Annotated in this window: 56 protein-coding genes (2 of these 56 cut by a window edge); 33 read left to right on the plus strand and 23 right to left on the minus strand. The window is 59.8% G+C overall.

Annotated features, from left to right (window positions below; translation table 11 throughout):
- On the plus strand, nucleotides 1–480 hold the 3' portion of the coding sequence (locus AC1L6K_RS10545) for an NADPH-dependent FMN reductase (protein WP_480952633.1). It extends 123 nt beyond the left edge of the window; the window shows 480 of its 603 coding nt (coding positions 124–603); its start codon lies off the left edge, out of view; the stop codon is at nucleotides 478–480.
- A 642-nt stretch (nucleotides 481–1,122) separates the two neighbouring features.
- Nucleotides 1,123–2,235 carry an LLM class flavin-dependent oxidoreductase gene (locus tag AC1L6K_RS10550; RefSeq protein WP_480952634.1) on the plus strand — a complete coding sequence of 371 codons (1,113 nt, stop codon included), beginning with the start codon at nucleotides 1,123–1,125 and terminating at the stop codon, nucleotides 2,233–2,235.
- Here the strand turns inward: AC1L6K_RS10550 and AC1L6K_RS10555 are convergent.
- From AC1L6K_RS10555 to AC1L6K_RS10625, 15 genes are all read right to left on the minus strand, one after another.
- A complete protein-coding gene (locus AC1L6K_RS10555) occupies nucleotides 2,232–2,591 on the minus strand; it encodes a GNAT family N-acetyltransferase (RefSeq protein ID WP_480952635.1) in 360 nt (119 codons plus the stop codon). The genes AC1L6K_RS10550 and AC1L6K_RS10555 overlap by 4 nt on opposite strands.
- A gap of 22 nt (nucleotides 2,592–2,613) precedes the next feature.
- Nucleotides 2,614–3,627, minus strand: a complete 1,014-nt coding sequence (locus AC1L6K_RS10560) for a pirin family protein (RefSeq protein WP_480952636.1) — start codon at nucleotides 3,625–3,627, stop codon at nucleotides 2,614–2,616.
- Between the two features lie 60 nt (nucleotides 3,628–3,687).
- Nucleotides 3,688–4,152, minus strand: a complete 465-nt coding sequence (locus AC1L6K_RS10565) for a carboxymuconolactone decarboxylase family protein (RefSeq protein WP_480952637.1) — start codon at nucleotides 4,150–4,152, stop codon at nucleotides 3,688–3,690.
- Between the two features lie 396 nt (nucleotides 4,153–4,548).
- Entirely contained in the window at nucleotides 4,549–4,794 is a 246-nt protein-coding gene (locus AC1L6K_RS10570) for a hypothetical protein (RefSeq protein ID WP_480952638.1), read from the minus strand.
- A gap of 15 nt (nucleotides 4,795–4,809) precedes the next feature.
- On the minus strand, nucleotides 4,810–4,959 hold the full coding sequence (locus AC1L6K_RS10575) for a hypothetical protein (RefSeq protein ID WP_480952639.1): 150 nt from the start codon (nucleotides 4,957–4,959) through the stop codon (nucleotides 4,810–4,812).
- A 27-nt stretch (nucleotides 4,960–4,986) separates the two neighbouring features.
- Entirely contained in the window at nucleotides 4,987–6,048 is a 1,062-nt protein-coding gene (locus AC1L6K_RS10580; RefSeq protein WP_480952640.1) for a hypothetical protein, read from the minus strand.
- Between the two features lie 863 nt (nucleotides 6,049–6,911).
- Nucleotides 6,912–7,952, minus strand: coding sequence for a hypothetical protein (locus tag AC1L6K_RS10585; protein WP_480952641.1), 1,041 nt, complete (start codon nucleotides 7,950–7,952; stop codon nucleotides 6,912–6,914).
- A gap of 27 nt (nucleotides 7,953–7,979) precedes the next feature.
- The gene (locus AC1L6K_RS10590) at nucleotides 7,980–8,840 is read right to left on the minus strand and encodes a phosphatidylinositol-specific phospholipase C/glycerophosphodiester phosphodiesterase family protein (RefSeq protein ID WP_480952642.1); all 861 of its coding nucleotides are present in this window, start codon (nucleotides 8,838–8,840) and stop codon (nucleotides 7,980–7,982) included.
- 1,584 nt (nucleotides 8,841–10,424) lie between these two features.
- Nucleotides 10,425–10,658 (minus strand): hypothetical protein, encoded by a 234-nt coding sequence (locus AC1L6K_RS10595; RefSeq protein WP_480952643.1) that lies wholly within the window; start codon nucleotides 10,656–10,658, stop codon nucleotides 10,425–10,427.
- Between the two features lie 344 nt (nucleotides 10,659–11,002).
- The gene (locus AC1L6K_RS10600; RefSeq protein ID WP_480952644.1) at nucleotides 11,003–11,614 is read right to left on the minus strand and encodes a hypothetical protein; all 612 of its coding nucleotides are present in this window, start codon (nucleotides 11,612–11,614) and stop codon (nucleotides 11,003–11,005) included.
- A gap of 294 nt (nucleotides 11,615–11,908) precedes the next feature.
- Entirely contained in the window at nucleotides 11,909–12,196 is a 288-nt protein-coding gene (locus AC1L6K_RS10605; protein ID WP_480952645.1) for a transcriptional regulator, read from the minus strand.
- Complete coding sequence (locus tag AC1L6K_RS10610; RefSeq protein ID WP_480952646.1) at nucleotides 12,196–12,636, minus strand: hypothetical protein; 441 nt, start codon at nucleotides 12,634–12,636, stop codon at nucleotides 12,196–12,198. The genes AC1L6K_RS10605 and AC1L6K_RS10610 overlap by 1 nt, the downstream gene beginning before the upstream one ends.
- Before the next feature lie 376 nt (nucleotides 12,637–13,012).
- Nucleotides 13,013–13,498: a hypothetical protein gene (locus AC1L6K_RS10615; RefSeq protein WP_480952647.1), complete on the minus strand. Its 486-nt coding sequence runs from the start codon at nucleotides 13,496–13,498 to the stop codon at nucleotides 13,013–13,015.
- A gap of 112 nt (nucleotides 13,499–13,610) precedes the next feature.
- Nucleotides 13,611–13,859: a putative antibiotic biosynthesis monooxygenase gene (locus AC1L6K_RS10620; RefSeq protein WP_480952648.1), complete on the minus strand. Its 249-nt coding sequence runs from the start codon at nucleotides 13,857–13,859 to the stop codon at nucleotides 13,611–13,613.
- 65 nt (nucleotides 13,860–13,924) lie between these two features.
- A complete protein-coding gene (locus AC1L6K_RS10625) occupies nucleotides 13,925–14,854 on the minus strand; it encodes an NAD(P)/FAD-dependent oxidoreductase (protein WP_480952649.1) in 930 nt (309 codons plus the stop codon).
- Nucleotides 14,855–14,931: 77 nt separating this feature from the next.
- Between AC1L6K_RS10625 and AC1L6K_RS10630 the strand changes: the two genes are divergently transcribed.
- Nucleotides 14,932–15,528, plus strand: a complete 597-nt coding sequence (locus tag AC1L6K_RS10630) for a helix-turn-helix domain-containing protein (RefSeq protein ID WP_480952650.1) — start codon at nucleotides 14,932–14,934, stop codon at nucleotides 15,526–15,528.
- A 483-nt stretch (nucleotides 15,529–16,011) separates the two neighbouring features.
- Here AC1L6K_RS10630 and AC1L6K_RS10635 read toward each other — a convergent pair whose 3' ends face one another.
- A complete protein-coding gene (locus AC1L6K_RS10635; protein ID WP_480952651.1) occupies nucleotides 16,012–16,356 on the minus strand; it encodes a helix-turn-helix transcriptional regulator in 345 nt (114 codons plus the stop codon).
- A 194-nt stretch (nucleotides 16,357–16,550) separates the two neighbouring features.
- On the opposite strand from AC1L6K_RS10635, the gene AC1L6K_RS10640 reads away from it, so the two are divergent.
- The 6 genes from AC1L6K_RS10640 (at nucleotide 16,551) to AC1L6K_RS10665 (ending at nucleotide 22,196) form a co-directional block, all read left to right on the plus strand.
- On the plus strand, nucleotides 16,551–17,276 hold the full coding sequence (locus tag AC1L6K_RS10640; protein WP_480952652.1) for a DUF4389 domain-containing protein: 726 nt from the start codon (nucleotides 16,551–16,553) through the stop codon (nucleotides 17,274–17,276).
- Nucleotides 17,277–17,357: 81 nt separating this feature from the next.
- Nucleotides 17,358–18,119, plus strand: a complete 762-nt coding sequence (locus AC1L6K_RS10645) for a DUF4386 domain-containing protein (protein ID WP_480952653.1) — start codon at nucleotides 17,358–17,360, stop codon at nucleotides 18,117–18,119.
- Nucleotides 18,120–18,143: 24 nt separating this feature from the next.
- Nucleotides 18,144–18,731, plus strand: a complete 588-nt coding sequence (locus AC1L6K_RS10650) for an SRPBCC family protein (RefSeq protein ID WP_480952654.1) — start codon at nucleotides 18,144–18,146, stop codon at nucleotides 18,729–18,731.
- A 183-nt stretch (nucleotides 18,732–18,914) separates the two neighbouring features.
- The gene (locus AC1L6K_RS10655; protein ID WP_480952655.1) at nucleotides 18,915–19,529 is read left to right on the plus strand and encodes a DUF4386 domain-containing protein; all 615 of its coding nucleotides are present in this window, start codon (nucleotides 18,915–18,917) and stop codon (nucleotides 19,527–19,529) included.
- A 243-nt stretch (nucleotides 19,530–19,772) separates the two neighbouring features.
- Nucleotides 19,773–20,555, plus strand: a complete 783-nt coding sequence (locus AC1L6K_RS10660) for a DUF4386 domain-containing protein (RefSeq protein WP_480952656.1) — start codon at nucleotides 19,773–19,775, stop codon at nucleotides 20,553–20,555.
- Between the two features lie 258 nt (nucleotides 20,556–20,813).
- Entirely contained in the window at nucleotides 20,814–22,196 is a 1,383-nt protein-coding gene (locus tag AC1L6K_RS10665; RefSeq protein ID WP_480952657.1) for an alpha/beta fold hydrolase, read from the plus strand.
- A 1,275-nt stretch (nucleotides 22,197–23,471) separates the two neighbouring features.
- Here AC1L6K_RS10665 and AC1L6K_RS10670 read toward each other — a convergent pair.
- Nucleotides 23,472–24,260: an SDR family oxidoreductase gene (locus AC1L6K_RS10670; protein ID WP_480948866.1), complete on the minus strand. Its 789-nt coding sequence runs from the start codon at nucleotides 24,258–24,260 to the stop codon at nucleotides 23,472–23,474.
- Nucleotides 24,257–25,138, minus strand: a complete 882-nt coding sequence (locus AC1L6K_RS10675; protein ID WP_480948867.1) for a helix-turn-helix transcriptional regulator — start codon at nucleotides 25,136–25,138, stop codon at nucleotides 24,257–24,259. The genes AC1L6K_RS10670 and AC1L6K_RS10675 overlap by 4 nt, the downstream gene beginning before the upstream one ends.
- A 102-nt stretch (nucleotides 25,139–25,240) precedes the next feature.
- On the opposite strand from AC1L6K_RS10675, the gene AC1L6K_RS10680 reads away from it, so the two are divergent.
- The 10 genes from AC1L6K_RS10680 (at nucleotide 25,241) to AC1L6K_RS10725 (ending at nucleotide 36,114) form a co-directional block, all read left to right on the plus strand.
- Nucleotides 25,241–26,689: an MFS transporter gene (locus tag AC1L6K_RS10680; RefSeq protein ID WP_480948868.1), complete on the plus strand. Its 1,449-nt coding sequence runs from the start codon at nucleotides 25,241–25,243 to the stop codon at nucleotides 26,687–26,689.
- 109 nt (nucleotides 26,690–26,798) lie between these two features.
- Nucleotides 26,799–27,830 carry a zinc-dependent alcohol dehydrogenase family protein gene (locus AC1L6K_RS10685; RefSeq protein ID WP_480948869.1) on the plus strand — a complete coding sequence of 344 codons (1,032 nt, stop codon included), beginning with the start codon at nucleotides 26,799–26,801 and terminating at the stop codon, nucleotides 27,828–27,830.
- A gap of 19 nt (nucleotides 27,831–27,849) precedes the next feature.
- On the plus strand, nucleotides 27,850–28,725 hold the full coding sequence (locus tag AC1L6K_RS10690) for an aldo/keto reductase (RefSeq protein WP_480948870.1): 876 nt from the start codon (nucleotides 27,850–27,852) through the stop codon (nucleotides 28,723–28,725).
- A gap of 46 nt (nucleotides 28,726–28,771) precedes the next feature.
- Nucleotides 28,772–29,797 carry an aldo/keto reductase gene (locus AC1L6K_RS10695; RefSeq protein WP_480948871.1) on the plus strand — a complete coding sequence of 342 codons (1,026 nt, stop codon included), beginning with the start codon at nucleotides 28,772–28,774 and terminating at the stop codon, nucleotides 29,795–29,797.
- Complete coding sequence (locus AC1L6K_RS10700; protein WP_480948872.1) at nucleotides 29,794–30,156, plus strand: nuclear transport factor 2 family protein; 363 nt, start codon at nucleotides 29,794–29,796, stop codon at nucleotides 30,154–30,156. The genes AC1L6K_RS10695 and AC1L6K_RS10700 overlap by 4 nt, the downstream gene beginning before the upstream one ends.
- 65 nt (nucleotides 30,157–30,221) lie before the next feature.
- Entirely contained in the window at nucleotides 30,222–31,802 is a 1,581-nt protein-coding gene (locus AC1L6K_RS10705) for a Na+/H+ antiporter (RefSeq protein ID WP_480948873.1), read from the plus strand.
- 53 nt (nucleotides 31,803–31,855) lie between these two features.
- Entirely contained in the window at nucleotides 31,856–32,188 is a 333-nt protein-coding gene (locus AC1L6K_RS10710; RefSeq protein ID WP_480948874.1) for a carboxymuconolactone decarboxylase family protein, read from the plus strand.
- A gap of 8 nt (nucleotides 32,189–32,196) precedes the next feature.
- The gene (locus tag AC1L6K_RS10715) at nucleotides 32,197–32,598 is read left to right on the plus strand and encodes a (R)-mandelonitrile lyase (RefSeq protein ID WP_480948875.1); all 402 of its coding nucleotides are present in this window, start codon (nucleotides 32,197–32,199) and stop codon (nucleotides 32,596–32,598) included.
- A gap of 1,213 nt (nucleotides 32,599–33,811) precedes the next feature.
- Nucleotides 33,812–35,368 (plus strand): IS21 family transposase, encoded by a 1,557-nt coding sequence (gene istA, locus AC1L6K_RS10720; protein ID WP_480948876.1) that lies wholly within the window; start codon nucleotides 33,812–33,814, stop codon nucleotides 35,366–35,368.
- On the plus strand, nucleotides 35,365–36,114 hold the full coding sequence (locus tag AC1L6K_RS10725) for an ATP-binding protein (protein WP_480948877.1): 750 nt from the start codon (nucleotides 35,365–35,367) through the stop codon (nucleotides 36,112–36,114). Before istA ends, AC1L6K_RS10725 begins: the two co-directional genes overlap by 4 nt.
- Before the next feature lie 288 nt (nucleotides 36,115–36,402).
- Here the strand turns inward: AC1L6K_RS10725 and AC1L6K_RS10730 are convergent, their stop codons facing one another.
- The gene (locus AC1L6K_RS10730; protein WP_480948878.1) at nucleotides 36,403–37,302 is read right to left on the minus strand and encodes an Abi family protein; all 900 of its coding nucleotides are present in this window, start codon (nucleotides 37,300–37,302) and stop codon (nucleotides 36,403–36,405) included.
- Between the two features lie 374 nt (nucleotides 37,303–37,676).
- On the opposite strand from AC1L6K_RS10730, the gene AC1L6K_RS10735 reads away from it, so the two are divergent.
- The 4 genes from AC1L6K_RS10735 (at nucleotide 37,677) to AC1L6K_RS10750 (ending at nucleotide 41,310) form a co-directional block, all read left to right on the plus strand.
- Nucleotides 37,677–38,612, plus strand: a complete 936-nt coding sequence (locus tag AC1L6K_RS10735) for an NAD(P)-dependent oxidoreductase (RefSeq protein ID WP_480948879.1) — start codon at nucleotides 37,677–37,679, stop codon at nucleotides 38,610–38,612.
- Nucleotides 38,609–39,982: an MFS transporter gene (locus AC1L6K_RS10740; protein WP_480948880.1), complete on the plus strand. Its 1,374-nt coding sequence runs from the start codon at nucleotides 38,609–38,611 to the stop codon at nucleotides 39,980–39,982. Before AC1L6K_RS10735 ends, AC1L6K_RS10740 begins: the two co-directional genes overlap by 4 nt.
- On the plus strand, nucleotides 39,979–40,608 hold the full coding sequence (locus AC1L6K_RS10745) for a 4-carboxy-4-hydroxy-2-oxoadipate aldolase/oxaloacetate decarboxylase (protein WP_480948881.1): 630 nt from the start codon (nucleotides 39,979–39,981) through the stop codon (nucleotides 40,606–40,608). The genes AC1L6K_RS10740 and AC1L6K_RS10745 overlap by 4 nt, the downstream gene beginning before the upstream one ends.
- Before the next feature lie 63 nt (nucleotides 40,609–40,671).
- The gene (locus AC1L6K_RS10750) at nucleotides 40,672–41,310 is read left to right on the plus strand and encodes a GntR family transcriptional regulator (RefSeq protein WP_480948882.1); all 639 of its coding nucleotides are present in this window, start codon (nucleotides 40,672–40,674) and stop codon (nucleotides 41,308–41,310) included.
- A 1,147-nt stretch (nucleotides 41,311–42,457) separates the two neighbouring features.
- Here the strand turns inward: AC1L6K_RS10750 and AC1L6K_RS10755 are convergent.
- Entirely contained in the window at nucleotides 42,458–43,096 is a 639-nt protein-coding gene (locus AC1L6K_RS10755) for a LysE family translocator (RefSeq protein WP_480948883.1), read from the minus strand.
- Nucleotides 43,097–43,226: 130 nt separating this feature from the next.
- A complete protein-coding gene (locus AC1L6K_RS10760) occupies nucleotides 43,227–43,778 on the minus strand; it encodes a helix-turn-helix domain-containing protein (RefSeq protein WP_480948884.1) in 552 nt (183 codons plus the stop codon).
- Nucleotides 43,779–44,126: 348 nt separating this feature from the next.
- Between AC1L6K_RS10760 and AC1L6K_RS10765 the strand changes: the two genes are divergently transcribed.
- From AC1L6K_RS10765 to AC1L6K_RS10775, 3 genes are all read left to right on the plus strand, one after another.
- The gene (locus AC1L6K_RS10765) at nucleotides 44,127–44,519 is read left to right on the plus strand and encodes a RidA family protein (RefSeq protein ID WP_480948885.1); all 393 of its coding nucleotides are present in this window, start codon (nucleotides 44,127–44,129) and stop codon (nucleotides 44,517–44,519) included.
- A 259-nt stretch (nucleotides 44,520–44,778) separates the two neighbouring features.
- A complete protein-coding gene (locus tag AC1L6K_RS10770) occupies nucleotides 44,779–45,963 on the plus strand; it encodes an FAD-binding domain (protein ID WP_480948886.1) in 1,185 nt (394 codons plus the stop codon).
- 28 nt (nucleotides 45,964–45,991) lie between these two features.
- On the plus strand, nucleotides 45,992–46,603 hold the full coding sequence (locus tag AC1L6K_RS10775; RefSeq protein WP_480948887.1) for a TetR/AcrR family transcriptional regulator: 612 nt from the start codon (nucleotides 45,992–45,994) through the stop codon (nucleotides 46,601–46,603).
- 1,034 nt (nucleotides 46,604–47,637) lie between these two features.
- On the opposite strand, the gene AC1L6K_RS10780 is transcribed toward AC1L6K_RS10775, so the two are convergent.
- On the minus strand, nucleotides 47,638–48,228 hold the full coding sequence (locus tag AC1L6K_RS10780; protein ID WP_480948888.1) for a DNA translocase FtsK: 591 nt from the start codon (nucleotides 48,226–48,228) through the stop codon (nucleotides 47,638–47,640).
- A 67-nt stretch (nucleotides 48,229–48,295) separates the two neighbouring features.
- On the opposite strand from AC1L6K_RS10780, the gene AC1L6K_RS10785 reads away from it, so the two are divergent.
- Nucleotides 48,296–48,538: a TIR domain-containing protein gene (locus tag AC1L6K_RS10785; protein WP_480948889.1), complete on the plus strand. Its 243-nt coding sequence runs from the start codon at nucleotides 48,296–48,298 to the stop codon at nucleotides 48,536–48,538.
- A 630-nt stretch (nucleotides 48,539–49,168) separates the two neighbouring features.
- On the opposite strand, the gene AC1L6K_RS10790 is transcribed toward AC1L6K_RS10785, so the two are convergent.
- Nucleotides 49,169–49,846 carry a GntR family transcriptional regulator gene (locus AC1L6K_RS10790; RefSeq protein ID WP_480948890.1) on the minus strand — a complete coding sequence of 226 codons (678 nt, stop codon included), beginning with the start codon at nucleotides 49,844–49,846 and terminating at the stop codon, nucleotides 49,169–49,171.
- Between the two features lie 237 nt (nucleotides 49,847–50,083).
- Between AC1L6K_RS10790 and AC1L6K_RS10795 the strand changes: the two genes are divergently transcribed.
- From AC1L6K_RS10795 to AC1L6K_RS10820, 6 genes are all read left to right on the plus strand, one after another.
- On the plus strand, nucleotides 50,084–50,854 hold the full coding sequence (locus AC1L6K_RS10795) for an HpcH/HpaI aldolase family protein (RefSeq protein WP_480948891.1): 771 nt from the start codon (nucleotides 50,084–50,086) through the stop codon (nucleotides 50,852–50,854).
- A 60-nt stretch (nucleotides 50,855–50,914) separates the two neighbouring features.
- Complete coding sequence (locus tag AC1L6K_RS10800; protein ID WP_480948892.1) at nucleotides 50,915–51,715, plus strand: carbon-nitrogen hydrolase family protein; 801 nt, start codon at nucleotides 50,915–50,917, stop codon at nucleotides 51,713–51,715.
- Nucleotides 51,716–51,814: 99 nt separating this feature from the next.
- Entirely contained in the window at nucleotides 51,815–53,413 is a 1,599-nt protein-coding gene (locus AC1L6K_RS10805) for an ABC transporter substrate-binding protein (protein WP_480948893.1), read from the plus strand.
- A gap of 8 nt (nucleotides 53,414–53,421) precedes the next feature.
- Nucleotides 53,422–54,369 (plus strand): ABC transporter permease, encoded by a 948-nt coding sequence (locus tag AC1L6K_RS10810; RefSeq protein WP_480948894.1) that lies wholly within the window; start codon nucleotides 53,422–53,424, stop codon nucleotides 54,367–54,369.
- On the plus strand, nucleotides 54,369–55,235 hold the full coding sequence (locus AC1L6K_RS10815; RefSeq protein WP_480948895.1) for an ABC transporter permease: 867 nt from the start codon (nucleotides 54,369–54,371) through the stop codon (nucleotides 55,233–55,235). Before AC1L6K_RS10810 ends, AC1L6K_RS10815 begins: the two co-directional genes overlap by 1 nt.
- Before the next feature lies 1 nt (nucleotide 55,236).
- Nucleotides 55,237–55,740: the beginning of an ABC transporter ATP-binding protein gene (locus AC1L6K_RS10820; protein WP_480948896.1), read on the plus strand. Its footprint extends 1,176 nt past the window's final position; only the first 504 of its 1,680 coding nucleotides appear in the window; its start codon is at nucleotides 55,237–55,239; the stop codon falls past the right edge of the window.

Here is a 55,740-nt window from a genome sequence, read left to right on the forward strand (position 1 = left end):
GGTCATCTGCCGTTGTACAGCTCTGATTTTGACAGCGACTTCCCGCCTGCAGGGCAGGATCTCAAGCAGGCCATCGAAGCATCGGAGGGCATCCTCTTCATCACCCCTGAATACAACCGCTCGATTCCCGGCGCCCTGAAGAACGCCATCGACTGGGGATCCCGGCCCTGGGGAACAAACTCCTTTGCCCGCAAACCCACAGGCATCATCGGCGCCTCGCCCGGAGGCATCGGAACCGCCGTCATGCAATCATCAATGCGCAGCGTCCTGAGCTTCCTCGACGCCCCTCAGCTCAACTCCCCAGAGGCCTACATCACCTTCAGCCCCGAGGTCTTCGGCGACGACGGTGAGGTCAAAAATGAAGCCACGGAAGCCTTCCTGCGGCACTACATGGACGAGTACTGCGCCTTCGTCCAGCGTGTCCTTGCCGTTGCGGCGCCGGGGCACATCGGTGACGAAGACCCCACCTCAAGGAAGTAACCTTCAGGGACAACTGTCCTGCCACACAACTTCCCTAAGTATGGCTCGCGGCCCCAGACGTGGGCCGCGAGCCATTAGTGATGGGCGAACTTCAGCCGGGCCCTGGATCAGGATATGTCTCGCTCATGTAATGCCGCGGGACAGAATGCCCGCAGCTCAGAGGGGGACTGCGGGGGTTCCCAGCCGTGGCGGAGGACGGTTTCGGACGCCGACCGAGACTGTTCCCTGTCGCGCTCGGCGGCGAGGTCCGAGAATCCGTCCGGACAGCGGATCGCCAGCGACTCCATCCACACCCCGCCTAAGGGCGCTGGAGATTACACGGTTGTATGGGGGTTCCATGGTTACCAACGCTGTTCCTGGATTGACGGCTCGATCGGGGGACAGGCGGCCCCAAAGGGCTGATTCCCCGCCCGGGACGCGGCCCGCTGGTTCGCGGCTTCATTCACCGGCTTAAAACTTTCGCTTCCGCACCTGACCCGCGGTTCTGTTCCGTTGCGTGGGGCGGAGCTGCCGTCCGTCGATTTGTTGTGTCTCACCGCACAGTGACGCAAGGGAATGGAATGTGAGATCCGCACGCTATTACATGCATGCGCATACAATATTCTTGGAAAGTGTGCGGCTACCCACTTGAAGGAGCATCCCATGCAGATCGGCGTCTTTAGCGTTAGCGACATCACGGCGGATCCGACCACAGGTCGGATCCCTACTGAGGGTGATCGAATCAAGGCTTCCGTGGCGATCGCCAAGAAGGTTGAAGAGATCGGAATGGACGTCTATGCGGTCGGGGAGCACCATAACAGCCCGTTCTTCTCTTCTTCCCCGACGATCCTGTTGGCGAACATTGCCGCGCAGACGGAAAGGATCATCCTTTCCACAGCCACCACGTTGATCACCACGAACGATCCGGTGAAGATCGCCGAGGACTTCGCTATGCTCCAGCACGTCTCCAATGGGCGGGTGGATCTGGTGTTGGGCCGTGGCAACACTGCCCCTGTCTATCCCTGGTTTGGCAAGAACCAGCAGGACAGTGTGGAGTTGACGATCGAAAACTACAACCTCCTGCGCCGCCTTTGGGACGAGGACACAGTCACCTGGGAAGGTAAGTTCCGCACTCCATTGCAGAACTTCACCTCCACCCCGCGACCGCTCGACGGCGTTGCCCCCTTTGTCTGGCACGGTTCCATCCGCACCCCGCAGGTCGCCGAAATCGCCGCCTACTATGGTGACGGGTTCTTCGCCAACAACATTTTCTGGCCCAAGGAACACTACAAGCAGCTCATCGACCTCTACCGCGAACGTTACGAGCACTACGGCCACGGCCGCGCCGACCAAGCGATCGTGGGTTTGGGCGGGCAGTTCTACATGGCACGGAAGTCCCAAGACGCAGTGAAGGAGTTCCGCCCGTACTTCGACAGTGCTCCGGTGTACGGCCATGGTCCTTCAATGGAGGACTTCACGTCCCAGACGCCGCTGACTGTTGGTTCCCCACAGGAAGTCTTGGAGAAGACCCTGTCCTTCCAGGAATACTTCGGGGACTATCACCGCCAGTTGTTCCTCATCGACCACGCCGGGCTGCCGCTGAAGACCGTGCTGAATCAGTTGGACCTCTTCGGGGAAACCGTGCTGCCAGAACTGCGTGCTGAGTACGCCAAGCGCAAGCCCGCGGATCACCCGCAGGCTCCCACGCACGCCAACCGTCTCGCGGCGAAGCTCGCGGGCACCACGAAGCCTGGCCTGGCAACAGTCGGCGCCTAGGGCCGGGCCTGCCTGGCCGCCGCATCAACGGCGGCCAGGTGTTCCGGACGGACCGGCACCGTGTGCTCCTGAAATTCCGGGTGCTTGCGCACGTACGCGGTGAAAAAGGGGCAAACGGTCACCGCGACCATGCTGGCGGCAATGGTGTCCTCCAGAGCGAACCGGGCGAGCGTGGCGGCGAGCCCCTGTCCGCTATATTCCTCGTTCACGGTCGTGTGGTAGAAAATGCGCTCCGTATTCGAGGCGGACTCGAAGGGTAGCCAATGCGCCTTGCCAATAACCCGGCCGCCGTCGAGGAGCTCGTAGCGGCGGCGATCAGCATTGGGCCGGACGGTGATGGGGGGTTCTTGTTCCACGGTTCCTCCAGAGTTGGACGTGTCAACCACGTGGGCGCAGTTGGACGTTGGGCAGCACGGGTGCAGGCAGGGGTGCCGGCATCCCTTCAGGATAAGTGCCAAAACGTGGGTAGGGCGCCTGGTCGGGGTAGGTTGCTTCTGCGGGCGGGTCTGCCGGTTCGGCATCTATTTCCGCCTGCCAGGCCGCACGGTAGGCGACGATCTCCTCATGGGTCCTGCCAATGAAGTTCCACCACATGACGATCTGCTCGCCCAGGGGTTCACCGCCGATGATGAGCACCCGCACGGGGGTTTCACCGGCCTCGAGCAGCAAGGACGTCCGTCCGGGGGGAAAATAGACCAAATGATCCACTGGCACAGCTTCGCCGTCCAGGCGCAGTTCGCCGGTGTCGAGCAGGATGCCGTACTCGAACGACGGATCCAGATCCAACTCCAGCCGCGCGCCGGTCCTCAGGACCGCCTCAGCTCCCAGGAGCGCAGGGGTGTACGTGTCCACCGGAGATGTCGATCCTGCCAAGGAGCCCAAGAACACTCGTAGCTCCGTTCCCTCTCCCCGGACGGCTTCAGGGGCGTAGTGGTGGAAGGTCGGTGCCATGTTCCTGGTCCTCTCGGGCAAGGCAAACCACAGCTGCGCCCCGTGCAGGATCGAGGTGTCCGGAGTGGAGAACTCCTGATGCGAGATGCCCCTTCCGGCGACCATCAGGTTCACTTCCCCAGGGCGGACGGTGGCGGCAAAACCGGCTGAGTCGTGATGGGCAATCTCGCCCGTGAACAGCCAGCTGACGGTGGCCAGCCCGGTGTGGGGGTGTCGGGGGACGTTCATGCCGCCGGACTCGGACACACGGTCTGGCCCAAAGTGGTCCACAAAACACCAGGCTCCGATGAGGCTGCGCCGCTTCTGTGGCAGCGTGCGCCGGACGTCCATGGCCCGAACACCGCCCAGGGGAACCTGCCGAGGAGAAAGGACCTCGACGTTTCCCATCGTTTCCTCCAGGACGCAAACAACTTCCTCGGGCGCGGTTTCCAGATTGCTCATGAGACAAAGTCTAGATCCGTGCCCAAGGGACCATCCACCCTTGTTACCTCAGCCTGGGCTTTAGCCACGGGCACGGACAGGGTGACGGCTCATGATCGACACACGGTTGAACGCGTTGATCGCCACGGCAGCCCATTGCAGGGCCGAAAACTGTTCGTCTGTGAGGACCGTGCGTGTCTGCTGGAGATCCGCCTGTCGCGTGTGGTCCTCCGGCAGGACCGTGACGGTCTCACCGATCGACAGCGCGGCACGTTCCAAGTCCGTGAAAAGTGCGGTTTCACGCCAAGTGGGCAATACTGCTAACTGCTGATTGCTCACGCCGGCATCCAATGCGTATCGGCTGTGCATGTCCAGGCAATACGCGCAACCGTTGAGTTGGGAAACCCGCACGTTCAGCAACTCGATCGCCGCACGGGGGATTCCTGCCGCCTCGGTCGCACTTTGGGTCTTCAAAGCCAGTCCGTTAAGAGCGCGCCACGCGGCCGGGTCTGACTTGTCTAAAAAGAAGCGGTCACTCGTCGTCATTGCTCTCCCAGAGGCAGTCAACGGGCAGCAAACCCGCATTTGTGTGGTCAGTTCATCCTTTCATATCGCGCAGCGAAAGCGCCCATGCCCGGTCGGAGGGCCGCCAGGATTGGGGATGCCTGCCAAGCGGGAAGGTGCACCCGAGCACCGAACAATCTGTCTTCAGAAGTCAATTGCATACATCCCGCCGAACCCCCTCAGTCCCTGGCTTCTGAGTATTGCGTATCGGCGTGCTCGAACTACTGCCCGGTGGAGAGCGGTGTGCACGGGTGTGGGTCCCTGTCCGGAGTGGGAGGGGCCGGCTAGGCGCACAGCACACCCGTGCGGGCCGGCGGGCGTAGTGCCGTCGGCCCGCCGGGCTTCAGCCTGAGGGTGCGGGTTCAGATTCCTTCCGGGTTAATTGCCGGTGTAGTGGAAGACCAAGATGGCACCGGGGTTTTCCAAGACGGTCGTGGCGTCGCCGTTGGCACCGCGGGCCAGCCCGTCTTTGTCGGCGGCCACGTAAATGGTGCTGCCGTTACCGCTAATGGCGGTGTCCCGATACCGGTTCACGGAGGTCCACAGCGGCTGGGACTCGCCCAGCTTCTGTCCGCGCTCGGTGACTTCCACCCGGTACACGGTGCCGTCCTTCAAGGTCGGCATCAGCAGGGAGTTCTCTCAACCGGGAATCGCGCGCTTCCCATGGAAGTCCAAGCTCGACGGGGCGATGGTGGGATAGCAGATGAAGAACAACCCGGAGACTTCGCAGGCGTCGCCCTGGAAATCATGGGTGGAGGCGACGGTGTAGTAGGTGCGCAGGGGCTGCATTGCACTTCCGTGGGAGGTGGTCAGGCTTTATCCTCGGATCGCGGCGGCCACCGCCGCTGGCAGTGCCCGCAGCTGTTCGGCCGTAAAGTCTCGGGCCGGGATGTTCGGTCGTCTCCTGTAGTCGGACAGCCGGACGAGGTCCACTGGGATCGGGATTCCGGGGATCGCCTCCACCCCTTGCGCGAGGGCCTCCCGTACTTCGAGCTGTCCTCGATAGTCGGGAAACCTCACTTCGACCTTCGCCGAAGGCTCCTTCGCGGAAGCGGATGTATAGAGGGCCACCGGCCATCTCACGCCGTGAGGCGAGCTGATCGAGCAGTTCAGGGACGGGGTTTGTGCTCTGCCGCCGACAATTTGGAACCCGGTGGAGCGCAGGGCGTCCAAAAACTCGAGGATCAGTGGCGTCGCCGTCGGGTCATTTGTATCGCACCAGGCCAGGAAATCTTGCTCTCCCCAGGTCCGCAAGGTCGCGGCGGACGCTGCGGCCTTCGCTTCGACGAAATCGGTGCCGTACGCGGTGGGGATGAGAATCTCGACGTCCCCATCCTGAGCATGCGTGAATTCGACGACGATTACCCCGGTTGTGGGGACGGTTACGGCATTGAGGAACTCGACGATCCGTTTGACGTCGTCGTTCAGATCATCGACGGCGAGGACAAGGTTGAACCGGCCGGATGCGAGGTTCTCCTTCACCGCAGTCCTAATTCGGCCATCTTGGTCGTCCAGCTCCTCGAACGGAGAGACCCGGCCGCCGTCGGCGCTCCGCCATACTCGCTCGAACTCGTCCACGTCCATGCGCCACATCTTGGATGCGTAGTCGAGGACTTGCCCAATCACCTCGCGGCGCACCTGCGGATTCGCAGCCAGCTTGCACTCAACGAGGGTCAACTTCCCCTGTGGGTCCAAAATGACGACGTCCGCTCGACCGGCACCGGACTGGAATTCACGGCACGCCACGGCTTGGTCGGCGACGCCGGGCACCAGGTTTGGGTGGTCGTGCAAGATCTGCTGTAGGGCATTTTCATTCTCGTAGCCCGTGCCGGCGGGCTCACGCCAACCGCTCTCCGCGTCGCGGATCAGAATGCCCATGTAATGGCCTCAATTCCCTTGGGGGAAGAGTAGCAGGGATCGCCAGCGCCGTGTGACGGACTTCTAGGAACGATTCATTCGGTCGCGGTATTTCGGTGTCCGGGAAGGTACCTTCATTGGGGAAGGGCTGGGAGTCTGGCAGGCGGGGTGGCGATTACGGGAGCTGGAAGATCGACTCTGCCGCGCCGGGATGCTTGCAGTCTCGGGGGAAGTTCTTGGCTAACCGACGGTCGTTAGTGCCGTGAGTAGGGCGCTCGGAGGGCCGATTATTGGCAGTCACGGTAGTGGGTCGTTCTGGCCCGGGAAAACCGCGGATTTCCGCCACTTTTATGCGCGCCGATTGAAAAAGCGTGACCTCAAGTGGAGTCGAAATAGCTGCTTAAAATGTCAAAAACGTGATCAACTTTTCGTTCAATAACGTGAGTAGAACGTGATCTGGCACCTCGGCGCACCCGGCCAAAAGAGTAAAACCGCAGGTCAGAGGCTCTTTTTGTGCCCCGGACTGGAATCGAACCAGCGACCAAGAGAATCTGGTCATCTGGATTTTGCTGGGTGGGGATACTTGTCATAATCCGCTTGTTTTCGCGGTATTTGCAGTTTCCGAAGGCTGTGGCATGTCGTGCATTGCCGTAGTTCTTGGTTGAAAAGGGGGAGTTGGTTGCTTTTTGCTCCCTGTACTGTTTTGGGCGCCCAATGCCGTAAGAACAGGCATGTCAGCGATTTACCTCGAAGCAGCGTATGCTTCCAACCGTTCTCACTATTTGACCCCTCAGTCGGGGGTCGAGGGGATGCGCGTTTCTGCTCCAACTTCCGTCAGCGGACGACGGCGGGACCTCCCGCCGTCGTCCGCTTCCGTTGGGTGCCTACTGGCTGAAGGGAACCCTCTCCCAGCTGAGGATGTCCGCACCGTCGGCGCTGTTCCCGGCGACTTTGAACCTGACGTAGTTCGTGGCGTTGGCGGAGCCGTCCACGGTGATGCGCTTGAGGTCATCCGCGGCGGGCACGCCGTAGATCCCCAGCCAGGGTGAGCCTTCCGCGAGGGGCTGGTTCTCCGCGAAAACATGGCTGTCGCCATTAATGAGGTAGACCGGGCCGTCGAAGCGGTTGGTCTCCTTGACGATGGTCTGCACGATCTCGCGGAACCCGGACACAGCTTCCGGGTTGGAGGACGCCGCGGCGAGCAGCGAAGGATCGAACATGTCTGCTTGGGTCATCAGCACCACGGCCCTGTCGTTGCGGCGCTCGGCGTCTCCGAACGTGTCCTTGATCTGGGCCAGGACGGCATCTGTCCGGCGTTCAACTTCGGCCAGCTGCTCCGGCGTGGCTGTGGCTTTGCCCAGGCCGCTCCATGGCAGGAGGGAGTTGTTGCTGCCCTGGACGTTCAGCACGGAGAAGGCCACCCTGTTCTGGGTGAAGCGGACGTTCTCGGGCAGTCCCAGGTTCGCCTGGCTCTTCACGGGCATGGTGGCACCAAGTGTCTTGCCGGGTTCGTTGAAGAATACTTCCCTCAGCTTGTCCAGCCGTTCCAGCGGATTGTAAGCACCGTTGTTGGTGCGGTGGCAGTCCACCCACTCGTTGTCGCCCGGGGTAAATACCAGCGGGTGCGTGAAGGTGTCGAACTGCGTGCGGATGCTGGCGAAGTACTCGTCGGAGCAAACCGTGGAACCGTTCTTGATGTCCCCCACATGGGTGACGAACTTCAGCGCCTTGTCAGCGTTGATGTCTTGAATGTGTGCTGGGAACTTGGCGATCTCGGCATCGCCGTAAGGGATGTCGCCGATGACGCCGAACGTGAAGGCCTCGCTGCCTGAGGTGGTACCGGTTGCGTTGGCGGGTGGGGACGTAAGGAGGCCGAGCGCCAGGACGGCTGCCGCCGTCGTGATTGTCATGGTCTTTGAACGCATGGTGTTCCTGTCTCTGCTGGGTGGGCGTTAGCGGGTGCGGGCGGTGAGGAACTGTTCCAGACCCGCAAGGTCATCGGTGTTGATGTTGTCCACGCCGGCGTTGGCGAGTTCGTTCCAGACGGCTTCGCGGGCTGCGCCTGGCTGATCCGGCGTGCCCCAAAAACGAACGCGGTATCCCTGGGCGTGGGCCTGGGCCATGTAGGCGCGGAGTTTGGTGTGCTCGGCCTCGGGCATGGGTCCGACGCCCTGCCAGGTGAACAGCTTGGTCCAGTTGTCGCTGACCAGCGGCATCAGTCCGGCGGGTATGCCGGATGCGAGATCGGACGAGCGTCCGTCGTAGAAGCTGTACCGCTTCTGCTGTGCCTGCATGGTGGCCAGCGGGCGGTTGCCGCTGACGACCGCGGTGACCGGACCGGTCTTGATGTTGCCATTGGTGTAGCGGCTCATGATGCTCCGGTGCTCGGCCAGTTCCTGCTCAAGGGCGGCGTAGGTGGCCTCGCCTTCACTCGTGATGTCGATCAGGAGTTGCAGGCTGCCGTCCCACTTCGGGTAGACGCTGTGGCGGCCCTTGCCGCGGACCAGATCCTGGAGCGGTTCAAGGTAGAGGCGCTCGAGCGTAACGCCGGGCTTCGCGTCCGCCAGGTCGTGGGCAACCCGCAGTTCGCCGTCCACCAGCCACACGTCCGCTTCGACGCTGGTGAAGCCATGTTCCAGCGCGTCGAGCAAGGGGCGGTCATGCTCATAGTCGTTGTGTGCATGCGCCTGGTCCAGAGGCTGGCCGACGATGACGGGTGCCGGTTTTGGTGCCTCTGTTTGGGCCGGGGCTGCTGCCGTCCCTGCCAGAGAGGCAATGACTGCGACCGCGACAAGGGTTCTTTTCACGAACACGGATACTCCTTGGAATTGGCGATTCTCCGCCCGGCTATCGGGAGTGCCGGGCAAATGGTGTGTGAAGAGACTACTTGTCGTGTGAGAACGGTGGAGGACTTCTTGGTTGCTGGAGGGTGAACTGGAAGGAACAAAGGTGGCGCCACCATCGACACCACCACCGCGTCGGACAAACTGGGCTTCGGTGCGCCCGTCAAGTTTGTGGGACGTTTGGTTGATTTTTCTTCTTACGCTGCTATTTGCTCGGTGTTATTTTGGTACTCGGTCAGGGCCGTTGCCGGCCTAACTGCAACTGCCTAGCGTCTCAGAATTTCAGGGCAACGACGCGTCTCGTCAACCGGCCGGCGGCGGATCCGAATAAGTACTTTGACCGCCTGAGCGGCCCGGCCATCGTCTGGGATGATGCCGCAAATGCTTGGCCTGGAGCGAAAAAGGGGAGCCGGGCATTTTTTGGCCTTAAATGGCCCTGACCTGCGGAATGAAACCGCAGGTCAGAGGCCCTTTTGTGCGCCCCGGGGCGGTGTCTAGTTTCAATACATCGTTGACTCATGTGTCGGGACATCCTTGATGGTGGGAATTACTGCAGTGTGTGGCGTCTGCCAGCCGGGGCCTGGTCTATGGCTGGGCCAGGTGCACCGTAGTAAGTGCTGGAATGCGCCATGTGGTGCGGGCGCGGCCACGCTGAGCGCTTGTCACGGTCCAATTATCCAGTCGATGGAGACTGCGACCCGTACTTGTTTTGGTGCCGAAACCAGGAGAAATGGGTCGAGAAATAACAAAAGCCCCCTCGAATGAGAGAGCTTCTGTCAACGATGTCCCGCTACATCAGTCAACGATGTCGCGACACATCACAAAAGTGCCCCGGGCGGGAATTGAACCCACGCCCAAGAGAATCTCAGGACTCTCATGTCAACGGCTTTTGTTGACAGTCAAAAACCGCTAGTTTCCGGGGGAGTACGAGCCAATTGGCCTCCTTTGATATGTCATGATTTGCGGTCGGTATTCGTTCAAAAACGTGAGTAAAACGTGATGAGGCTGCGTAACGCAGCGCCGAAGCTGCTGTTTGAAGGCCGTTTGCAGGTTCATCGACACGGTGGACGGCATGTCACTGATTGTCGACTACGAGCTGTTGCGTGCCAACAATCATTGTTGTCCGGAGTGTCGATTCGTATCGTGCTGTAAACGGTCCTGATGTGGCCGAAAAATTGCATGGTGGTGACGTTCTAACGGCAGAAACGAGCATGCATATTGACTCTACGGAGGGGTAACAACTTCTGGACAGTCCCCGATTTGCCGATCTGCCTAACCGAGAAAAGCAACTGTTTCCTGAGCCAAACTGCGAACGGGTTACAGGCTAGTGCGCAGAATAATTCGCGATCGCTCACTCGGCTGAAGGGCCCACTTTTTGTCAGAAGGCTAGGCTTGAAATAACCCTTGATCTTGTATGCCCTATGTGTCGTCTTCTCGTGGTGATGTGGAACATCGACGTTGGTCTGGTTGAAGCATGATTGTCCTGTTTGGACGAAGACTCTTATGCGCAAGTGGGTGCTGCCTTGGAGCTGTTGGACGGGCGCGGGCCGCAGCTTAACGGCAACTTTGCCTGCCGTTGGTGGATACGGTGGTTCGTTCGCGGCATAAGAACAAGAAGGAACTGCGGCCAGGGCCCAGCGACCGCTCGGAATTGCGGGTGCCCTTTGCAGTGATGTTGTGGATTTTTGCAAGGCTGACGGTGCAGTCATCAAAATCGACTGACGTTACACCATGTTTGGGATCAACAAAAATACGTTCGCCACCCACCGACCGTCCAAGGTTGCCCATGCGGGGCATCGAAGGCATTGTGCTCCACCATGATCCATCGGCCATCGGCCATCTCGACAAACTCGCAACGCGGATGAAAGCGAATTGCTATCGACGCTGACGACACTTCGATCTCAGTTACTCGTCACCATCCGGGCACCGTTGTAGACAACAAGGACCCCATTAGAAGAGATTGAGGATGAGTCCTGCACCCCGAACGATCACGCCTCACCAAGTGCCGGTTTCTTGAGTCACTGACGAAAGCAGATGCTGCCCGCTTTTGAGAACGGCATGGAAAGCGTCCACCTTTAGGAAGCTAAATGGATACCAATTCCTTGGCACACCTCAGTCTCTTGCCTCTTGTTTTAGTCGCCCGCTTGTACCGGTCGTTTAGTCCGGGGGTCAATGCGAAAGGCCCCTCCCGGCGGGATGTCAGCCGGGTTGACCGGAATGATCTGTAACGACGTCTCCACTTGGGCCTTGGCGCGGGTTAGCACTCGGTCTTGGATCTCGTCTGCATCCAGTTCCTTGCCGCCATAAAGTTGGACTACTCGGTGCATTCCTAGAACGGTCCCATCCTGGTCATAGATAGCGAAATGCATCATTTTAATATTGTCGGCCCTAAGCGATTGGGGGCTTCGGTCATGGATCACTCCCACTGCGGACGCCTCTTCTACATTGTCGGCCTGAAGCCAGAACGTGAGATGGTCGGTCGTAAGCCATGCGTGGTTGTCCAGCGCTTTGTCCGGATTGGGGAAGCTCCATCCGCCTACTTGGATTCTGGGAGTGTTGACCGTCTCGATATACGCGTACGCGTGCCGTCTTTGGAATGCAGCGAAACGTTCTCCCTCCTGAATCGAGAAGGAGCTTAGCTGGATTGTAGCCAGTATGGGCCTCTCGTCGAATCTGACTTCTACGTGCTCCCACCCTAGGTTTCCCTGCCGGGCAAGCCATGCACAATACATGACGTTCGACATGCCACCACTCCTGCCAGTTGAGCGGATCAGGTATCGCTTGCCAGTGGTTTGGACCACCGAGTTGCTACGACTACAGGACCACTCCTCAGTGTTGCTAAGCATGAGCTTGCTTTTGGTTTGCGTCAAGAGATTTACGCGGGCATCTTAAGGCAACATGGGGTGGGAATCCGGTTTACGTTGGAGAGTTGGCTTGCCTCCGTCGGATCCGGGGCTGAACTCGCGGTCTGGTCTGTCTGGTGAAAGTGGCACCTCGGCGGTTTTGGCTGACGTGTTCACCGAACTTGGTGCGGAGGATCAGTCGACGCCGTCGATGATCTCGCGTAGTGCCTCGACGTGGTTACGAAGCACCTTGCGGCCGGCCGGTGAGAGTGCCACCCACGTCGTGCGCCGGCCCTCGTGTGTGCCCTTGCGGCTGCGCACGTACCCGGCTCCGGCGAGCGTGGCGACATGTTTGGAGAGGACGGAGTCGCTCACGTCCAGGCCTTCACGAAGGACCGCGAACTCGACCTCGGACACTGCAGTCAGCATTGTCGCCAGCTTGAGCCGGGCAGGCGCAAGGAGATGCCGGTCCAGCTCCCTCATCAGCGTGCGCCCACCAGCAGCAGCACGGCTCCTGTGAGCAGTGGAACGGCCAGGACGGCCAGCAGGATGGCCGATTCGCCCCTGCTGTGGGCTGCCGGGTCACCGCGATAGGATCGCATCCAGCGGACGCCGCAGAGGGTGTAGCCCACCCCGCCAGCGATCGCGCATAGGCCCACGAGCCACCAGCGTTCCTCGAAGGCAGCCCAGATCGCGAAGCCCATGGCTAGGAGGTGCGCCGTCGATGCGGCTGCATCGCCGCCGAAGATCACCCTGCTCGCCAGGCCGCTGACCCAGACGCCGTTCAGCCTTCGGAAGCGGATGAGCTGTGCCACCGCGACGAGTACGAACGGGACCAGGCCGACAGCCGCCAGACCGATCCCTGCCGAGCTCTGGTCGGCCACTCCCACAGCCAGAGTGGCGATCTGAACGACGACCGCCATACCGATCGAGGTGTAGAACCAAGGCGGCAGCCTCAGTCGATGCGAGAGTTGATCCCGGGCAGAGCCGGCGTCGCGCAGCGCCGCCGCTGCCTCGTCCGGTGTCGGGCGACTTCCTGAAGTTTCCATAATGGAAAGTATGCAACGAGCTTTCCAATTTGGCAAGTAAGTGTTGAGGCTGTGCTGTTTAGGCAACTGAGCCCACCTCCGCGAGTTGCTCCGTACATCGACGGTCAACACCTTAAGTACCACTCCGACTCTGTTCGCTCGTTTGTGCTGCGGTCAGCGGTTCTCGACAGGCTCAAGGGTGCATTGGCTAGATGGATAGGCTCGGGCGCCACAGCTTCAGGGGCTCGCCTTTCGGAGATGCGGCCTTAGCTTAGACGGCTCGTCCCCAGCTGTCCCCTCGCTCCTTTACGTAGCGCTTCCAAACGTAGTCCCATGGAGTCACCGCGAGGATGACCGAGACAAAGGCCATGCTAAAGAGCAAGTCGCCAGTGGCACTATCCATGTCATTGGCGATGAGGTGGGGCAGGGCTACGATCCCCAGCCATATCACTTTCCAGATCAACTCGAACAAGAGAATCGGCAGCATTCCGACCGGGTATCTGAGGCCTAGGAGCGCAAGGAGTGACATCGCTGTCAGAATGCAGACGACTACCCCGTCCATCAGGGGCATCGAAGCGGCCTGGAGCAGGAGTGGCCATTTGACGATCATGAGGCCTACGGCCATAAGGAGGTAACCGGCCCGCATCATGTTTAAGCGGAAGGCAGGCAATCCGGCCTCGACGGGCCGGTCCTCCCCGGGGATTTGGGCTAGAGGATGGTGGTTCATTGCGCGTGAGGATGCGGCGGGCTGTGACATGGTCATGTTCCTTCGGTTGTTGCTGGTCCGGCCTGCGGGTACAGCGTCGGAGGTTTTTGGAGTTGCAGCAGACCTGAGGGGGCTGCTGCAGGTACAGCGCAAAGATCAGGCATTAGCTTGTGGTGTGGTGGAGCAGCCTGGCCCGCATCCGGTGAAGGTGTGGCATGATTCCGTAGATGACGATGGGAACGGCAACCGTGGCAAGAACGAAGGTGCGCAGGATCGGGTGAAGCGTGCCCAGCCAGCTTCCAAAGAAGAGGTTGATGACTGTCAGCGTCGGGAACACGGCGAGCCAGATCATGAGCGCCAGTTGGTGTTTTGTCGGCGGTGCTGGGCGGGCGGCGTTTGATGGGACGGACATTGGAGTGCCTCGTATCTTTCTTGTTGGGTGTGGGGAAATGTGCCGTGGAAGGTGGGATCAGTTGGTTAGAAGCCCCTGTTGAACGCCTCGACAGCGTGGCGGACGTCCTCGTCGACCAGATCGACGTTGATCGCCGTGGCAGCAGCGGATGCTTCGCCTGCCGCGGTGATCACTTGGGCGCGGGGGTTGGCCACGTTGCCCGCTATCCACACTCCCGGCACGGTGGTCTGGCCGGTGCCGTCCTTGACAGCCCAGCCGGTTTCATCTAGGGCGCAGCCGAGGCCGACCAGGAGGTCATTGTTGGGAATGAAGCGCGGCGGCACGAACAAGGCGTCGCGCGGAATGATGCGGCCGTCGTCCATTTCGACGCCTTTGAGGTGATCATCTTCAGTAAGGATCCGTCTAACCTCACCTTCGACGAGCCCGATGGAACGGGCAATGAGCTCTGAGCGCTGAAAATTTGTCAGGTACCCGGCCGGCACGAAGAGCACGACATCCTTGGCCCACTGACGGACGATCTGTGCGTAGCGGACCGTTTCCGGTGAACTTCCGAGAACGCCGAGCTGCTGATCACGGACCTCGTATCCGTGGCAATAGGGGCAATGCAGAACATCACGTGCCCAGCGGTCGGCGAGACCGGGGATGGTTGGAAGTACATCGCGCAGCCCGGTGGCCACAAGGATACGCCGGGCGAAAATCCTCTGACCATCCGTCAGAAGCACCCAGAATCCGGTGCTGCCAGAAGGGACCAGCTCGGTGACAGTGCCTGCAATTATCTCGCCCCCGTAGGCCTCAACCTCGCCCCGTCCGAGGGACTGGAGTTGCGCCGGTGCCAGCCCATCACGCGACAAATATCCGTGCATGTGCGAAGCCGGCGCGTTTCGGGGTTCCCCCGCGTCCACCACGAGAACTCTGCGGCGGGCTCTGGTCAGCACTAGGGCCGCCGACAATCCTGCAGCGCCGCCGCCCACTATCAATACGTCGTAATCATTCATGGCTTTAGGTTCCCTCTGACTGCCAGGAACGGCAACAATCGTTGCTGTTTCTGGGACGCCGAGGTTTGATAGGTCGTATGAATGACCAATTGGAAGTGATCGCCGCAGCGCTTGATCAAGTGGGTGGGCGGCTCAGACGCCTGCGCATCCAGCGAGGCGTTTCCTTGGCGAGCCTCGCGGCAGCCACGGGTATCTCCAAGAGCACTTTGTCCCGGCTGGAGACCGGTCAACGCCGCCCCAGCCTGGAGTTGCTTCTCCCGTTGGCCCAAGCGTTTCGCGTTCCCCTGGATGAACTCGTCGGCGCGCCCGAAGTGGGTGACCCCCGTATCCGGCTCAAGCCCCGAAATGCGAACGGACGTACCGTCGTTCCCCTGACCCGTCAGCCCGGTGGCACGCAGGCGTGGAAAATTATCATTCCTGTCTCCAAGATCGAACCCATCCTCAAGACCCACGAGGGATACGAATGGCTTTATGTCCTGTCGGGCCACATGCGTCTTGTTCTCGGAGACCATGACCTGGTCCTGGGTCCGGGGGAGGTAGCAGAATTTGATACCCACGTCCCCCACTGGTTCGGCAGCACAGGCGACCAGCAGGCAGAAGTCCTCAGCCTCTTTGGGGGACAGGGCGAACGGATGCACATCCGCGCCAAAGCCAACAAGCAACGCAACGAATAAGTACGATAAACATCCCTTGCGCTGCATGAAAATTCTCCGTGGGGGCTCAGGCGCCGTCAGCGGGTCAAACCGCGAGACCACCAGTGCCCGGGGACAGTGAAATCGAGAGCCACTCTCCGGGAACGGCGGCCGCCCGTGCGAAACACCTCGAACGCTGCACCACCGACCCCAAAATACTCGCACTCCCGGGGACAGCGTGGATCAACCAACCCAAGGAAATCACCGAGAGGTCAGCCGCTTAACTCCCGTTGGCGTCATTCAGCTCGAAAGAATCCGTTTACGCGAGAAGTGCGTAACTGTTCCTGTCGAGGAGCCGACGTATCAGTACCATCGAGAACGCAAGAAGCCTTTCATGGAACCCGGCGCCGGATTTTGCTACAGGACCTGGTCATTCCACGAGGTGCTGCCCACTGAGTGGCAGCTGAAGCGAAAACGGTCGATCGGTTTCACTGCCTCATGGCCCCTCCATGAGCAGGGCTTTCCTTAGCGGTTGCTGGAGTCAACTTCACTGGGCGCCTGGACCTCGGCTCTTGGCGTGGTAGACCGCTTCTGTACGGATTTCAACAAGACGTTGAGAATGTCACCGACCGCGATTTCGTCCAGTCCTTCGCGGCGGAGCGGCAGGGTCGGATTCACCTCGTAGAAGTTGCGGCTGCCTACGCGGCTGCGGGTCAGATAGCCGCCCTCTACCAGCTCTGACACGATCCGGTGTGCCGCCCGCTCCTGGACTCCCACGCTGTCTGCGATCTCACGGATCCGGATGCCGGGGTGGAGCGCGACGCAGTAGAGCGCATGCAGGTGATTGGTCATGAATCCCCATTCAGTCATGTCGCCATTATATCTGATGTTTAAGACATGCATCCATTGACATGTCTTATATTGCAGCATACCGTTGCTCGTGTCGGCTAAAAAGCTTCCCCGCCGACATGCGTCGCGGATCTGTCTGGATTGGAGACGCCAACCGCAGCTGAGGTGCCGGTGCCCTGTGTAGGTGGCTGGCACGGCGCATGGAAGGATTTCTCATGGAGCGACAGTTCCCCTACCCCCTCGTTCTCGACGGCGAGTATTCCCCTCACCTGAGCCGCTGGCTGTGGCTCGTCAAGTGGTTGTTGGTCATCCCGCATGTCATTGTGCTGTTCTTCCTGTGGATCGCCTTCTTGGTGCTTTCGGTGGTGTCATTCGTCGCCATCTTGATCACCGGCCGCTATCCGCGGGCGATCTTTGACTTCAACGTCGGGGTGCTGCGCTGGAGCTGGCGGGTCGGCTACTACTCCTACAGTGCGCTGGGCACTGACCGCTATCCGCCATTCAGTCTGGCGGACGATCCAAACTACCCGGCCCGGCTGTATGTTGATTATCCCCAGTCGCTCTCACGTGGGCTCGTGTTGGTGAAGTGGTGGCTGCTGGCGCTGCCGCACTACCTGATCATCGGCGTCTTCACCGGAGCCGCTTTCGCCGGCTATAACCAAGTGCAGAACGGCAATGCCTGGGCATACGGCAGTGGTCTCATCGGTCTGCTGGTCTGCATTGCCGGCATCGTCCTTCTGTTTGCTGGCTTCTACCCGCGGGGCCTGTTCGACATCATCATCGGGCTGAACAGGTGGGTGTTCCGCGTCAGCGCATACGCAGCACTGATGACTGATGTTTACCCGCCGCTCCGGCTCGATATGGGCGGCAATGAACCCCCGTCACCGCCCGCTATAGCGTCTGACGACGCCCCGTTGATGCCGGCTCCCGTCCTCCCATGACGAGACCGGTGCCCAACGCGCGAAGTTACGTCGTGCGCCACTGATCCGAACTCATCACCGCAACTACATCGGGAGCACCTCATGGCCACCACCGAACGCATCCTCCAGCCCACATCCGGGCCACCGGGTTCGCCGGTGCGGCTGGCGAGGATGGCCGGTCTTCTCTACCTCGTTGTCGCGATCCTCGGCGCATTCGCGCAGATCGTGCGAGTGAATGTCTACGAGCCAGGGGACGCCGCGGCGACCTCGGCAAATATCGTGGCGAACAGCACCTTGGTACGGCTCAGCTTCGCCGCCGACTTGATCCAAGCGATGGTCTGGCTCGTGCTGGCGGTAGCTCTCTATAGGCTGCTGGGGCACGCAGGTAGAAATGTCGCCCGCGCCATGGTGGTTTTCGTCGCGGTCTCGGCTGCGATCACATGCCTGAACATGGTCAACCAGTTCGGGGCCCTGCTCGTCGCGACGCAAAGTTACTACTCCACCGCGTTGGGAGCGGACGGCTCCCACGCGATGGTCCTGCTCCTCATGGACCTACAACACTACGGCTACCTGATCGCCCAATTCACTTGGCTCTGGCTATTCGCCCTTGGCTTGCTTGGTTACCGATCGGGCATGTTCCCCAGATGGCTCTCGTTCCTGCTCATGCTCGGCACCGTTTGCTACGTCATAGACGCCCTGACACGGTTCCTCGCCCCGTCATTGGCGGACACGTCGGCTGCCATCTTCGTTCTGCCAGAGATCATTTGCGAAGTCTCATTGCTGGCGTATCTACTCATCCGGGGCGTGAAGACACCTCTCCCCACAGCCACCGGGCTCTCATCCGAGCCTGAACCAGTTCTTTAACCGCATCCCCGTCCAGGAGTAGCCATGCAGCATGTCGAAGCAAGGATTGACCTTCCGGCAGAACCGTCGGTGGTCTGGAATCACTTGGTGGATGCAGGGTCGATGGCAAGCTGGAACCCGTTCATTACCTCCATGTCCGGGGTTCTCACGGTAGGAGAACGTATCCAAGTGCGCATCGCACCGGTAGGGGGCAGAGCGATGACGTTCAAACCGCGAGTCACTGCTGTCCAGCCCGGTCGATACCTGGAGTGGCTCGGGACCATGGGCATCCCCGGACTATTCGACGGCCGGCACTCGTTCACTCTGACTTCCATCCGGGAAGGGGGCGCCCGCTTAGTCCAAGCAGAGGTCTTCTCCGGAGCTCTCGTCCCCTTCACTGGGAAACTCCTGCAGAAAACCGAAGCGGGCTTCAAAGCGATGAACGTCGCCCTCTTCACCAGACTTGAATTGACTGCGGAACCCGGCAGCATCCCAGAAGTAACCGGCAGCACTCCAGAAAGACGTCAACCAGACTCTACCCAGGCGCCAGAACGAGCAATGAGGATCGATGGTCCACCGATCGGGTTTCCGGAGAGCAAGTGGAACGAGCATGCCGACGGCCGCGGCCCATAGGATCCGATCCTCGACAACATCGCGAATCCAAGGGTGTACACGTCTGCTCCGAGGCCTCCAGAGCGCTCCAGTGAGGCGCCTCGCCGTCGCCAGTACTTTAGCTGCGACAAATGACGCGGCGCATGCCGGGAACTTGGAATATCCAATCAATCTCCGGAACTACACACCAAAGGAAGTAGCATCATGTCGCGAAGGATGGTCGCAGTCATCGTAGGGACCTTGTTCGTCGTTCAAATGGTCACCGCCGTGGTTGGAAATTCACTGATCCAAAGCTTCGTGGACGGCGGTATCGCAACGTCACCGCCAACGATCGGCGTGCTGCTCATGCTTTGTTCAGGCCTCGCCGTGGTCGGCATCGGATTCCTGATGTATCCGGTCCTGAAAGCGGTCAACCGGGAACTGGCTCTGTGGTACCCGATACTGAGGATCGTTGAGTTCCTAGTCTCCACCGCGTGCGGTATCTACCTCCTGACGCAGTTGCAGGTAGTCCCCAACTCCATGCTGTGGGTCTACATTCCCACAGGCCTAGGCGGTCTGGTCCTGTGCTACCTGCTCTACGTCTCCCGGCTGGTTCCGCGACCCATCGCGGCCATTGGGCTGGTCGGATACTTTCTGCTCTGCTCCGGGGTGTTGCTTGACCTCTTGGGCGTTCTTGACATGAACGCGGGACTGGGACAGCTCACACTTCTCCCCGGAGGACTCTTCGAGGTCCTGCTCATGCCGATCTGGTTGATCACCAAGGGATTCAACTCACCATCACCCCGAGGGCGACTAAAGCCATACGCCGTAACGACCTAACAGCTCCTTTCACTGGCCGCCCCGGCGGCGGGACAGAAATGAGCGGACAAGCCGCCACTGGTTTCTACCCCCACCGCTCCACCTCGACCTGGGAGAGAACGAGCCACCCACCGCAGACACCCCACCCGGGTGGGATCTGCCGGCGATGAACCCGATGTCGTACCGCCCCCACCACCCGGGACAATCCACGTAACGACACATCCACCTTCTAAAACGACCCATCCGCCTTCTAAGGAGTACACCATGGCCACCAACTCACACGCCACCCCGCCGCTTACCCCACACATCCCCAGGGCCCGCATGCACCCGATGCGGAAAATCTCCCTGACCGCCGGCATCCTGTACGTGGTTACGTTTGTCTCCATCCCCACCCTTGCGCTCTACAAAGCAGTGAAAGACGACGCCGGCGCCTTCGTTCTGGGCGCAGGCAGCAGCTCAGGACTGCAGTGGGGAGTCCTGTCGGAGGTCATCGTTGGCCTGGCTGGCATCGGCACCGCCGTAGTGCTGTACCCGGTGGCCAAGCGGGTCAGTCAAACCGCGGCCCTGGGATTCGTGGCCGCCCGGCTTGTGGAAACCTGTCTCATCTTCGTCAGCGTCGTCAGCCTGCTCTCGCTCATGACGCTGCGCAACGACGTGGCTGGCACCGCCGGGACAGATTCTGCCTCGCTGGTCACCATCGGCCACACCCTGGTCGCGAACTACAACTGGACGTTCCTGCTCTCAGGGAGCCTGATGCCCGTGGCATGCGACCTGTTCCTGGGCTACGTGCTCTACCGCGCTGCCCTGGTGCCCCGCATCCTGCCAGTCATTGCCTTCATCGGAGCCCCGCTGCTCCTGGCCTCCGATATCGCGGTCTTCTTCGGCGCCTACCCCCAGGTGTCCCCGATCTCCGCTCTCGCCGCAGTGCCCGTCGCCGTGTTCGAACTGTCCCTGGGCATCTACCTGATCGTCAAGGGCTTTAAGTCCACGCCACTGACCACAGAGGGAACCTCAACCCTGCGTCCGGACCCGCTCTCAACAAGCTGACGCGAACGCAACCAACCAGACCGGGGAGGCAGGGCGCCCACCGCACTGCCGGACACACTCCATGGAGTCCGCACCGTCCGGCGCGGCGAGGTCCTTCGGTCCTCCTGACTACGAAACGTGGACGGAGCTGACCCAAAGCATCCTTGAACCAACCCCAGGACCGGGAAACGCGGGAACCTTCGGGGCATGGTGTTGAAGCCCCAGGCGCATACAGCACGACCGGCCCGACGCCGGCCCTACCGGAAATCGAGTGTCATCATGAGTACGTCCTACACCCCCAAAGATGCGGACCGGGACCGTTCATCCCGTGGCAATCTCCAGCCCAGGGGACACATCGGATGGATCGTGGCCGGCTCGCTGGCCACCGGACTTGTCGCTGCCCTGGCTCTGGTAGCTGCTCCGTTCATCCCGGTGCAGGAGAGCTCCATGACTGGCGCGGTCCTGTGCGGATTCGCGGTGGGCTGGGCGATGCTGGCAGTACTCTCGGTGCGATTCACCGACCAGCCCCAGCGCTGGGCCGCGGCCCCGGCACTGTTCATGGGGATCAGCGGCCTACTGCTGCTGGTGTTTGGTTCCCCGGCGCGCGAGGTGCTCAGCTGGATATGGCCACCAGCCCTGCTGGTATTGGTGATCTGGATGTTCCTCCGCGTCCGCCGTCAGCTGCACGGCCGCAGCGGACGATGGCTGCTCTACCCGGTGATCGTGATCCTAGCTCTTGCCTCAATCGGCGGCGCCTACGCGGCACTGGGCGCAGCGGCGGATGCCAGAACATACCCAATGCCGGGGCAGTTGATCGATGTCGACGGACACGGCCTGCACCTGAGCTGCACCGGCTCCGGCAGTCCCACGGTCGTGCTGCAACCCGGTGCCGGCGAAATGTCCTCGAACCTTGGGTGGATTGCGCCGGCCGTGGCACGTGATACCCGCGTCTGCGTCTACGACCGTGCAGGCCGAGGCTGGAGCGAGCCCGCGGACACCGCCCAGGACGGCACCCAGATCGCCACGGATCTCCACACGTTGCTACAGCGCGGACACGTTCCAGGGCCCTACGTGCTGGCCGGCCATTCCTTCGGCGGCCTGTACGTACTCACCTTCGCCGACCGCTACCCGGATGAGGTCGCCGGGATGGTACTGGTGGACGCCACCGATACGGCGGCGGCGGTTAAAGCGGGGACAGCAACGCCCAGCAACGCGGGCTCCTACGATGTCATGGGCCGCGTGTCCGCACTTGCTTCGGTCTCGGCGCGACTTGGCCTACTCCGCCTATACGCGCCGCTTGAAGCCAGCGGACTGCCGCCGCGGTCCCAACAGGAGGTCAGCGCCAACATCGCGACCGCGAACAATCTTCGCAGCACGATCGACGAGTACGTCCAGGCCAACACCTCGATGCGGCAAGCCGCGGCACTGCAGGACTTCGCTGGCAAGCCCTTGATCGTCCTGACCGCGGGCATCGGAAGTGGCGCCAATCACACAGCAGAGCAGAACGACCTGGCCACCCTCTCCACGAACAGCGTGCATCGCACGATCGAGGGGTCAGATCACGAAGGGCTGGTCGCGGACGAAGAACACGCCGCCGCCACCACTGCGGCGATCCTCGACGTTGTCTCGGCCGTCCACAGTGGCGGGCCGCTGGATAAGTGATGCGGAGCGCAACCAGTCGCAAGAACCCCCTGACTGACGGTGCCCCACCAACAAATGCCAGCACGGCAGACCCGCCGCTACACGGGCAGTACCGATGATTTTTCGAAACACTTACGCGGGCGTAGTTGATGAGTCAACGTGAGTGGTGGATAGAGTGGGTGAGGAGCATGATCATGGCAGCCGGGCCGATAATCAGGTGTCGGTGGCGTACAAGCGCCGGGCGGTTACGGCCGCTATTTCAGCGCAGAGCTGCGACGCTGACCTTCAAGCGAGGTGAGAGGATGCCATCTCCGGAAGCCACACCGTTCATTGGTTCGCACGTTCATCACGTCCTGCTCGCAGCGGTCCTTGCTCCGGTTGTGTGTTCACTGTCAGTTGCTGTGGGGCCTGTGCGGGCGGCTTCATTGCCCCCCAAAGACATTCTGCCCCTTGAGTACGACGATCGAAGGCCCTATTGTTGCCCGGAACTGCACGCAACTGCCCGGCCGAGTTCAGGGAAGTGACAACTGCGGAATCTAGCCGATTTTGGTGACAGAATGTTGAAAATGATGAGCGGCAGGTGCTGAAAAAGATGACCAGATGCTCAGGAAAAGTTCGCTGAATTAGATGAGTAAAAGATGAGTGGGGGCAATTTTGGCCCCCACAGGTCCTGACTTTTGAGGTATAACCGCAGGTCAGGGCCATACTGTGCCCCGGACTGGAATCGAACCAGCGACCAAGAGAAACTCAGGACTCTCATGCCAACATTCTCCATTGACCGCCAGAAACCGCGTGTTTCCGGGGGAGTGCGGAACAACAGTGCCCCTTGACATGCCAGCAATTGTTGTGGGTTTCGTTGAAAAACGTGAGTAAAACGTGACCAAGCCCTGCACCGTAGCGCCGGAGCTGCTGTTTGACGGCCGTTTACAGGTTCATTGACACGGTGGATGGCATGTCGCTGGTTGTGAATGAAGGGCCGTCGTACTTCAACGCATTGTGTCGTTAGGGGCGTGGTTCAGGTCCGGCCGGCCACGCTGCCATGGTGGGCGGTGGAACATGCTTTTCGGTGATTTTTTGTTGGGCGTGTGAAGCGCCAATTGCCATAGTCTGGTTGCTTTTTGTCTCTTGATGGACTTCCCGGCGGGCGTGAATTTGGATCTATTTCGTGACCAAGCTGCGAACCTAAAAGTGACTGCCGGACACGAACGGAGTGGGAGCATTCGGTTTGGTGCGGGTCCAGTAAGTCTCGGAATGGTGGCAGATCTGCCCGTGGGGCCATGGAGTCGGCGCCCTGATCTATTCCCTGGTTTCGAGGCTTCCTGCCGTGATGGTGGCGAGGTCGTCACGGAACATTTCGGGCTCGGTCTCCGATGGGAGGTTTACCGTGTCTTCGGCTGCATCGAGAGAGTCGCTTGTGTCTGGTGTCAGGGCGGCGAAGAGGGTGGTGAGGTCTTCTTGTTCGGCTCCGTGGTCGGCGACGAGTTCGAGAGTTTTGTGGTCGGCGGACTCGACGCGAAGACTGTCGATGAGGACTCGGGCGATTTGGTCCCGGGCGATGACGCCGTCGGCGGGTGAGCCGGATTGTCGTCTGTCGCCTTGGAGCATGACGATTTTCCTCTGGTCGGGTTGGTTGTAGTCAAACCAGCCGGGACGCACGATGGTGTAAGGGCTGCCGCTGGCGCGGATGAGCCGTTCACTGCGCAGCTTCCATTGGGCGTAGGCGACGCCGGGCCGGGTGGTGCCGATGGCGGTCATGAGGGCGATGTGCACCCGACGGCCGCCCAGGGCTTTGAGTATGTTGGCTACGCCGGTGTAGTCGTTGTCCCGCACGTCCCGTTCGCTTGTGGTGGATCCGTGCGTGAACACGATCGCGTCGACTCCCTCGACGGCAGGGCCGAGGGTTCTGGGATGGGTCAGATCTCCGATCACCAGATCTACATTTTCGGGAAGAAGGCGGGCTGCGCGTTTCTGCTCACGGACGAGCGCACGGACGGTGTAACCCTGACGCAGGGCCTCGGCCACGGCGCAGCGGCCGATGCTTCCGGTGGCACCGACGATCAGGACAATAGAGGGGCGGTGGCTCATTGTTTCTCCTTGATAGTGGTCTTTGTCGTTTCACGCTGGGTGGCGGCCCAGCTGGCTAGAACTTTCAGTGCATCGTCCGACGGCGTCCCGGGCTCTGCCGTGTATACGTTGATGCGCAGCCCCGGTTCGCCAGCGAGCTCCAGGGCCTCAAAGCTGAGGTCCAGATCCCCGACGATCGGGTGGTGGAGCTGTTTCCGGCCTGTCCGGTGGTACTTCACATCGTGTCGGGCCCACCGGGTGCGGAACTCCTCGCTGCGGGTTGAAAGTTCACCGACTAGGTCTGTGAGGTCTTTGTCGTAGGGGTTTTTCCCGGCCGTGGAGCGTAGGACGGCGACCATGTCGTCGGCTGCGCGGTCCCAATTGGTGAAGAAATCCCGCGCTTTCGGGTTCAGGAAGGTGAACCGTGCGCTGTTCGGCGGGGTCACTTGCTCTGCCATCATGTCGAGGTAAAGGGCCTGGCCGAGTTCGTTGGCGGCCAGAACATCGCCGCGGTCGTTACGGATCCAGGCCGGGGCTGTGGTGATCGCGTCGATCACGCGCTGCAGGCTAGGCCGAACTGTCTGCGGGCTGCGCTGGCGTCGTGCTCGAGGGGACGCGGTTGCGGCGCGGGCGAGGTCGAAAAGGTGGGCCGTTTCGGCGTCGTCGAGTTTCAAGGCCCGGGCGAGTGCCTCAATGACGCTGTCGGAGGCGCCCGCGAGGTTTCCGCGCTCCAGGCGGACGTAGTAGTCCACGCTCATCCCGGCGAGCATCGCGACTTCCTCTCGGCGCAGGCCGGTGACTCGTCGGTTCCCGCCGTAAACGGGTAGGCCGGCCTCCTCGGGTGAAATTCTGGCTCGGCGGGAGGTCAGGAAGGTCCGCACGTCATCGCTGTGTGTCATGACATCCACGCTACCCGTCAGCTGACGCTCGAGGGAGGGACTGGCAGTACCCGGAACGACAGTGACTCCCGGCCTCACTAAAAACGCTGTTGCATTGAATCCATGAGACCTGCACCCACAAAGTCTGCCCATCCGGCAGCGATCCTGGCTATCATCCTCGCCAGCTATTTCATGATCCTGCTGGACAACTCGGTCATCTTCACCGCACTACCCAGTCTGCAGGCCGAGCTGACGCTGAGCACTGGTGAGCTTTCCTGGGTTCAGGACGCCTACACGTTGGTTTTCGGTGGGCTGCTGCTACTGGGCGCCCGAGCTGGCGACCTGCTCGGGCGGCGGCGCGTCTTCGTGTTCGGTCTGGTGGTGTTCTCACTCGCGTCCTTGTTGATCGGATTGGCTCCGACAGGGTGGTGGGCGATCGCCGGACGGGCGGTCCAGGGTATCGGAGCAGCGATCGTGGCACCTGCCTCACTATCCCTACTCACCGCGAGCTTCCCGGAAGGCCCGGCACGCACCCGGGCTGTCTCTTTATATGGTGCAACCGCAGGGATCGGTGCCAGCCTTGGCCTGGTCATCGGCGGGGCGTTGGCCCACTGGATATCCTGGCGGGCAGGGTTCTTCGTCAACGTGCCCCTCGGTGCTGTGATGATCATGCTCGCACCCCGGTTCCTCCCCGAGACCGGCCGGACCCGCGGACGTTTCGACGTCTTCGGGGCGCTTAGTGTGACACTCGGTGTCGGATCGCTCGTGTTTGGGATCATCAACTCCGCTGAGGCGGGTTGGGACTCGACGCTCACGCTCACAGCCGTCAGCACCGGCGTCGTACTTCTGGTCGTGTTCGTGCTGATCGAACGCAAGGCAACTCAACCCATCATGCCGCTACGCCTCTTTAGGAGCCGACGCCGCACAGGAGCCTACGTTGCCCGCTTCCTCTATCTGGGCGCGATGATTGGATTCTTCTTCTTCACCACACAGTTCCTTCAGATAGTGCTGGGCTTCAACCCGCTACAGGCCGGTCTCGGGTTCCTGCCCATGACTGCCGTGAATTTCGCTGTCGCGATGAGTATTCCCCGTCTCCTCAGACTGATGCCGGGCTCGGTGGCTCTCGTGACCGGGATCTTGATCACCCTCGCCGGGATGTTCTGGCTGAGTCGCGTCGGGATTGATTCCAGTTACGTCACGGGTGTCGCCTTGCCGATGGTCCTTATTGGAGCAGGCCAGGGTTTGGCCTTTGCGCCCCTGACCTCGTTCGGAATTGTAGGCGCACCCGCGTCCGATGCCGGGGCCGCGTCAGGCCTGGTCAACACCTTCCATCAGGTGGGCACCTGTCTCGGGCTCGGCATTGCTGTCGCGGCCGCAGCCACAGTCCCCTCCGGACCGTTAACGGTGCACTTGGCCGCGCAGGTCAGTGTCGCGTTGACGACCGGAAGCGTTCTCCTCCTCCTCGCCCTAGTCGTCGCCGTGGCACTCATTCTGCCCGCAGATTTGGCCCAGCGCCGCACCAAGGCGTTGCTCGTAGCCCGGCCGCTAGTCCTAGTCGAGACAACCCACTGAACCGACCGAAAGGGGTTCTGTCAGTACCCTGATCAGCCATCACTCCCAAGAAGTGCATAACAGGTGTTCACTGGAAACAGATCGAAAACTTGAGTAAAGGAATTTCAACATGCGAGCAACATTGATGTACGGCGCCGGAGACGTGCGCGTCGAAACCGTTCCCAACCCCACCATCAAGGAGCCCACCGACGCTATCGTGCGCATCGTTGCTGGCTGCATCTGCGGCAGTGACCTGTGGCCCTACGCCTCCAAGCCCGCCACTGAAGATGGTGCCCGAATGGGCCACGAGTTCGTCGGCATCATCGAAGAGCTCGGCTCCGAGGTGAGTGGCCTGGCCATCGGCGACTTCGTCATCGCACCGTTCGTCGCCTCCTGTGGCCACTGCGACTTCTGCCGGGAAGGCTTGCAGACGTCCTGCCGTCATGGCGGGCACTGGGGCGGGACTGACGACGGCGGCCAGGGCGAGTTTGCCCGCGTGCCCCAAGCCACCGGCACCCTCGTCGTCGTCCCGGCCGGTTTCGATGAAAAGTTGATCCCCTCCTTGCTGAGCCTGTCCGATGTCATGTCCACGGGCTACCACGCGGCTAAGAAAGCCGGTATCCGGCCAGGTCAGAGCGTCACTGTGATTGGCGACGGCGCTGTGGGCCTCTCCGCGGTCATCGCCGCCAAACTCATGGGCGCCTCGCGCATCATCCTCATGGGCCGCCACGAAGCCCGCACCAACCTTGGCCGAGAGTTTGGTGCCACGGATGTCGTCGCAGAGCGCGGCACCGATGGCATCGCCAAAGTTAAGCAGCTCACCAACGGTGACGGCACGCACGTCGTCTTAGAAGCTGTCGGTCTCACGTCGGCAATTGAGATGGCGATCGGCGTGATCCGCGACGGCGGTGTCATCAGCCGTGTTGGCGCACCGCAGTTCTCCGACGTTCCGCTCGGCTTCCCCGAGTTCCTGCGCAACGTTACGCTCACCGGCGGTGTTGCACCGGCCCGAGCCTACATCGAGGAGCTGTTGCCCCTGGTGCTGGACGGGACCATCGAACCGGGCAGGGTTTTCGACCGAACCATCGGCATGGATGATGTCCCTGCCGGCTACCAGGCCATGGCCGACCGCCAGGCCCTCAAAGTACTTCTTCGACCGTAACGACAGGATCAGGATTTCCATGAACATCACTCTGAACAATGGGATCGTCATGCCGGCCATTGGGCTCGGGGTCTTCCAGACCCCGCCCGAGGCCACCACCGATGCCGTGGCGACGGCACTGGCAACAGGCTACCGCCACATTGATACCGCCGCCGCGTACGCCAACGAACGCGAGGTGGGTGAGGGTATCCGCCGTTCCGGTGTCGATCGCTCAGCAATCTTCATTGAAACCAAAGTCTGGATTAGTGACTACGGCTACGAGCAAACGCTGCATGCCTTCGAGAAAAGTGCAGGCAAGCTCGGCGTCGACCAGCTTGACCTACTGATCCTCCACCAGCCCCTCTCCACGGCATTCGCCAAAACGATCGCCGCCTATAGGGCACTGGAAAAACTGCTCGCTGATGGCCACGTGCGTGCCATCGGTGTCAGCAACTTCATGCCAAGTCATCTGGCCGCGCTGCGCAAGCAGACGTCGGTGGTACCGGCCGTCAACCAGATTGAACTGCACCCCTACTTTACCCAGCCTGCAGTGCAACAGGCCAATAGGGAATCAGGCATCCTTACGCAGGCATGGTCGCCCATTGGCGGCATCACGTCCTATCGTGGCGACGCCGCGACAAGCACTTTCACCGATCCCGTCATCCTCGCCATCGCAGGAGAACACGGCAAGAGTGCCGCGCAGGTCATGCTGCGCTGGCAGCTCCAATTGGGGCATTCCGTCATTCCGAAGTCCATCCGTGCCGAGCGCATAGCCGAAAACTTCGATGTCCTCGGATTTGAACTCAGCCCCGATCAGATGACCGCGATGGCGTCCTTGGACAAAGGCGTGCGTGGCGGCCCCGACCCCGACTCGATCACGCTCGAAGCCTTTGGACGCGACATCCCTGAAGTATGAACCGGCCCGGTAACACCATCAAGTAACACGACCACAGGAGACGATCATGGACTACCGCCTATTGGGACGAACAGGAGTTGACGTCAGCCCGCTTTGCTTGGGCACGATGATGTTTGGTGCCTGGGGGAACAAGGACGTTGGCGATTCGATCCGGATCATCCACCACGCACTTGACGCTGGCATTAACTTAATCGACACGGCAGACGTCTACTCGGGCGGGGAATCAGAGGAGATCGTCGGGAAGGCACTTAAGGGCCGGCGTGACGAGGTCGTACTGGCCACCAAATTTTTCATGCCGATGGGGGAGGGGCCCAATCGCAGCGGCGGATCACGGAAGTGGATCATGCATGAAGTGGAGAACTCGCTCCGGCGCCTCGGCACCGATTACATCGACCTCTACCAAGTGCACCGCCCCAGCGCGCTGATGGATGTCGAAGAGACTCTCGGCGCCCTCACCGATCTGGTCCGCCAGGGCAAGGTGCGTTACATCGGGTCCTCGTCCTACACCGGATCCCAGATCGTTGAAGCACAATGGGCTTCCCGGGAACGCAACCTGGAGCGGTTCGTCACCGAACAACCGCCGTACTCGATTCTGGTTCGCGGCATCGAAGAAGACGTCCTTCCCACAGTGCAACGCCACGGAATGGGCGCACTGACCTACAGCCCACTCAGCGGAGGCTGGCTCTCAGGACGGTGGCGGAGAAATGCCGCATCAGTACCAACCTCAGCGGCACGTCCCAACGCCCGGTTTGATATGACAAGTCCGGCCAATCAGCGCAAACTTGACATCGTCGAACAACTCGCGCAGCTGGCCGAACAAACCGGGCTGACGCTCATCGAGCTGGCGATCGCGTTCGTGATCAACCACCCCGGTGTCACGTCCGCCATCGTGGGACCGCGCACCATGGAACAGCTCGAGTCCTACCTGCCCGCCGCCGACATCACCCTGTCCACGGACGTGCTGGACCGCATCGACGAACTCGTCGCGCCCGGAGTGACCGTCAACCCCGATGACAACAGCTACGGCGCTTACGAACTCACAGCGCAGGCACGACGGCGGACGCAGCCGTGACCGCAACGGCCCTGGAGGAACTCCATCATGCGTTGTTCGAAGCGATGGTGGCCGGGGACGTGGCAGGGCTGGACGCCATCCTCGCCGGCGAATTCACGCTGACGCATATGACCGGATATGTGCAGCCTAAGGCGGAATGGCTGGAAAGCATCGCGACAGGCCAGATGCAGTACCACCGGGTGGAAATGGTCGAGACCACCGTCAGTACCGAGGGCACCATGACCGCACTGACAGCCCGAACGCTCACCGACGCCACGATCTGGGGATCTAGAGCCACCTGGCGATTGACGCTGCAGTCCTGGTTCGAACCCCGCGGCGACGAATGGGTCATAGCACTCACCGTCGCATCAACCTGGTAGCAGCCCGACTTTCACAGCCCGTCCTTCGGATAAGTGCACTTGAATACAGATTGAAAGGAGATGTCATGGCAGGCTTGGAAACCGTCGTCCTGCTGGGTGTCGCTGTGCTCGCGGGCGCAATACTGGCTCCAAAGGTCCGTGTCGCCGCACCCTTGTTGCTGCTGGTCTTTGGGCTGGTCCTTGGATTCATCCCGCAGTTGCGGGCTATGGAGCTGCCTCCGGAGACGGTGCTGCTGATCTTCCTGCCGGTCATGCTGTTTTGGGAAAGCCTGACCACCTCGCTCCGTTCGATCCGGCGGGACCTGCGCGGCATTCTCCTGCTCAGCACCCTACTGGTTGTTGCCACCGTTTTGGCTGTGGCGGGCGTTGCACATCTCCTTGGCCTGCCCTGGAGTGCCGCCCTCATCCTCGGTGCGGCGCTCGCTCCGCCGGATGCGACGGCGGTTTCAGCCCTCGGGCGGATGCTGCCGCGCAGGAATTTCATGCTGCTTAAGGCCGAAAGCCTGACTAATGACGGCACAGCCCTGGTGTTGTACGCCATAGCGGTGGGTGCGGCGCTTGGCGGCAGCTACACGCCGGTCAATATCGCCGGCCTCTTCGCCCTCTCCTATGTTGGTGGAGTGGTCGCCGGCATCCTTGTCGCAGCTGCCGCCTATCTGCTCCTGGTCCGCGTCCGCGACCCGCTCATCACCAACATCGCCCTGCTCATCACCCCGTTCGCCGCGTTCCTCCTTGCCGAAGCAGTCGGCGCTTCGGGCGTGCTGGCAGTAGTTGTGGCAGGGTTGATCATCTCCTTCATCTCCAGCCGGATCAGCACCGCAGGATCCCGGCGCCAGACCGAATCAGCATGGCCCCTGGGTTCCTACCTCCTCAACGGTGCCTTGTTCGTTCTCATCGGTCTTCAGGTGCAGGCCGCCGTGTATGAAATCAATCCCCAGGACGTGTGGCGGTTGCTGCTCACCACGGTTATCGTTTGGCTGGTGCTCATTATCATCCGGTTCGTGTTCCAAACCGTGAGCATCACCGTCATCCGGGTCCTGGACCGCCGCCCCTCCCAACGCGGGCGCCGGATGAGCTATCGGGCCCGGGTCGTCAGCTCCATCGCCGGTTTCCGCGGGGCAGTCTCCCTTGCGATCGCACTGTCCGTGCCATCGGCGCTCAATGACGGCACCCCGCTCCCCGGGCGCGCGGACATCATCGTCATCAGTGCCGGCGTCATCGTCCTGACCATGCTCGTCCAAGGACCTCTGCTTCCCGCAGTAGTCCGCTGGGCCAAGCTTCCTGAGGAACCAGAGGAGGATGAACTCCGCATGGCCGAACTAACCATGGCTCTCGCCGCAGTCTCCGCCGTGGACGAACTCGCCCACGAACTCGGGACCAGCAGAGAAGTCCACGCCCGCGTCGCGGAGGAATATCGATCCCATCTGGCGGTCAACCAAGCACTGAAAGCCGGTTCCGATCCAGCGGCGACTATCCGATCGCGCCAGGAGGAAACCACGCTCCGCCAAGGTCTACTCGACAGGAAACGCCAGGTACTGCTGGAACTCCGCCTTGCTGGCACGGTCGATGACACCGTCGCCCGGCAGCTTCAGACCAGGCTCGATGTGGAAGAGCAGCGCCTCACCGGCGTCGAAACATACGACTGACAGCCTCCGGAACAACCATCCACAACCGAATCCACATCGAAAGAGGAATCACCATGACTGACCAACCCAAGCAGCTCGGCGGCGGCCGAAGAATGTTCGGCGATTTCGCTCCAAAGCTTGCCGAACTCACTGACGACGTACTCTTCGAGGACGTCTGGAACCGGCCTGAGCTCTCCGCCCGCGACCGCAGCCTGATCACCGTGGCCGTGCTCACCGCCGGCGGGCACACCGAGCAGCTGGCCTTCCACCTTGGCCGCGCCATCGAAAACGGCGTTACCCAAGCCGAGCTCATCGAAGCCATCACCCACGTCACCCTCTACGCCGGATGGCCCAACGGCATGGCGGCCATGGGCGTGGCCAAACAACTCTTCACCGACAACAAGTAAGGAACACCATGAACATCGAACCCTCGGTGCCCACCTCCAAAAACCCTCCGGCCCAGTTTGCCGGCGACGTCTGGCTGGACCCGATCGCACTGCCCCATGAAAGTGACCAGACGATGGTTGTCGCGACCGTCCGCTTCGCCCCCGGAGCGCGGACTGCCTGGCACTCCCACGTACACGGCCAATACCTCCGAATCACCCAAGGGGTGGGCCGATTCGGTACCCGAGACGGAAAGATCGTCGAAGTCCACCCCGGCCAGACGATCTACACCCCGCCCGGTGAGGAACACTGGCACGCCGCCGCCCCTGGCTGCTTCATGGAACACATCGCCATGCTCCAAAACGGCGAGGATCCCGCCACGACCACCACCTGGGCCGAGCACATCACCGACGAAGAGTACAACGGAAGCTAACCAGCAGGCGCCAGCCACCAGCCCAGTACCTCAGGGGGCGGTGCTCCCGATCGGCGACTGCCGGATATCCCGCGACATCCTCGCACCGAAGCTGTAGTTCTCAATCTACTGCGCAAAGACATAGCCAACTGCTGTCTGGAATACAACGGCCTTTCAACATATTGAAGTGGATCACTCCCAGACAAGATCATTGATCGAGTTTCCGTGCTGCGAATTGTCTCGGCTCGTTCTCCCTCGCATCAGACGCAGTTGGGGTGGCCCCCATTTGCCCATCGCATACCTGGTCTTGCAAGCTGCCCTGTCGAAGGCTTCTTATGGGACGAGCCGGGCGACCGGACTGTCTGGAGATGGTCGGGGTGGAGCGGGCGCGTCGTCGCCATTCAGTGTGCCGTGGGCAAGGCACGCTTGCCGAATTGCGAGAGCTGAAACGTCGACGCTGCGGCGCCTGTTCGCTTGCCGTTCTGCGGTTAGGCGATCTACTCAAAGGCCGTGTTTAGGACCGTGAGTAGGTCGATCGGAGGGCCAATATTGAGCAGCCGCCGGCCAAAGCACGCCTGGCCAGGAAAATCCGCGGAATCACACGGTTTTCCGCCCGTCGGTTGAAAAACGTGAGGGTAAATGGCACTCGCTTTGGTCGCAAACAATCCATTAACGTGAGCGTCTTTTCGTTCAAAAACGTGAGTAGAACGTGATTCGGCACCTCAGTGCACCCGGCCAAAACAGTAAAACCGCAGGTCAGAGGCCCTTTTGTGCCCCGGACTGGAATCGAACCAGCGACCAAGAGAATCTAGTCATCTGGTTTTTGCATGTTGTCGTTGACTGCCAAAATCCGCGGGTTTCCAGGGCTGTTGGTTGTTTCCGAAGACGGTGGTATGTCGTGCATTGCCGTAATTCTTAGTTGAAAAGGGGGATTAAAAGGGGAGTGGATGCTTTTCGCTTCCGATATTCTTTTGGCCTTCGGTGGCTAATGCTGTGAAAACAGGCCTGCCAGCGATTTGCCACGGAGCCGCGTCCGCTGCCAACGGTTCTCACCATTTTACGCCTCAGGTGAGGGTTGAATATTGGCTTCTGTGGGCTCCGCCTGTGGTGCGGGTAAGCGCCATCGCTCGGCAGTGCGGCCGGTGTGGTTGAACACCACCATTGGTGTGGTTGAGCACCACCTGCAAGGCTCCTTCCACCATGTGATGGCCACGTGGTGGAAGGAGTACTGGTAATGGTACGGAAGATCAAAGCGAAGCTGGTGTTGCAGCTACGTAATCAAAACCTGTCGCGTAGAGCGATTGAGTCCGCTCACAAGATATCCCGGCACAGCATTCAGGCTGTCCTGGATGCGGCGCAGCTGGCAGGACTTGGTTGGGATGACGTCGCCGAGCTGTCGGAGGCCGAGGTATACACGGCGTTGTTTCCCGGCCGCGGGGTCCGGGAAAGCGTGTTCGCGCAGCCAGACTGGGCTCGGGTACACACCGAGCTGGCGCGGGTTGGGGTGACGTTGAAGCTTTTGCATCAGGAGTATGTCGACGAGACTTCTCGCGCGGGGCAAGCGGTCATGAGCTACGACAGGTTCTGTCGGCTTTATGGTGAGCACGCGGCCGTGACTGGAGCATCGTCCCGGGTTGGTCACAAGGCTGCCCGCAGCATCGAGGTGGACTGGTCCGGACCCACGATGCAACTGCTGGATCCGAGCACCGGTGAGCTCTCGAAAGTGTATTTGTTCGTCGCTTGCCTGCCGTTCAGCCGGTACGCGTTCGTGGAAGCGAGCCTGGATATGCGCCAGGGGTCCTGGCTGCGTGCACATGCATCGATGTTCGCCTTCTTCGGTGGCAGCGTTCCACGCCTGGTTCCCGACAATCTGAAGACCGGGGTGATCTCCCACCCCCGTGAGGGCGAGGTCGTTCTCAACGACGCCTACCGAGAAATGGCGGCGCACTATTCGGCCGCGGTACTGCCGGGCAGAGTTCGGGCACCAAAAGATAAGGCGAGCGTCGAAAACACGGTTTCACATGTTGCGACCTGGGTTATCGCGGGGCTTAGGCACGAGCAGTTCACGTCGTTGGCGCAGTTGCGCACCCGGATCCGGGAGAAGATCGATGCCTATAATCGGCAGCCGTTCCAGAAACGCCCCGGGTCCCGGCTCAGTGTGTTCACCACCGAGGAGCTGCCGCTGATGCAACCGCTACCGGCAGCTCCGTTCGAGATCAGCACGTGGATCTATAAGCGCAAGGTGAACAACAACGCTCACGTGGTCTGGGCGAAGAACTTCTACTCCGTGCCCTTTGGCCATATCGGCGCCCATGTTGACCTTCGCGTGACGGACACGATGCTGGAGGTTTATCGCAGTGATGAGCGTCTGACAAGCCACCTGCTGCTGCCGGCAAGCACGGTCAATCAGTATCAGAGCAACGACGCGGACTTGCCTGAGGGGCGCAGTTGGCAGGCTTGGGACCGGGACCGGATCGATGACTGGGCAGCCCGGATGGGCCCGGCTACGGTGACGGTGATCGGCAAGATCTTCGAAGCGGCCTCGATCGAGGAGGCTGGCTTTGACCCGGCGTTGGCGGTGCTACGCCTCTCTCGCCGGTTCTCCCCGGCCCGGGTCGAAGCGGCCTGTGTGCTGGCGTTGCGCGGGCCAATCCGCTCTCCTCGTTACGCACACCTGCGGCCAATCCTTGACACCGGGCAAGATAAAACGGGGCACGTCCCCGATGAGTCTGAGGCTGAGGACGGCGGATACGTCCGCGGCAGCGCCTACTACGCTGGCGGCACCCGATGAGCCGGCTGGACGGGGAGACCAAACGCAAGCTGCGTGAAATGAACGCCGGTGAACTCTTGGCCGCGATTGACAGTCAGGACGAGACGCTCAGCATCGGCATACCGTTCGAAGAGCGGGTGCGGTTAGTCGTCGATGACGCCTATTCCACCTTTACTCACTCCAAGGTCGAGGGTCTGATCCGGCGGGCGGGGCTGCGTTACCCAAACGCTGACCTGCGCCGCATTGATCTGCTCCAGGAGCGCAGCCTCAACCGAGAACTCCTGACCCAGCTCGGCACATGTTCCTTCGTGGCCCGACAGCAGAACGTTGTCTTCCAAGGATTCACCGGCTCGGGGAAATCGTATCTGGGATGCGCTCTGGCCAAACGCGCCTGCGAACACCGCATCAGAGCCCACTACGTCCGCATGCCCGACCTGGAGGAGGCCTGGGTCGCCGCGCAAGACAGCCCCGGCGGGTCCGGGAAGTTCCTGCGCAAGTACGCCGCGTTCACGTTGCTCGTCGTTGATGAGTGGTTGCTGGATCGGCCGACGGAATCGATGCGCGGCATGTTGCTGGAGCTGATGGAGCGCCGCTACGGCGAAACGTCAACCGTGTTCTGCACCCAGTATTCGCAGAAAGACTGGCACCAGCGCCTCGGCTCCGGTGTTCACGCGGACGCCATCATGGACAGGATCATCCACAACACGATCTGGGTCGAGACCGGCACCTACAACATGAGGGAGCACACCGCACAGGCCGACTCGTAATCCATGACGGAGGGCGTCAGTGGTTCCCAGCCACACCACCACTGGCGCTCTCTCACACGAACTGTGGTGCTGAACCGCACGATCAGGTGGTGCTCAAAGCCTCAAATACTCAAGGGTCATAGTGATTGTGTGTGAACCGCGGATTGCGACTCAAAACAGAAGGTAACCGAGGGAGTGAGCTGGTGGATCATCGGGGGTTTGCCGGCGTGCCCACCTCAGCCAAGCAGGTCGGGTTTCGAGGGAGCGACATTCTTCGCCCGTAAACTATCGATGCCTTTAGGTATCAATTCACTGACGCCATAGTGAAAGTGATTCCCAGCCTTCTCCTGCGCCTGTGGATCCAATAGTCATCGCACTTTCCGTAGGAAACGACCGTAATGCCGCCGGAAGTATCAGTCGGTTGGCGCCAAGAGTGAATGAGGCCAGATACTGAAGGAGCGTGAGCATCGCGAATGTTGTGTCCTTCAGCGGTGCTATGAAATCCAGAGAATCACTTCGTCCTCGGGCGGGTAGCTTGGGAGTCAGTGAGTAGTAGCGGTTGAAAAAGCGCCCATGATGTGCGCAAACGTTGCGTGCGACGTTCAATGCTCGCAACCACGATTTCAATTGTGCGGCATTGAGCCCGAAATGCTGGGCCACTTCATCGCGCACGTTCAATGGGGCGAAGCTGAAAAGGTAGGAGAGACCGCCCCAGTCAAGAACGTCAACGGCAACCCATACGGGGATGACGCCGTTTCGGTTATTTCGATGATGAATGATGAACTCTTCGCGTGAGTCTGCCACTTGGCGGTCAAGCTTGGTGAGCCATTTTGGATAATCCTGGGAACGGTCGATCGACAGGAGTTCCGGCTTGCGATGGATCAACGGATCAACGGCACCGAGTGAATACCCCATCAAGGCGCGAAGATATGTTTCCACGTGCTGTAGTACCGCAAAAGTGGATGAGCGGATCCGGTTGTCGAACTCCCACAGTGCCTGCACTTGCGCTAGCGAGGTTCCCGGGCGAAACTGACCGGTTCTTGAGCCGTCGGGTGCCTTCATTCGAAATGAGTACGAGTAGCCACTGAGCGTGTAGTAGCCGGCTCGCTGCAGAAGCGTCAGTGCTGACTCATCGTCGGCGATGTGCATGCCACGCTGCCTGAGGAGCTCCAGTTGTTCTAGATAGGTTTTGTGGGGTTTGGGATCCATCGACTTATTCTCATGGCCAGTGAAAAGTAAAGACCGGCCCTGGACCCCTAGGGGCGGAACCGGTCGTGTTGAGTCAAATTTACCATATTTTACGCCCTGGGGCGTCGATCTGACGCCGAACCACGTGGCAAATCTGCCCGCAAGCGGATAGCAAACTTGGCTGGGCGACCCACCTGGCCGTGAGTGGGCAGTTTCGACAGCCGTACCCGGCAGCAGGGATGTGAACCTTTGAACCCGGTGCCTTTGACCGTGCGGCTCTCTTGCCGGGCTGCCAACTACCTGGAGCATTCCGTAGTGGAGGACAAAATTAGAACAATTGAGATATTTTGAGAAAAAGGTTCGGGGAAGACTTGCGAAATTGTACTTAAGTTGTATTGTGGATCACACGCACTGCAACGAAGGAGTACGCATTGAAAATCGCAATTATCGGTTCAGGCCAAGTAGGCCTGTGCTGGGCGAAGGAACTCGCCGAACGCCCCGGGCACTCAATCTCAATTTCAGATCCGATGCCTCCGGCGGCTGCCGTGGAGTGGGCCGCAAGTTCCGGAATCACCATTCGCCCGGAGATTGCCGAATGGATCGCAGGTCAGGATCTCGTCTTGGTCTGCATCCCCGGCTCGATTCTCCCTATCGCGGCCAAAGACTTGGTGCGGCACCTCAGTCCGGGGGCAACCATCTTTGACATGACCACCGCCGCAGCCCACGCCAAGCAGGCTTCCGCGACCTTGGCGGAGGCCGCCGGCATTGGTTATGCCGACATCGCCATCACAGGGGCCGTGAATCTCAGTGGGGTACGCACGCCTTTGTTATACGCAGGCCCAAACTACAAGGCCGTTGACGATATTCTTATCGCAGCGGGTGCTCCGGTTCGGGTTCTTCCAAATAGCGAGCCAGGCGATGCCATAACGGTGAAGTTGCTGCGCTCCGTGATCATGAAGGGCCTGGAAGCGCTGGCCATCGAGGCACTTCCAGCCGCGCGATCATACGGTGTGTTGGACCAGCTGAATATGGCCCTTGAAGATGTTGATCAAATACGATTCGCTGACTTACTCAAGAGTATGGTCACAACCCACCCGGCTCACGCGGTCCGTCGCCACGCGGAGGTGCTGGAAGCCGCCGCCCAGCTGGACAGGGCCGGGTACTCGGCAGACCTGACCGGGCATGTTGCGGGCAAATTCGAAGCAACTGCTGAGAGTATCATCCGAACCGGCGGACCATCGAGTTCGACTTTTGAGGCATCCTTGGACTGGCTGGACACGTTGGCACTTCCTGCAGTGACAGCCCCGACTACCAAGAAGGTATCAGCATGAGCGAGGTCGAGAACCGTCCCCGGGTGGGGGACGCCACACTCCGCAAGATCAAATTCCGCATCCTGCCCCTGCTTGTGGTGCTTTACATCATCGCGTTCATCGATCGCGCCAACGTCGGATTTGCCGCTCTCGAGATGAACGCGGACATCGGTATCACGACCATGCAGTTCGGGCTCGTTGCTGGATTGTTCTCCATCGGCTACTTCCTCTTTGAAGTACCTAGCAACATCCTCATGCGCAGGGTCGGTGCCCGACGGTGGATCGCCCGGATACTCCTCACATGGGGCATCGTGGCAGTTTCCACGGGTTTTGTTCAGGACTTCACCCAGCTAGCGATTGCCCGTACCCTCCTCGGTGTTGCTGAGGCTGGCTTCTTTCCCTGCGTAATCCTTTACCTGACGTATTGGTTCCCGGAACGAGAACGTGCCCGCGTCGTCGCACTCTTCATGATCGCCCTTCCGCTGGCCACCGTCATCGCTGCCCCTTTATCGGGTCTAATCCTGGACCACATCCACTGGTTTGACATCGCCAGCTGGCGTTGGGTCTTCATCCTTCAAGGTGCCCCCGCGCTGATCTTTGCCGTCGTGACCTACTTTGTCCTTGTGGATTCCCCGGCGAAGGCCAAATGGCTAACCGCGGCAGAAAAGGCTTGGCTGGAAACCACACTTCAGGCCGAGCAGGCAGCAAAGCTCGAACGCCACGGACATGTGTCGTTCTGGCGCAGCTTGGCAGGACCCCGAGTTCTGGCACTGGCGTTCATCTACTACAGCAAATCCGTGGCAATCTATGTCTTGGCCTTCTTTACCCCGCAGATCATTGCCGCTGCCTCGAGCCAACTCACCCATACCTCGGTTGGTTACATCACTGCCCTGCCTTACGGTGTCGCCGCGATCTTCATGGTCTACTGGGCCCGTCACTCGGACAAGACCAGGGAACGACGCTGGCATGTGGGGATCCCGCTTTTGGGTGCCGGCACAGGACTGGCCTTGATGCCATTCGCCGCCAATAACTTATGGCTCTCCATTGCGCTTCTGACAGTGATTATCGTCGCCGTCTACGCCACGTATGGACCGTTCTGGTCGCTGCCCTCGCTCTTCATGACTGGACAGTCAGCCGCCATCGGACTGGCAGCCATCAACTCCTTGGCCAATCTCGGCGGTTTCATCGGTCCATTCGCTTTCGGCGCGCTCAGGGAATCAACCGGCAATAACAACTGGGGGCTCATCGGAGTCAGCGTCACGTGCTTTATTGCAGCTGCAATGGTCGTGGGTCTCAAATTCGTCCGTCAGGCAGAAGCAACAGCACGCATCGCCGAGGCACAAGCCGACGAGGATGCAGAACTAGTCAACACAGGAGACAACCAAAAATGATTTCCACCCAAATAACAGATATCCGTTTCGGTCGCCTCGCAGCACTCGGAGCCGCAACCGTCTACGAGGCCAATGGCCAGCGCGACGCACTCGCTCCCGAAATCAAACCGCTTGACCATCACTCCCGCATCGCCGGCCGAGTTGTGACAGTTGAACTGGAACCGGCCGATAACTGGTTCATTCATGTTGCGCTCCTTGAAGCCGGGGAAGGTGACATTCTGGTCGTCGATTCCAAGGGCTATACCCAAGCAGGACCCTGGGGAGACGTCCTGACCTTGGCAGCCCAGAAACGTGGCCTGGCCGGGCTGGTTATCGATGGCGCCGTGCGGGACAGCCAGGAAATCATCGCTTCCGGATTCCCGGTCTTCACTCGCGGGGTCTGCATTCGCAAGACCACAAAGGCCCAGCAAGGTAGGGTCAACGTCCCAGTCACCATCGGCGGCGTGTTGATCCATCCCGGGGACGTCCTGGTTGGCGATGCCGACGGGCTGGTCAGGGTTGGTGCCGGCGATATCGATTCGGCCCTTGCATCCGCGGAGCAGCGCGAGCTTAAAGAAGAAGACATGCGCGCCCGGATTCGCGAAGGTGCCAACACTCTGGACCTGCTCGGACTTGCCCGTCCGTAGGACTAGGCTGTTGGTCAGGTAGCATCGTGGTCGGCAAAGTCCACAACCGGTCTCGGGAGAGTAATGAACACGCAGCGTCAGGATGTCTTGGAGGATCTTCGTGCCAAGATCACTACGGGAAAACTGCCTCCCGGCAGCCACCTCACCGAGCTTGGACTGTGCACGGAATACTCACTTAGTCGAACTCCGATCCGGACAGTCCTGCGCGAGCTTGCTGACGAAGGACTCGTAGTCAATTCCCCCAACCGCGGCGTCTTCGTCGCGGAGTGGACCAATGCCGATGCGGCGGAAGTCATGAATATTCGGGCACTGCTCGAATCCCATGCCGCGGGGCTTGCGGCACACAGCCGGTCAGATTCTCAGCTCGAGGAACTGGACCGGCTGTGCGACCGTATGGACGAACTCGCTCGCCATAAGAGTGAAGGTTTCCGGGCGGAGATCGCAGATCTCAACCACGAACTCCACCTGCTCATCCTAGAATCGGCAGCCTCGCCGAGGCTTTTCAATATGGCCAAGGATCTCGCCTTGGCACCGCTGATGTCGGGTTCATTCCAGTACTATTCCGGCGACGAACTTTGCCGAAGCCTGCAGGACCATCGTTGTATCGTCGACGCCATCAGCCAACGCGATGAGAGTCGGGCCCGTGCCCTGATGGAAGGGCACCTGAGAACCGCCTATGCAGCGCTCACACGCAGACGCTAACCCCTGCATTTCATGAGGTCAAGCTCGTATGAAATGTCGAGGCGTGCGATCGGAGGGCCAATACTTATTCGCGCTAACCCTGGCGTGTCAAGTGATTCTAAATCCGCGGAATCTCGCAACCATCGCACCCTTGTAGGGAAAAGGGGGAGTCCGTCCTGTGAAAAAGGGGGAGCGAAATCGCTGAATAATTTTGACGAATTGGGGGAGTAAAAGGGGGCGTGGGCCCAAAGGGCCTCTGACCTGCCAAGTATAACCGCAGGTCAGAGGCCCTTTTGTGCCCCGGGCCGGACTCGAACCGGCGGCCAAGAGAATCTAACCCTCTGGATTTTGATGGATGCGGTTACTTGCCAACATCCGCGTGTTTCCGAGGTTATTCGTTGTTTCCGAAGGCCGTGGCATGTCGTGGATTGCTGTAGTTCTTGGTTGAAAAGGGGGAGTAAAAGGGGAGTGGCTGTCTTTCTCTCCCGATGCTCTTCTGAACTTCGGTGGCTCATGTCGTGAAAACAGGCTTGTCAGAGACTTGCCGTGGAGCGGTGTTTGCCATCAACTATTCTCAACATTTCACGCTTCAGGATTTGGGGGAGGAGGTCCACCGTTCTTCGAGATTGCGCACCCGCCGTCAGTGCTTGTCGGTTGATGAACTTGCGTGTCATAGAAACGGTTCACGAAGAGCCTCGTTTTTTCGAGGGTTCCCCACCCCACGCTATCGCGTCAAATTTGGGGACAGCTGCGGCCCGGCGTTACCTGGAACTTAGACGCTTATGCGCTGCTCGAGTTAAGGAGGCGTGTTCGAGGTGCTCCGGTGGGTGGACGAGCACGCGGACGGGGGCCCGTTCGAGTTATTTGCAGAGACAGACCTTGAGCCGGAGGGTTCATTTGGGACTCCGCGAAAAACCGGGCTTATCCGCCTGCTAGGAAGCAAGCCCAAGGAGGATGGAACGGTGGCGATAGGCCTCGTCCGGCAAATCGGCTAGACAGCCGATCCGGAAGGGAACGCTTCATGGGACGTGTGATGGAGAATTGAACGCCACGGGCCGCCGCAACTCAAGGCATCGAGAGATTGCGGGAATGGGGTATCGGTTTAGGCGGAGTAGGTGGGTCCGAAGTCGCTTCTACACCCGATTGGACCGCTTCATTCGATGCGAGACTAGGTTTTGTTGCCGGTGAGCGCCAGCGCCCCGCCTAGGCCGATCATCACCACTCCGCCACCGGCACCCATGTGTGAGAGGCGTTTCGGGTTACGGGCGAACCATGCTCGTGCCGTGCCGGCTGTGAGTGCCCATACGCTGTCACTGGCTAGGCCAATTCCAAAGAAGATCATCCCTAGGGTTGCCATCTGAAGCGGGATGGCCCCGTTTTCGTAGCTGACGAACTGCGGGAGCACGGCCACGAAGAACACGATGGTTTTCGGGTTGGATACGCCGACGAAGAATCCCTCTCGGATGAGGCGGAACGACGATGGTCGGGCTCGTTGCGAGGTGGCGGTGTTGGTGTGATCGTTACGGTGGCGGATCGCCTGTACTCCCAGGTACATCAAGTAGCCGGCTCCGAGGAACTTGATGATGACAAAGATGACTAGGGATTCGGCGAGGATGGCACCGACGCCGAGTGACACGAGTGCTATGGCCGGGAGTGCACCGAGTGCGTTCCCCAGCACGCTGAGAAAGCCGCCCTTGCGACCCAGAGAGAGCGACCTGCCGATGACAAAGAGCACGCTTGGGCCGGGAATGAGGATGAGGGCGAAGGCGGCGAGAGCGAAAGCCCAGCCGTTGGCTGCAGGTAGCATGTCGACTCCAATTCATTGTGTGTTGATGCGTCGGATCTATCGAAAAATTCAATCACTGCAGGGCTACCCGGGTTCGTCCGCAGGGGAGTCTTGACCGGGCCACTATCTTTGAATGTGGGCGGGTGAGTGGTTAGAGCAGGGTCTCTGAGATGAGGGTGGCGATGGTGCCAGGTTCGAGGGCGTCAAAGATATGGGGTTGGTCGCCGCGGTAGCTGATGTAGTCGCCGGGGTGCAGTTCAAGTGGTTCGTTCAGCGGGCCGACGAGTGCTTTCCCGGCAATGAGGGTGACGTGTTCGATGGTTCCGGCTGTGTGTGGTGTGGAGCGTCTGGCTGGGCCGGGCTCGGCTTCCACGCGGTAGATGTCTCGCCGCACGCCACGTGTGCCCGCGCTGAGGAGCGTGCCGGCGTAGTGGGAATCTTGGGCTTCGATGCGGTTGCCTTCGCCAAGACGAATTACGGTGACATCATCTAGTGATGGCTCCACGAGTCGCCAGAAGGGGATGCCCAGTGCTGTCGAGAGGGCCCACAGTGTCTCCAGGCTGGGATTTCCACTGCCGGTCTCCAGAAGTGACAGGGTTGATTTCCCAATTCCTGCTTGTCGAGCCAGTTCGGTAATTGTCAGCCCTGCCTTGGTTCGTTCACGGAGCAAGGCGGAGGCGATGAATTCCTGGGGTGTGGTCATCTCACCACGCTCCTAGGCGGCAATGGGCGGGCGCAAGTTGGCTGTCCGCCAACCAAAAGCCCATCATATTAGTCATGCGTTCAATATATAGGACAGTTCGTTCTGTGTGAACACGGAACATTGCCTTGGTTTGCGCCTTGGTGGCGATCATGGGAGTTTTCTGCGGGCTCGCTGCCAATACGGTGGGGTCCCCTTGTGGGCAAATCTCTTCTTTGGCGCTAGCTAAGTCCTCCCAATTCCGGAGTACTTACCTCTCCCTAGCAACAATGGGGACCGCGTTGCACATCCTTAAGACATACTTGAGGCTGTATTCTGTAGCGCGCATCACCGAACAGAGGGGTCTTACTGATGGAGCCGAGCTATGTGATGGCCGAGGGTGCTCCGGCACCTGTGGGCCCCTACTCCCAAGCGTGCGGCATGCCCAACGGCCTGCTGTTTCTCTCGGGTCAGACGCCCATCGACCCGGAGACCGGGCAACTGGTTAGCGGAGGGATCGAGGTGCAGACTGCCCGCGTCTTCGACAACCTCGGCATCGTCCTGCACGCGGCCGGCAGTAGCTGGCGCGACGTAGTCAAGGTCAACGTCTTCCTCGTCGACATGGACGACTTCGCAGCGATGAACGCCGTCTACGCAAAGTACTTCGACGGCCACTATCCTGCGCGTACGACAGTTGCCGTCGCCGGCCTCCCTCTTAACGCCAGTGTCGAGATCGAACTGCAGGCGATGCACCGCGTGGATTGACTCAAATGCACGACCACCTCGGTACTGGCGCTCGTTTTGTGACGGTTGATCGGTGGTGTCAACTGCAACTTGGGACTTACCGGTGGCTGCAGTTTGTTTTGACCGGTAGCGGCAACGGGTTGACCAGTGGCGGCAAGTATTTTGACCAGGCACGCACGCCATTTCGCGAGCACATTAGGCGAGTCTCGTCGACCAGTTGAGTGTTTTAGACCATCGGTTTAGACTGGTGGTCTAGGCGGAGTTGAATCGAGGTTTCGTCATGAAGGTCTTGATCGTGGGAGCCGGGATCGCTGGCCCGACGCTGGCATTCTGGCTCAACAAGTCGGGCCACGAGGTCACCATTGTGGAACACGCCCCCACGTTGCGCACCGGCGGTTACCTGATAGATTTTTGGGGTGCCGGCTTCGATGTGGCGCAGCGGATGGGCATCGTGCCCGAGCTGCGCACGCGGGGCTACGTTTTCACCGAGGCGAGAGCGATCGATCGGAACGGTCGCAAGATCGCGTCGTTCAACCCCGAGGCCGTGATTGAGTCGAACAAGCGGTATATGAGCATTCCACGCACTGATCTCGCCGCGGTCATCTACGATTCCCTCAGCGGCGCGGTGGAGCTGATGCTCAGCGACACCGTGCGAGACCTCGCCGACGACGGTGAGCGCGTTCGGGTCACCTTTGAGAGCGGGAGCACCCGCGATTTTGATCTCGTCATCGGCGCGGATGGCCTGCACTCGCGGGTGCGCAAGATCGCGTTCGGACCGGATGAGCAATTCGAGAAGTATCTGGGCATGGTGGTGGCCGCGTTCGATGCGGAGCGGTATCCGGAACGTGACGAGCTCGTCGCGATGATGTACGCCGAGGTCGGGTTTCAGGCGATCCGGCTCTCTTTTCGCGACGACGCCACATTGCTGCTGTTCAGCCTGCGGCACGACGGCGACGTGCCGGTCGAGCGTGCGGCACAGGAGAGCCTGCTACGGGAGAAGCTGGGCGGCAAGGGGTGGGAGGTTCCCGAGATGCTGGCGGTCATGCCCAACGCGAAGAACTTCTACTTCGACTCGGTGAGCCAGATACAGATGCCGTCGTGGTCGAGGGGCCGCATCGCCTTGGTGGGCGATGCCGGCGCGTGCCCGTCATTCCTGGCCGGACAGGGCTCGGCACTGGCCATGGTGGAGGCGTACACGCTGGCGGCGGAACTGGCACGAACCAGTGACCACCGCGAGGCGTTCGCCCGCTACGAGGAGCGGCTGGCCCCGCTGATACACTCCAAGCAGGATGCCGCCCAGGGCTTGGGTCTGGCCTTCGCCCCGAAGAACAAGTTCCAGCTTTTCGTCAGGAATACGGTGTTGAAGATGATGGGGCTTCCCAAGTTTGCCGATATCGCAATGGGCAGGAGCTTCCACGACCGCGTCGAACTCCCGTCCTTCCCAGAACAGAACTCGGGGCGCTGACCGAATGGTTCGCCCACGATTCACGAAATTGCCTACGCAGCAGCAACAGGCGATCGTGCAAGCGGCCCTCGACGAGTTCGCGGCCCACGGATTTCACGACGCCTCGCTCAACCGGGTCATCGATGCCGCCGGAATCTCCAAGGGGTCGATGTACTACTACTTCGACGGCAAAGAGGATCTCTACGCCTACGTCGCGCAGCTCGGCCTGGCCGGGCTGTTCGCCCAGGTCGGGCCACTGCCCGACCTGGGCGTAGGGGATGCCGACGCCTTCTGGGCGGATCTGGGCGACTACTACCTCCGGCTGATGCGAGCACTCGTCGCCTCCCCGCAGCTGGCCGCCCTGTTGCGCGGCTGGGCCGCCGCGGCGAAGAGCCCCGCCTCACAGAAGGCGCAGGAGGAACTGGAGCAGTCATCCCTCCCCTGGATTGCGGAGGTGCTCGCCACCGGTCAACGGGTGGGAGCGGTGCGCGACGACGTCCCACCTACCTTGCTGATCGCGGTCGCGATGGGCATGGGCGAGGCGATGGATGTCTGGCTCATGTCCCAGCAGGCCGACGATGACGCGCTTCCGGGGCTGATCGCGTCGCTGATGAGCATGATCAGGGGAGCAGTCAGTCCCCGACGGGATAACCATCCATGACTACACCGCGACGAGCCCGGAGTCGCTCTCGCGGTCCGGCTCGACAGGTCATAGAGGAATCCGCCCAGCATCTCGACCAACGCCACGATCACGGCCCTGGACGATGGCGAAGAAACGGATAGCGCTCTTCACCATCAAGGTTCAACGAACTGCCCGCGTGTGGATCCCTACTGAAAACCGACCCTGTCGCGCTCAGCGTTCCCTTTACGGGACGAGCTGGCAGTCTGGCTGAGCGGAAGAAGGGTGGGCTGGAATGGGCAGGCCGTCTTCGTCGCTGGGCCGTTGGTTCCAGCCATGACTGCGGAACTACATGAGCTGAAGGCTTGGTGCTGCCATGCCGGCCAGCTCGGGGTGCGACGGGCTAGTTTTCGCCCAATGAGATTGAGATCGTTGGAATCCGTGAGTAGGGCGATCGGAGGGCCGATATATGGCAGCGGAGGTTTCAAGCCACCAAGGTCTGAAGAAACCGCGGATTTCCACCGATTTTCTGCCCGCAAATTGAAAATCGTGACGTCGAGTGCAGCCGGATTAGGCCCTGAAAATGTCAAAAACATGAGCAACTTTCCGTTCAATAACGTGAGTAGAACGTGATTTGGCCCCTCGGCGCACCCGGTCGAAACAGTAAAACCGCAGGTCAGAGGCCCTTTTTGTGCCCCGGGCCGGACTCGAACCGGCGGCCAAGAGAATCTAGCCGCGTGGATTTTGATGGGTATGGTTACTTACCAAAATTCGCGTGTTTCCGGGGTCATGCATCGTTTCCGAAGACTGTGGCATGTCGAGCATTGGCGTAGTTCTTGGTTGAAAAGGGGGAGTAAAAGGGGAGCGGCTCCTTTTCGCTCCCGATGATCTTTTGGCCTCCGGCGGCTGATGCCATGAAAACAGGTTTGCCTGAAATCCACTACGGGCAGCGTGTGACGCCAGTTCTTCCCACCATTTTACGCCTCAGACATGGGCTAAAAGCGGTGCATGGTTCACTGAGATTGGCAACCCGTCAACGGTGTCTGGTCTTCATCGGGGCGCCGCTCAAAATTCCCCTAGGGCTGTGGCTTTGCAGAGAGGACTTCCCTAGCCCCGGAGCCGTTTGGAGCGCTAACGACGCCGCGCTTCTCGAGCGCCCTGAGAATGTGAGAGGCAACATCCTTGTTGGTGTCAAGAAAATCCATCACAAATTGTGTTGACGCGTTCTGTTGATTTATGACAGCGTTCTTGGCGTCGTCCATCATCTTGAACGTCAGAACGTGCGCTACCTCAGGAGAGGCCAACTGCACGGGTGGCAGGGGCGGCGGAACTACAACCTCTGGCACGGTCGAGGGCATCTTCGCAGCTAGTTTGGCCGCTTCATTATCGCGCTTCTTGTCTCGCCGCACCCTGCTGGGGAGCGGCTTCCTGGCCGCCATCGCAGCCTTCTCGGCCGCAGCTTTTTTCTCCTTGGCGAGGCGTTGATTCTCGACCGGATCCTCGAGTTGAGCAACAATCAGATCATTTTGAATGCTCAGGAGAGTATTCTGCCGTAAGACGGCTTTGGTCGCCAACCTTGCATTCCGCTCCGCTTTCTCCGCCTTGGACCTGTATTTGTAGGTCCCAAGCGTGAATGTCAGGCTCAGCGTTTTGCGAGTCAGTCCCATGTCGCCCCAATTCTCTCGTGTTCTCAAGATCTTACAGTTTGGCACTGACCAAGTATCGAGGCTAGTTATGTCAGCAGAAGATGAAGCACCAGACGGAAGTCGGCGCGCGCGTCAGAATGTTGTCCACGAAGTAGGTTTGTTCAAAGGCAAACTCGGCTTCAATCGAGCAATAGCGGTAGTCGAAAATGGAGTCGAGGTTTTCAGCAACCTCGATGGCGTCCAACAAATCCGCTACGATTCCGGCCAGGTACGCAGTACCCTCGGCGACATTTTGGGGGCCCTGCGAAGGGAGTTCGGCGACCGACGCTAGGTCCCGACCGCTTCCGCAAGCTTTCCCCATGGTGCCTGAACTCATCGCCACGTACTAACGAGAGTGGGTGGGCAAATCGGTTCGGCCATGCATGCCTTGCCCCAGCTGATTGGTCCTGTCGGGCTACTTAGTTGAGAGTTCCCGATCGTCGGGCACACCGGGATAGCCAAGAGTTCGAATCCGGTTGCCAAGCTCAACAAGATCGTTTGGAAGTTCCGTCATGGCAAGCGACGCCCCGTTCGATGGAACCGCTGTCTGTTCTGGCGTGTCAACGGCAACAATCAGTATGATGTCGCCCAGCGGTCGTTCCAAGATCGGTGCCGGGATATCCTCAAGGGTGCTCCGTTGTTGAGGCCGACGGCGTGGAGCCTGGCCCGCGGCATGTGGATGATGTGTTTAATCTGAGCCATTTTCAGGAAAACTGAAATTGGCCTTTGATGTGCCTAGGTGAGACGAACCGACCAGTACAGGATTTGCAAGGACCGTCACTGTAAACCGGTGACTGAATCAACTGCATGTTACGTACAGCGGCATGAGCTCTAATCTGGTCTTCACCGACCATGGACTGAGCGGGTCCAAGCCCGTCGGTCACCACACCGTAGGGTATTCCGCCGCCGGATTTGGAATCGCCTAACCATCTGTGGGTAAAACAGACGTAATTTCGGAGACTGGCTGGAGGTGGAGTCTGAGTAGTTGGAGACCGGAGTCCGCGTCATGGTTCGAGATGGCGTCTACGATAGCCCGGTGTTGTTTGTTGATTATCCCAACTCGTTCTGGTCGAGCAGTCAGGGCTCGAACGGCCACCCGCTGTTGGCGTGATCGCAACGTGTCGTACAGTTCAGTGAGGACTGTATTGTCGGCAGAGGCAACGATCGACCGGTGGAAGCGTCGGTCGAGCGATGACACTGTGAACCAATCCAGGGCGTCGCTGGCCGCTTCCATCTGTTCAATCAGGCTAAGCATCTCGATGGGAACACGAAGCTCCAGTGCGCACATAACGCCGAGCGCTTGACCCTCTATCAGAAGGCGGCTCTGGTAGACCTCCTCCAGTTCACGCGAAGTTACAGTCCGCACCTGAGCGCCCTTGCGTGGCAACAACGTGATGAATTTTTCCGCCTCCAATTGCTGGAATGCTTCGCGCACCGGAGTGCGGGACACCCCAGTCGCTTCGGAGACCCACTGCTCATCCAGAAAGCGTCCCGCTTCTATGCTGCCCCTGATGATTTCATCGCGCAGCCATTGGTAAACACGAATTCGAGCCGGGCCCGCGCGAACAGGAGTCGGTGCCCCAATATCAACCATCTTCATGTTCCTTCATTTCGTTGTCTCTAAGAGCTTCCACGTTGCATATACACCATGCATACGAAGCAGTCTCGACGAGGGTGGATGCTCCCGTACTGAAGTATCCGGTTGATCCCTGTGTCTACTATCGCCTCCCAAGCAAAATATTTCAAGTATCTCTTGTGTATACATGACGCATATGGTTGGCTATAGAGCATCTGGTGTGGGACAGCGCACACTTTCAGGACCTCTTAAGGAGCAATAATGTCTCTCGTTTCACCCAACCGCCAGTTCGCTGTTTGGCTTTCGGATCCAAATTTTGCTGCCGCGGAGATAGCTCGGGGAATCGGTTATGGGGCTGTAGTTCTGGACATAGAACACGGTTCCTTTGATCTCGCCGATCTTGAACGCTTTATTCCATTCTTGAAGTCACTGGACTTGGAGGTGATTGCTAAGGTTCTGGGCCCTGAGAGGGGGCCGATCCAGCAGGCACTTGATTTCGGTGCTGATGCCGTCGTTATTCCTCACATCGAAAATGTCGAACATGCACGGGCAGTGACAGCTTTTGCCAAGTTCCCTCCCTTGGGAGACCGCAGTTTCGCGGGCGGACGCACCACCTCCTACGGCGGGTTCACCAACGAATGGGTATCCCAGCAGGATGCACGGACTCGCTGTTACCCCATGATTGAAGACGCAGGAGCACTTGAGGATGTGGAGGCCATCCTTGCCCTGGATACCGTCGACGGCGTCTTTGTCGGCCCATCCGACCTCTCGCTGCGCCGCAATCGCGGGGCGTACGCCCGCACGGAGGGCGATTTCGCGGACCTGGAGCGGGTGGCGATGGCTGCGGCTGCCGCCGGTAAAGCTTGGGTTCTGCCTGCTTGGAGCTTGGAAGAAAAGGAGTTTGCCCTCCGAAATGGTGCAGACCAGCTCGCACTTACCATGCAACATGGCGCTCTCGTGGCCGGGTTCTCAGCTCCGTTTGAGCAGACCCGGAGACTTGCCGACTCTCTTACCACTGAGGTCAGTGCCTAAAAAGGCCCAAAGCCCCGTCCAAGCTCGGTCTGGTACCAATAAAACTAGAAGGAAGATTTCATGGTCAGCATAGCAGTAGCCCAGTTCGCCCCGGGCCTGGATAAACAGCAGAACGAAAAGTCGGTTACGGAACTAGTCAGGCAGGCGGCACAACTCGGCGCCCGTCTGGTCGTACTGCCTGAGTACGCCATGTTTACGGCGCCATCAATGGACAAAAGCTTCTTGGAAACAGCAGAACCGCTCTCAGGATCTTTCGTGACGGCCCTGGCGGGGCTTGCAGAGGAACTATCCATATTCATCGTTGCCGGGATCAACGAGGAGTTGGAAAGCAGCGAACAAATATCCAACACGCTTGTTGCGCTTGGACCCCACGGCGACATCGTCGCGGTTTACCGGAAATTGCATCTTTACGATGCTTTTGGTTACAAAGAATCCGATCTGGTGCGTCCCGGTGAAGTGGAAGCGCCCGAGACATTCGAAGTTGATGGTCTCAAGTTTGGGATGCAAACCTGCTACGACCTGCGATTCCCCGAGGTCACCCGCAGGATTGTTGACGAAGGAGCACAGGTCCTCCTTCTTCCGGCAGAGTGGGTTCCGGGGCCCCTAAAAGAAGACCACTGGACCACTCTGCTCCGAGCTCGGGCCATCGAAAACACCATCTACGTCGCTGCGGCGGACCAGTGCTCTCCCACAGGTGCCGGAAACAGCATGATTATCGACCCGATGGGTGTAGTCCTCGCATCTGTGGGGGAGCAGACGGCTGTCGCCGTGGCAGATCTCTCCAATGAACGTCTGCAAGCTGTACGACTGAAGAACCCCGCGCTGGAACTGCGGCGCTTCAAGGTCGCAGTCAACGACTGAATGTCACCATAGTGCTCGCACAATACTTGCGACGTAAGCTCTAACCCGTTTGAACCGGAGCCCATCCAGTTCGAAACCCTAAATACCAGGAGGCATACTTTGTTCGGAAAAAAGTCTATTCGGCCGGCAACAGCCAGCCACGCAGCGGGGCGCCTTTCGAAGGCAGCCAAGCTGACCGCATTCGCTGCAGCAAGTTTGCTCGCGCTCAGTGCCTGTTCAGGGGCGAGTACTGGAACCGGAGACAACGGAACGGGAACGGAAACGCTCCGATTTGGAATATCAAACGAACCAGCCAACCTGATCACAGGTGTTGACCAGGGCACTGTCGGCAACACCATGATGACCCTGATCCACCGCGGCCTCATGGCTTATGACAAGGAGGGCAAAGTTGTAGAAGGCCTCGCTGAGTCAGTGGAGATGACCGATCCCGTCACTTACACGTTCAAGCTACGGCCCGAATTGACCTTCCACGATGGATCCGCCCTGACAGCTAACAATGTGAAATCGTCGCTGGAGTACTATGCGACCAAGGCTAACGGTTCAACCCTATATGTCGGACTACAAGACATCGAGAGTGTAGAGGTCAAAGATGACAACACCGGTGTCATCCACCTCAAGGGCGCCAACTCCGCGTTCCTCGAGTACTTGGCCATTCCAACGGCGGCAATCGTTCCAGATGCCTCGTTGGCGAAAGACATACCGAACCAAATCGGTGCTGGCCCTTTCGTACTCGCAGAACACAACAGGGGTGTCAACCTCTTGATGAATAGGTTCGACAAGTACTACGACGTCGACAATGTTGAACTCGGCCAGATAGACATGTCTTTTTACAGCGATGGTTCTGCCCGAACCAACGCACTTCTTGGCGGAGACGTCGACATCATCGACTACGTTCCATGGCCTGACTACGACAGGGTCTCCGGCACAGCTGACATGACGCTCGATGCCCAATCCGGTCCGCTCCAGTTTATTCAGTTCAATGTCACCAAAGGGCCCTTCGCTGATGCCAAGGTCCGACAGGCTGTTGCCTTCGCATTGAACAGGGAGAACGCCGTCGAGGCTGCCTTTCAAGGGCATGGCGAGCCCCTTGCCGGAGTGAAAATCCCAGAGGACAATCCAGCCTACGACCCGAATAGCACCGAATTGTTCAGCTATGACGTTGCCAAGGCCAAGGACTTGCTGTCGGAGGCAGGGTACCCGGATGGCTTCGACGCCAAGATGCTGACGACCTCGCAGTACACGTTCCTGCAGGATACGGCACTCTCCGCCCAAGCAGACCTCGCAGCAATAGGGATCAATGTCACGCTAGATGCCCCTGATTGGTCGACAAGGGTTGCCAAAGGCAATTCGGGCGATTACGACCTTGCTGTAGCCGGCGGTGCAGGAATTGTTGCGGACCCAACCTACATCAAAGGCCTAGTTTCCGGGCCGAACAGCTTCCTGCGCAGTTTCGGCTACGACAACCCTGCGCTGAACTCCAAGCTCGATGAAGGCCTGAGGGCGACGGACGATACTGCAAAAAAAGCAGCTTACGGCGATGCATTGAAAATCATGCAGGAGGATGTACCTTACGCGCCGATCAACACGCGTGAACAGGCCTTCGCCTACAACTCCAACGTCAGCGGGTTCAAGAACCTCCCCGGCTTCCTGAGCTTCTACAGTGGCTACTCCTTCGCCGACATTTCCCTCTCCGAATAGGAACCAACGTGACATCTTTCATCCTGCGTCGAGTAGGTATGGGAGCCGTATTGGTTTTCCTAGTCCTGACGCTGATTTTTTCGGCCATCCGGTTAATACCCGGCGATCCGGTAGAGCTCTTGCTTTCCAGCGGAAATACAAGTGCGAGCCCTGAATCGGTAGAGCTTATGCGTGAACAGCTGGGGCTTAACGGTTCGCTGCCCATCCAATACTGGAACTTCTTGAAGGGAATCCTCACCGGCGACTTGGGTCAGTCCATCCGGACCGGCGACGCCGTCGCCGAATCAATTGCACAGCGACTCCCAAGGACGATTGAACTGGTCGTTTTTGCAACCCTCATCTCCATGGCGGTTGGCATTCCACTTGGCGCGTGGGCTGCCGCCCGAGGTGGCTTCGTTGATAGCACCAGCAGTGTTCTGACTAGTTTGGGGGTAGCGCTGCCTGTCTATGTCCTAGGCACGCTACTGATACTCGTCTTTTCCTTGAACCTTGGATGGCTGCCAGCGGGTGGTTTCACTACCTGGCAACAGAACCCGGGAAAGCATTTTCAACTGCTCATCCTGCCTGCAGTAGCTCTGTCACTCGGTTTTACAGCCATCATCGCCCGCATGACACGGTCCTCGGTGCTAGAAACTATGGACCAAGACTGGGTGAGAACAGCCACCGCATTTGGGCATTCACCGCTGAAGGTCTTTCGTCGCCATGTGCTTCGGAACTCGATGACTCCGGTGGCTACCGTCATCGGACTTGGATTCGGAACACTTCTAGGATCCACCGTTTTGGCGGAGAGGGTCTTCAACTATCCGGGTCTCAGCAGCCTCCTGGTCGAATCCGTCTCAGACCGTGACTATGCCGTGGTTCAAGGAATCGTGATTATCATCGCGTTGATGTTTATTTTCATCAATATTGTGGTCGACGTTGTTTATGGGCTTCTTGATCCGAGAGTGAGGAAGTGATGTCGAAGACACAGATAGCAGTGCCTAGACTGCGTACCGCCAAGCTTAGACAAGCCATGGGTCCTCTTCGGACTGCGGCTCTGATTTACGTGGTTGCAATCATCATCGTGATGATTCTGGCACCTGTCATAGCGCCAGCGGATCCACTCGCACAGGACATTGCGAACAAGAGGCTGCCTCTCTTTTCCGGAGGGCATCTTCTCGGAACGGATGAGCTTGGTAGGGATGTCCTGTCGCGTATTATGTTCGGGGCGAGGATAGAGCTATTCATCGCTCTGGGAGCGACCATCTTTGCGGCCACAGTCGGAACATTTATGGGGATCGTGGGTGGGTTCTTCGGAGGGCTAGCCGAGACGTTGACTATGCGCCTTGTTGTCGACGTCATTCTTGCCTTTCCTCCTATCATTCTCGCTCTGCTCGCCGTAACGATCTATGGGCCAGGGCCGATCACCTTGATCATAGTCATGGGTGTGCTTTTTGCCCCGACCTTCGCCCGCATCACCTACGGTCAAACGCTGTCGGTCAAACGGGAAGAGTATGTAGAGGCTGCCCGGGCTTTTGGCGCCAAGACGCCAGTAACACTGTTCAAGGTTGTGCTACCAAACGTCTCGGCGCCGATCATAGTGCAGTTCTCGTTGATCATGGCTCAAGCCATTCTCCTAGAGTCCGGCCTTAGCTACCTTGGTTTGGGCGTCGTCCCTCCCACGCCATCATGGGGTGCAATGGTCGCCGAAGGTCAGCGTTACATCACCAGCTACCCCATGGGGATTCTCGTGCCAAGCGCTGCTCTTGTTCTGACCATTCTTGCGTTTGGCCTGCTCGGAGACGGCCTCCGAGCATACCTCGATCCGAAATCAAGGAAATAACATGAGTACTCCGATACTGGAAATCAATGATCTGTCAGTAGAATTCCGGATACACAAGGGTTGGAGGGCAGTTACCTCAAAGGTATCGCTCGAGATCAACCACGGAGAAACCGTCGCGTTGGTCGGAGAATCAGGTTCGGGCAAATCTGTCACAGCCATGTCTGTGCTCAACCTCCTCCCCAAGAATGCGAGGCGTTTGGGGTCCATCAAGTTTCAGGACGAGGAACTTCTTTCGGCTCCGGAGGCAAGGCTCCGCTCGCTACGAGGCCAGGGCATTTCTATGATTTTCCAGGAACCCATGACCGCGCTCAACCCCGTCTACACCGTTGAGAGTCAGCTCTGCGAAACGATTCAAAGCCACAGGAAAATATCCCGACAAGAAGCTTCGCAAATCGCGCTGAAACTTCTCCACCAGGTTCACATGCCGAATCCGGACGAGAAGCTTAAACACTATCCACACCAATTGTCCGGCGGCCAGCGACAGCGGGTAATGATCGCAATGGCC

Source organism: Specibacter sp. BI4, assembly GCF_056680095.1.

What these genes read in the sequence shown, in the direction of transcription:
- AC1L6K_RS10550 (WP_480952634.1), top strand. Translation starts at nt 1,123, where the DNA reads ATGCAGATCGGCGTCTTTAGCGTTAGCGACATCACGGCGGATCCGACC.
- AC1L6K_RS10560 (WP_480952636.1), bottom strand. Translation starts at nt 3,627, where the DNA reads ATGAGCAATCTGGAAACCGCGCCCGAGGAAGTTGTTTGCGTCCTGGAG.
- AC1L6K_RS10565 (WP_480952637.1), bottom strand. Translation starts at nt 4,152, where the DNA reads ATGACGACGAGTGACCGCTTCTTTTTAGACAAGTCAGACCCGGCCGCG.
- AC1L6K_RS10570 (WP_480952638.1), bottom strand. Translation starts at nt 4,794, where the DNA reads ATGCCGACCTTGAAGGACGGCACCGTGTACCGGGTGGAAGTCACCGAG.
- AC1L6K_RS10575 (WP_480952639.1), bottom strand. Translation starts at nt 4,959, where the DNA reads ATGCAGCCCCTGCGCACCTACTACACCGTCGCCTCCACCCATGATTTC.
- AC1L6K_RS10580 (WP_480952640.1), bottom strand. Translation starts at nt 6,048, where the DNA reads ATGGGCATTCTGATCCGCGACGCGGAGAGCGGTTGGCGTGAGCCCGCC.
- AC1L6K_RS10585 (WP_480952641.1), bottom strand. Translation starts at nt 7,952, where the DNA reads ATGCGTTCAAAGACCATGACAATCACGACGGCGGCAGCCGTCCTGGCG.
- AC1L6K_RS10595 (WP_480952643.1), bottom strand. Translation starts at nt 10,658, where the DNA reads ATGGGCAACCTTGGACGGTCGGTGGGTGGCGAACGTATTTTTGTTGAT.
- AC1L6K_RS10600 (WP_480952644.1), bottom strand. Translation starts at nt 11,614, where the DNA reads ATGTCGAACGTCATGTATTGTGCATGGCTTGCCCGGCAGGGAAACCTA.
- AC1L6K_RS10605 (WP_480952645.1), bottom strand. Translation starts at nt 12,196, where the DNA reads ATGAGGGAGCTGGACCGGCATCTCCTTGCGCCTGCCCGGCTCAAGCTG.
- AC1L6K_RS10610 (WP_480952646.1), bottom strand. Translation starts at nt 12,636, where the DNA reads ATGGCGGTCGTCGTTCAGATCGCCACTCTGGCTGTGGGAGTGGCCGAC.
- AC1L6K_RS10615 (WP_480952647.1), bottom strand. Translation starts at nt 13,498, where the DNA reads ATGTCACAGCCCGCCGCATCCTCACGCGCAATGAACCACCATCCTCTA.
- AC1L6K_RS10620 (WP_480952648.1), bottom strand. Translation starts at nt 13,859, where the DNA reads ATGTCCGTCCCATCAAACGCCGCCCGCCCAGCACCGCCGACAAAACAC.
- AC1L6K_RS10625 (WP_480952649.1), bottom strand. Translation starts at nt 14,854, where the DNA reads ATGAATGATTACGACGTATTGATAGTGGGCGGCGGCGCTGCAGGATTG.
- AC1L6K_RS10630 (WP_480952650.1), top strand. Translation starts at nt 14,932, where the DNA reads ATGAATGACCAATTGGAAGTGATCGCCGCAGCGCTTGATCAAGTGGGT.
- AC1L6K_RS10635 (WP_480952651.1), bottom strand. Translation starts at nt 16,356, where the DNA reads ATGACTGAATGGGGATTCATGACCAATCACCTGCATGCGCTCTACTGC.
- AC1L6K_RS10640 (WP_480952652.1), top strand. Translation starts at nt 16,551, where the DNA reads ATGGAGCGACAGTTCCCCTACCCCCTCGTTCTCGACGGCGAGTATTCC.
- AC1L6K_RS10645 (WP_480952653.1), top strand. Translation starts at nt 17,358, where the DNA reads ATGGCCACCACCGAACGCATCCTCCAGCCCACATCCGGGCCACCGGGT.
- AC1L6K_RS10650 (WP_480952654.1), top strand. Translation starts at nt 18,144, where the DNA reads ATGCAGCATGTCGAAGCAAGGATTGACCTTCCGGCAGAACCGTCGGTG.
- AC1L6K_RS10655 (WP_480952655.1), top strand. Translation starts at nt 18,915, where the DNA reads ATGTCGCGAAGGATGGTCGCAGTCATCGTAGGGACCTTGTTCGTCGTT.
- AC1L6K_RS10660 (WP_480952656.1), top strand. Translation starts at nt 19,773, where the DNA reads ATGGCCACCAACTCACACGCCACCCCGCCGCTTACCCCACACATCCCC.
- AC1L6K_RS10665 (WP_480952657.1), top strand. Translation starts at nt 20,814, where the DNA reads ATGAGTACGTCCTACACCCCCAAAGATGCGGACCGGGACCGTTCATCC.
- AC1L6K_RS10670 (WP_480948866.1), bottom strand. Translation starts at nt 24,260, where the DNA reads ATGAGCCACCGCCCCTCTATTGTCCTGATCGTCGGTGCCACCGGAAGC.
- AC1L6K_RS10675 (WP_480948867.1), bottom strand. Translation starts at nt 25,138, where the DNA reads ATGACACACAGCGATGACGTGCGGACCTTCCTGACCTCCCGCCGAGCC.
- AC1L6K_RS10680 (WP_480948868.1), top strand. Translation starts at nt 25,241, where the DNA reads ATGAGACCTGCACCCACAAAGTCTGCCCATCCGGCAGCGATCCTGGCT.
- AC1L6K_RS10685 (WP_480948869.1), top strand. Translation starts at nt 26,799, where the DNA reads ATGCGAGCAACATTGATGTACGGCGCCGGAGACGTGCGCGTCGAAACC.
- AC1L6K_RS10690 (WP_480948870.1), top strand. Translation starts at nt 27,850, where the DNA reads ATGAACATCACTCTGAACAATGGGATCGTCATGCCGGCCATTGGGCTC.
- AC1L6K_RS10695 (WP_480948871.1), top strand. Translation starts at nt 28,772, where the DNA reads ATGGACTACCGCCTATTGGGACGAACAGGAGTTGACGTCAGCCCGCTT.
- AC1L6K_RS10705 (WP_480948873.1), top strand. Translation starts at nt 30,222, where the DNA reads ATGGCAGGCTTGGAAACCGTCGTCCTGCTGGGTGTCGCTGTGCTCGCG.
- AC1L6K_RS10710 (WP_480948874.1), top strand. Translation starts at nt 31,856, where the DNA reads ATGACTGACCAACCCAAGCAGCTCGGCGGCGGCCGAAGAATGTTCGGC.
- AC1L6K_RS10715 (WP_480948875.1), top strand. Translation starts at nt 32,197, where the DNA reads ATGAACATCGAACCCTCGGTGCCCACCTCCAAAAACCCTCCGGCCCAG.
- istA (WP_480948876.1), top strand. Translation starts at nt 33,812, where the DNA reads ATGGTACGGAAGATCAAAGCGAAGCTGGTGTTGCAGCTACGTAATCAA.
- AC1L6K_RS10725 (WP_480948877.1), top strand. Translation starts at nt 35,365, where the DNA reads ATGAGCCGGCTGGACGGGGAGACCAAACGCAAGCTGCGTGAAATGAAC.
- AC1L6K_RS10730 (WP_480948878.1), bottom strand. Translation starts at nt 37,302, where the DNA reads ATGGATCCCAAACCCCACAAAACCTATCTAGAACAACTGGAGCTCCTC.
- AC1L6K_RS10740 (WP_480948880.1), top strand. Translation starts at nt 38,609, where the DNA reads ATGAGCGAGGTCGAGAACCGTCCCCGGGTGGGGGACGCCACACTCCGC.
- AC1L6K_RS10745 (WP_480948881.1), top strand. Translation starts at nt 39,979, where the DNA reads ATGATTTCCACCCAAATAACAGATATCCGTTTCGGTCGCCTCGCAGCA.
- AC1L6K_RS10750 (WP_480948882.1), top strand. Translation starts at nt 40,672, where the DNA reads ATGAACACGCAGCGTCAGGATGTCTTGGAGGATCTTCGTGCCAAGATC.
- AC1L6K_RS10755 (WP_480948883.1), bottom strand. Translation starts at nt 43,096, where the DNA reads ATGCTACCTGCAGCCAACGGCTGGGCTTTCGCTCTCGCCGCCTTCGCC.
- AC1L6K_RS10760 (WP_480948884.1), bottom strand. Translation starts at nt 43,778, where the DNA reads ATGACCACACCCCAGGAATTCATCGCCTCCGCCTTGCTCCGTGAACGA.
- AC1L6K_RS10765 (WP_480948885.1), top strand. Translation starts at nt 44,127, where the DNA reads ATGGAGCCGAGCTATGTGATGGCCGAGGGTGCTCCGGCACCTGTGGGC.
- AC1L6K_RS10770 (WP_480948886.1), top strand. Translation starts at nt 44,779, where the DNA reads ATGAAGGTCTTGATCGTGGGAGCCGGGATCGCTGGCCCGACGCTGGCA.
- AC1L6K_RS10780 (WP_480948888.1), bottom strand. Translation starts at nt 48,228, where the DNA reads ATGGGACTGACTCGCAAAACGCTGAGCCTGACATTCACGCTTGGGACC.
- AC1L6K_RS10785 (WP_480948889.1), top strand. Translation starts at nt 48,296, where the DNA reads ATGTCAGCAGAAGATGAAGCACCAGACGGAAGTCGGCGCGCGCGTCAG.
- AC1L6K_RS10790 (WP_480948890.1), bottom strand. Translation starts at nt 49,846, where the DNA reads ATGAAGATGGTTGATATTGGGGCACCGACTCCTGTTCGCGCGGGCCCG.
- AC1L6K_RS10795 (WP_480948891.1), top strand. Translation starts at nt 50,084, where the DNA reads ATGTCTCTCGTTTCACCCAACCGCCAGTTCGCTGTTTGGCTTTCGGAT.
- AC1L6K_RS10800 (WP_480948892.1), top strand. Translation starts at nt 50,915, where the DNA reads ATGGTCAGCATAGCAGTAGCCCAGTTCGCCCCGGGCCTGGATAAACAG.
- AC1L6K_RS10815 (WP_480948895.1), top strand. Translation starts at nt 54,369, where the DNA reads ATGTCGAAGACACAGATAGCAGTGCCTAGACTGCGTACCGCCAAGCTT.